The 57,671-nt window shown below is 72.8% G+C and carries 51 protein-coding genes and 1 pseudogene (2 of these 52 running past the window's edge); 18 read left to right on the plus strand and 34 right to left on the minus strand.

Annotation, left to right across the window (positions count from 1 at the left end; all coding sequences use genetic code 11):
* From F1C76_03790 to F1C76_03815, 6 genes are all read right to left on the minus strand, one after another.
* Positions 1–930 carry the 5' portion of an ABC transporter ATP-binding protein gene (locus F1C76_03790; protein ID QNG35830.1) on the minus strand. Its footprint begins 156 nt before the window's first position, so the window shows 930 of its 1,086 coding nt (coding positions 1–930); it begins with the start codon at positions 928–930; its stop codon lies beyond the left edge, outside the window.
* On the minus strand, positions 930–1,742 hold the full coding sequence (locus tag F1C76_03795; GenBank protein ID QNG38992.1) for an ABC transporter permease subunit: 813 nt from the start codon (positions 1,740–1,742) through the stop codon (positions 930–932). Before F1C76_03795 ends, F1C76_03790 begins: the two co-directional genes overlap by 1 nt.
* A gap of 44 nt (positions 1,743–1,786) precedes the next feature.
* Positions 1,787–2,701 carry an ABC transporter permease subunit gene (locus F1C76_03800; protein ID QNG35831.1) on the minus strand — a complete coding sequence of 305 codons (915 nt, stop codon included), beginning with the start codon at positions 2,699–2,701 and terminating at the stop codon, positions 1,787–1,789.
* The gene (locus F1C76_03805; GenBank protein QNG38993.1) at positions 2,677–3,786 is read right to left on the minus strand and encodes an extracellular solute-binding protein; all 1,110 of its coding nucleotides are present in this window, start codon (positions 3,784–3,786) and stop codon (positions 2,677–2,679) included. Before F1C76_03805 ends, F1C76_03800 begins: the two co-directional genes overlap by 25 nt.
* A gap of 206 nt (positions 3,787–3,992) precedes the next feature.
* Positions 3,993–4,778 (minus strand): enoyl-CoA hydratase/isomerase family protein, encoded by a 786-nt coding sequence (locus F1C76_03810; protein ID QNG35832.1) that lies wholly within the window; start codon positions 4,776–4,778, stop codon positions 3,993–3,995.
* A 42-nt stretch (positions 4,779–4,820) separates the two neighbouring features.
* The gene (locus tag F1C76_03815) at positions 4,821–5,675 is read right to left on the minus strand and encodes an ABC transporter ATP-binding protein (GenBank protein ID QNG35833.1); all 855 of its coding nucleotides are present in this window, start codon (positions 5,673–5,675) and stop codon (positions 4,821–4,823) included.
* Between F1C76_03815 and glgX the strand changes: the two genes are divergently transcribed.
* Positions 5,674–7,815, plus strand: coding sequence for a glycogen debranching protein GlgX (gene glgX / locus F1C76_03820; GenBank protein QNG38994.1), 2,142 nt, complete (start codon positions 5,674–5,676; stop codon positions 7,813–7,815). The genes F1C76_03815 and glgX overlap by 2 nt on opposite strands.
* Positions 7,816–7,819: 4 nt before the next feature.
* Here the strand turns inward: glgX and F1C76_03825 are convergent, their stop codons facing one another.
* The 4 genes from F1C76_03825 to F1C76_03840 form a co-directional block, all read right to left on the minus strand.
* Entirely contained in the window at positions 7,820–7,999 is a 180-nt protein-coding gene (locus F1C76_03825; protein ID QNG35834.1) for a YbdD/YjiX family protein, read from the minus strand.
* Positions 7,996–10,206, minus strand: a complete 2,211-nt coding sequence (locus F1C76_03830; GenBank protein ID QNG35835.1) for a carbon starvation protein A — start codon at positions 10,204–10,206, stop codon at positions 7,996–7,998. Before F1C76_03830 ends, F1C76_03825 begins: the two co-directional genes overlap by 4 nt.
* Positions 10,207–10,296: 90 nt before the next feature.
* Positions 10,297–11,319, minus strand: a complete 1,023-nt coding sequence (locus F1C76_03835; GenBank protein QNG35836.1) for an FHA domain-containing protein — start codon at positions 11,317–11,319, stop codon at positions 10,297–10,299.
* 96 nt (positions 11,320–11,415) lie between these two features.
* On the minus strand, positions 11,416–13,965 hold the full coding sequence (locus tag F1C76_03840; GenBank protein ID QNG35837.1) for a glycosyltransferase family 1 protein: 2,550 nt from the start codon (positions 13,963–13,965) through the stop codon (positions 11,416–11,418).
* A gap of 110 nt (positions 13,966–14,075) precedes the next feature.
* Between F1C76_03840 and F1C76_03845 the strand changes: the two genes are divergently transcribed.
* The 5 genes from F1C76_03845 to F1C76_03865 all read left to right on the plus strand — a co-directional run bounded on the left by F1C76_03845 (position 14,076) and on the right by F1C76_03865 (position 23,706).
* Positions 14,076–16,079 carry a DUF3416 domain-containing protein gene (locus F1C76_03845; protein ID QNG35838.1) on the plus strand — a complete coding sequence of 668 codons (2,004 nt, stop codon included), beginning with the start codon at positions 14,076–14,078 and terminating at the stop codon, positions 16,077–16,079.
* 53 nt (positions 16,080–16,132) lie between these two features.
* Positions 16,133–17,962 carry a maltose alpha-D-glucosyltransferase gene (gene treS, locus F1C76_03850; protein QNG35839.1) on the plus strand — a complete coding sequence of 610 codons (1,830 nt, stop codon included), beginning with the start codon at positions 16,133–16,135 and terminating at the stop codon, positions 17,960–17,962.
* The gene (locus F1C76_03855; protein QNG35840.1) at positions 17,959–19,326 is read left to right on the plus strand and encodes a hypothetical protein; all 1,368 of its coding nucleotides are present in this window, start codon (positions 17,959–17,961) and stop codon (positions 19,324–19,326) included. The genes treS and F1C76_03855 overlap by 4 nt, the downstream gene beginning before the upstream one ends.
* Before the next feature lie 55 nt (positions 19,327–19,381).
* Positions 19,382–22,138 carry a 1,4-alpha-glucan branching protein GlgB gene (gene glgB / locus F1C76_03860; protein ID QNG35841.1) on the plus strand — a complete coding sequence of 919 codons (2,757 nt, stop codon included), beginning with the start codon at positions 19,382–19,384 and terminating at the stop codon, positions 22,136–22,138.
* Between the two features lie 167 nt (positions 22,139–22,305).
* Complete coding sequence (locus tag F1C76_03865; protein QNG35842.1) at positions 22,306–23,706, plus strand: hypothetical protein; 1,401 nt, start codon at positions 22,306–22,308, stop codon at positions 23,704–23,706.
* 12 nt (positions 23,707–23,718) lie between these two features.
* On the opposite strand, the gene F1C76_03870 is transcribed toward F1C76_03865, so the two are convergent.
* Positions 23,719–24,702, minus strand: coding sequence for a tetratricopeptide repeat protein (locus F1C76_03870; GenBank protein ID QNG35843.1), 984 nt, complete (start codon positions 24,700–24,702; stop codon positions 23,719–23,721).
* A gap of 333 nt (positions 24,703–25,035) precedes the next feature.
* Between F1C76_03870 and F1C76_03875 the strand changes: the two genes are divergently transcribed.
* Both F1C76_03875 and F1C76_03880 read left to right on the plus strand, forming a co-directional pair.
* Positions 25,036–25,587: a hypothetical protein gene (locus tag F1C76_03875; GenBank protein QNG35844.1), complete on the plus strand. Its 552-nt coding sequence runs from the start codon at positions 25,036–25,038 to the stop codon at positions 25,585–25,587.
* A gap of 167 nt (positions 25,588–25,754) precedes the next feature.
* A complete protein-coding gene (locus F1C76_03880) occupies positions 25,755–26,636 on the plus strand; it encodes a hypothetical protein (protein QNG35845.1) in 882 nt (293 codons plus the stop codon).
* Positions 26,637–26,722: 86 nt separating this feature from the next.
* Here F1C76_03880 and F1C76_03885 read toward each other — a convergent pair whose 3' ends face one another.
* From F1C76_03885 to F1C76_03895, 3 genes are read right to left on the minus strand one after another with little or no spacing between them, the layout of a single operon-like run.
* On the minus strand, positions 26,723–28,195 hold the full coding sequence (locus F1C76_03885) for an NAD(P)/FAD-dependent oxidoreductase (GenBank protein QNG35846.1): 1,473 nt from the start codon (positions 28,193–28,195) through the stop codon (positions 26,723–26,725).
* 25 nt (positions 28,196–28,220) lie between these two features.
* Entirely contained in the window at positions 28,221–29,171 is a 951-nt protein-coding gene (meaB, locus tag F1C76_03890) for a methylmalonyl Co-A mutase-associated GTPase MeaB (GenBank protein ID QNG35847.1), read from the minus strand.
* A gap of 2 nt (positions 29,172–29,173) precedes the next feature.
* Positions 29,174–30,379 carry an acetyl-CoA C-acetyltransferase gene (locus tag F1C76_03895; GenBank protein QNG35848.1) on the minus strand — a complete coding sequence of 402 codons (1,206 nt, stop codon included), beginning with the start codon at positions 30,377–30,379 and terminating at the stop codon, positions 29,174–29,176.
* A 148-nt stretch (positions 30,380–30,527) separates the two neighbouring features.
* Here F1C76_03895 and F1C76_03900 point away from each other — a divergent pair, with 148 nt between their 5' ends.
* The 7 genes from F1C76_03900 to F1C76_03930 all read left to right on the plus strand — a co-directional run bounded on the left by F1C76_03900 (position 30,528) and on the right by F1C76_03930 (position 37,945).
* Entirely contained in the window at positions 30,528–31,364 is an 837-nt protein-coding gene (locus tag F1C76_03900) for an alpha/beta hydrolase (GenBank protein ID QNG35849.1), read from the plus strand.
* Positions 31,365–31,472: 108 nt separating this feature from the next.
* Positions 31,473–31,934: a methylmalonyl-CoA epimerase gene (gene mce / locus F1C76_03905; protein ID QNG35850.1), complete on the plus strand. Its 462-nt coding sequence runs from the start codon at positions 31,473–31,475 to the stop codon at positions 31,932–31,934.
* A 72-nt stretch (positions 31,935–32,006) separates the two neighbouring features.
* Positions 32,007–33,338: a crotonyl-CoA carboxylase/reductase gene (gene ccrA / locus F1C76_03910; GenBank protein ID QNG35851.1), complete on the plus strand. Its 1,332-nt coding sequence runs from the start codon at positions 32,007–32,009 to the stop codon at positions 33,336–33,338.
* A gap of 97 nt (positions 33,339–33,435) precedes the next feature.
* Positions 33,436–34,515, plus strand: coding sequence for a hypothetical protein (locus F1C76_03915; protein ID QNG35852.1), 1,080 nt, complete (start codon positions 33,436–33,438; stop codon positions 34,513–34,515).
* Positions 34,516–34,691: 176 nt separating this feature from the next.
* A complete protein-coding gene (locus F1C76_03920; protein QNG35853.1) occupies positions 34,692–36,353 on the plus strand; it encodes a hypothetical protein in 1,662 nt (553 codons plus the stop codon).
* A gap of 13 nt (positions 36,354–36,366) precedes the next feature.
* The gene (locus F1C76_03925) at positions 36,367–37,290 is read left to right on the plus strand and encodes a DUF4397 domain-containing protein (GenBank protein QNG35854.1); all 924 of its coding nucleotides are present in this window, start codon (positions 36,367–36,369) and stop codon (positions 37,288–37,290) included.
* Between the two features lie 28 nt (positions 37,291–37,318).
* Positions 37,319–37,945, plus strand: coding sequence for a class F sortase (locus F1C76_03930; protein QNG35855.1), 627 nt, complete (start codon positions 37,319–37,321; stop codon positions 37,943–37,945).
* Here F1C76_03930 and F1C76_03935 read toward each other — a convergent pair.
* The 5 genes from F1C76_03935 to F1C76_03955 form a co-directional block, all read right to left on the minus strand.
* A complete protein-coding gene (locus F1C76_03935; protein ID QNG35856.1) occupies positions 37,942–38,241 on the minus strand; it encodes a hypothetical protein in 300 nt (99 codons plus the stop codon). The two genes, F1C76_03930 and F1C76_03935, sit on opposite strands and share 4 nt — an antisense overlap.
* Before the next feature lie 44 nt (positions 38,242–38,285).
* Positions 38,286–40,067 carry a 3-hydroxyacyl-CoA dehydrogenase family protein gene (locus F1C76_03940; protein ID QNG35857.1) on the minus strand — a complete coding sequence of 594 codons (1,782 nt, stop codon included), beginning with the start codon at positions 40,065–40,067 and terminating at the stop codon, positions 38,286–38,288.
* Between the two features lie 113 nt (positions 40,068–40,180).
* Complete coding sequence (nucS, locus tag F1C76_03945; GenBank protein ID QNG35858.1) at positions 40,181–40,852, minus strand: endonuclease NucS; 672 nt, start codon at positions 40,850–40,852, stop codon at positions 40,181–40,183.
* A gap of 46 nt (positions 40,853–40,898) precedes the next feature.
* Positions 40,899–42,263 carry a dicarboxylate/amino acid:cation symporter gene (locus F1C76_03950; GenBank protein ID QNG35859.1) on the minus strand — a complete coding sequence of 455 codons (1,365 nt, stop codon included), beginning with the start codon at positions 42,261–42,263 and terminating at the stop codon, positions 40,899–40,901.
* A gap of 152 nt (positions 42,264–42,415) precedes the next feature.
* Positions 42,416–43,189 carry an enoyl-CoA hydratase gene (locus F1C76_03955; GenBank protein ID QNG35860.1) on the minus strand — a complete coding sequence of 258 codons (774 nt, stop codon included), beginning with the start codon at positions 43,187–43,189 and terminating at the stop codon, positions 42,416–42,418.
* Positions 43,190–43,252: 63 nt separating this feature from the next.
* Here F1C76_03955 and F1C76_03960 point away from each other — a divergent pair, with 63 nt between their 5' ends.
* Positions 43,253–43,981, plus strand: a complete 729-nt coding sequence (locus F1C76_03960; GenBank protein ID QNG35861.1) for a DUF2071 domain-containing protein — start codon at positions 43,253–43,255, stop codon at positions 43,979–43,981.
* Here F1C76_03960 and F1C76_03965 read toward each other — a convergent pair.
* Positions 43,968–45,968, minus strand: a complete 2,001-nt coding sequence (locus tag F1C76_03965) for a protein meaA (GenBank protein ID QNG35862.1) — start codon at positions 45,966–45,968, stop codon at positions 43,968–43,970. The two genes, F1C76_03960 and F1C76_03965, sit on opposite strands and share 14 nt — an antisense overlap.
* A gap of 138 nt (positions 45,969–46,106) precedes the next feature.
* Between F1C76_03965 and F1C76_03970 the strand changes: the two genes are divergently transcribed.
* On the plus strand, positions 46,107–46,430 hold the full coding sequence (locus F1C76_03970; protein ID QNG35863.1) for a hypothetical protein: 324 nt from the start codon (positions 46,107–46,109) through the stop codon (positions 46,428–46,430).
* Here F1C76_03970 and murA read toward each other — a convergent pair.
* Positions 46,427–47,710, minus strand: coding sequence for a UDP-N-acetylglucosamine 1-carboxyvinyltransferase (murA, locus tag F1C76_03975; GenBank protein ID QNG35864.1), 1,284 nt, complete (start codon positions 47,708–47,710; stop codon positions 46,427–46,429). The two genes, F1C76_03970 and murA, sit on opposite strands and share 4 nt — an antisense overlap.
* An 89-nt stretch (positions 47,711–47,799) precedes the next feature.
* On the opposite strand from murA, the gene F1C76_03980 reads away from it, so the two are divergent.
* Positions 47,800–48,417, plus strand: coding sequence for a cob(I)yrinic acid a,c-diamide adenosyltransferase (locus tag F1C76_03980; GenBank protein ID QNG35865.1), 618 nt, complete (start codon positions 47,800–47,802; stop codon positions 48,415–48,417).
* Here F1C76_03980 and F1C76_03985 read toward each other — a convergent pair.
* The 13 genes and pseudogenes from F1C76_03985 to F1C76_04045 all read right to left on the minus strand — a co-directional run.
* Positions 48,414–48,818: a DUF2550 family protein gene (locus tag F1C76_03985; GenBank protein ID QNG35866.1), complete on the minus strand. Its 405-nt coding sequence runs from the start codon at positions 48,816–48,818 to the stop codon at positions 48,414–48,416. The genes F1C76_03980 and F1C76_03985 overlap by 4 nt on opposite strands.
* A 31-nt stretch (positions 48,819–48,849) precedes the next feature.
* Positions 48,850–49,239 carry a F0F1 ATP synthase subunit epsilon gene (locus tag F1C76_03990; GenBank protein QNG35867.1) on the minus strand — a complete coding sequence of 130 codons (390 nt, stop codon included), beginning with the start codon at positions 49,237–49,239 and terminating at the stop codon, positions 48,850–48,852.
* Positions 49,240–49,325: 86 nt separating this feature from the next.
* A complete protein-coding gene (locus F1C76_03995; protein QNG35868.1) occupies positions 49,326–49,541 on the minus strand; it encodes a hypothetical protein in 216 nt (71 codons plus the stop codon).
* Between the two features lie 268 nt (positions 49,542–49,809).
* The gene (atpD, locus tag F1C76_04000) at positions 49,810–51,255 is read right to left on the minus strand and encodes a F0F1 ATP synthase subunit beta (GenBank protein QNG35869.1); all 1,446 of its coding nucleotides are present in this window, start codon (positions 51,253–51,255) and stop codon (positions 49,810–49,812) included.
* Between the two features lie 61 nt (positions 51,256–51,316).
* Positions 51,317–52,288 carry a F0F1 ATP synthase subunit gamma gene (locus F1C76_04005; protein ID QNG35870.1) on the minus strand — a complete coding sequence of 324 codons (972 nt, stop codon included), beginning with the start codon at positions 52,286–52,288 and terminating at the stop codon, positions 51,317–51,319.
* Between the two features lie 4 nt (positions 52,289–52,292).
* Positions 52,293–53,930 (minus strand): F0F1 ATP synthase subunit alpha, encoded by a 1,638-nt coding sequence (locus F1C76_04010; protein QNG35871.1) that lies wholly within the window; start codon positions 53,928–53,930, stop codon positions 52,293–52,295.
* Between the two features lie 115 nt (positions 53,931–54,045).
* A complete protein-coding gene (locus tag F1C76_04015; protein QNG35872.1) occupies positions 54,046–54,864 on the minus strand; it encodes a F0F1 ATP synthase subunit delta in 819 nt (272 codons plus the stop codon).
* Positions 54,864–55,451 carry a F0F1 ATP synthase subunit B gene (locus F1C76_04020; protein ID QNG38995.1) on the minus strand — a complete coding sequence of 196 codons (588 nt, stop codon included), beginning with the start codon at positions 55,449–55,451 and terminating at the stop codon, positions 54,864–54,866. The genes F1C76_04015 and F1C76_04020 overlap by 1 nt, the downstream gene beginning before the upstream one ends.
* A gap of 38 nt (positions 55,452–55,489) precedes the next feature.
* On the minus strand, positions 55,490–55,717 hold the full coding sequence (gene atpE / locus F1C76_04025; GenBank protein ID QNG38996.1) for an ATP synthase F0 subunit C: 228 nt from the start codon (positions 55,715–55,717) through the stop codon (positions 55,490–55,492).
* Positions 55,718–55,838: 121 nt separating this feature from the next.
* Positions 55,839–56,666, minus strand: a complete 828-nt coding sequence (atpB, locus tag F1C76_04030; GenBank protein QNG35873.1) for a F0F1 ATP synthase subunit A — start codon at positions 56,664–56,666, stop codon at positions 55,839–55,841.
* Entirely contained in the window at positions 56,663–57,040 is a 378-nt protein-coding gene (locus F1C76_04035; protein ID QNG35874.1) for an AtpZ/AtpI family protein, read from the minus strand. Before F1C76_04035 ends, atpB begins: the two co-directional genes overlap by 4 nt.
* A 98-nt stretch (positions 57,041–57,138) precedes the next feature.
* Positions 57,139–57,594 (minus strand): annotated as a pseudogene (locus F1C76_04040) (hypothetical protein).
* Positions 57,591–57,671 carry the 3' end of an undecaprenyl/decaprenyl-phosphate alpha-N-acetylglucosaminyl 1-phosphate transferase gene (locus tag F1C76_04045; protein QNG35875.1) on the minus strand. It continues 1,203 nt past the right edge of the window, so 81 of the gene's 1,284 nt are visible here — the last part of the coding sequence; the start codon falls outside the window, past its right edge; it ends in the stop codon at positions 57,591–57,593. The pseudogene F1C76_04040 and the gene F1C76_04045 overlap by 4 nt, the downstream one beginning before the upstream one ends.

A 57,671-nucleotide genomic window follows, 5' to 3' on the forward strand; every position in this document is an offset into this window, starting at 1 on the left:
CCGGGTCACGACCCGGCCCACGCCGGCGTCGTCCTCGCGGACCAGCAGGGACTCCGGCCGCACCAGCGCCACGACGTCCCCGGCGGACGGCACCGGCCCCACCACCGGGCGGCGGACGCCGAGCAGTTCCACCCCGTCACCGGACCGGGTCGCCGGCACCCGGTTCATCGTGCCGACGAACTCGGCCACGAACGCCGTCGCCGGCCGCTCGTACAGCTCGTCGGGGCCGGCCACCTGCTCCAGCCGACCGGCCCGCAGCACGCCGACCCGGTCGGCCACCGAGAGCGCCTCGGCCTGGTCGTGGGTGACGAAGACGGTGGTGATGCCCAGCTCGAGCTGGATCCGCCGGATCTCCTCGCGCAGCTGCACCCGCACCTGGGCGTCCAGCGCCGAGAGCGGCTCGTCCAGCAGCAGGACCTTGGGGGCGACGGCGAGCGCCCGCGCCAGCGCGACGCGCTGCTGCTGCCCGCCGGAGAGCTGGTGCGGGTAGCGGCCGGCGTTCGCGGCCAGCCCGACCAGCTCCAGCAGCTCCGCGGCCCGGGCCTTGCGCTCCTTGGCCGGACGCCGCCGCACCTGCAGCCCGTAGGCCACGTTCTCGGCCACGGTCAGGTTGGGGAACAGGCTGTAGGCCTGGAAGACCATGCCCATGTCCCGCTTGGACGGCGGGGTGTCCGTGACGTCCCGGCCGTCGATGAGCACCTGACCGTCGTCGGGCCGCTCGAAGCCGGCGATGGCCCGCAGCGCGGTGGTCTTGCCGCAGCCCGAGGGCCCCAGCAGCGCCAGGAACTCACCCCCGGCGATGTCCAGGTCGAGCCCGTCGAGGGCGAGCACGTCGCCGTAGCGGCGGGTCAGCCCGGCCAGCCGGACCCCGACGCCGGGGGTGTCGCGCAGCGCCTCGACCCCGGCGGGTCTGTCCGTGGTGGTGGTCATCAGGAGTCCTTCCCCGCACGGCGGCGGTCCAGCGCGGAGATGAGCAGGAGCAGGCCCCAGGTGACGACCAGGGAGAGCACCGAGACCGACACCGACAGCTGCGGCTGGGACCCGGCGATCTCCACGATCCAGGTGGGGAAGGTCTGGAAGCCCAGGATCACCGCGATCGTGTACTCCCCCAGCACCAGGGCCAGGGTGAGGAACGCGGCGTTGAGCACCGAGGTGCGCAGCACCGGCAGGACGACGCCCACCAGCACCCGCGGCCAGGAGGCCCCCAGGCTGCGGGCGGCCTCGGTGAGGGTCTTGAGGTCCACCGAGCGGATGCCGGCGTCCAGCGCGCGGTAGACGAACGGCAGCGCCAGCACCACGTAGACCAGGACCAGGATCCAGGGCAGCGAGGGCTCCTGGAGGGCGAAGAACGCATCGGCCAGCGGGGTGCCGTAGAAGTAGTCCGGCGCCCAGGCGAGCACGCTGCGCACCCCGACGACCAGCGCGATCGGCGGCAGCACCAGCGGGAGCAGCGTGAGGATCTCCACCGTCGACCGCAGCCGGGGCAACCGCAGGTCGATGAGCACCATCGTCGGCAGCATCAGCAGCAGCGAGATGACCACGGTGAGGACGGCGAGGGTCAGCGAGCGGCCGAAGGCCTCGGCGAAGCCCGGGGCGCTGGGGATGCCGGTGTAGAACTCGGCGGTCAGCTCGCCGTTGCTGCGCGAGGAGTACCAGACCGAGGCCGCGATCGGGATGAGGAAGTACAGCCCGAGCACCGCGAGGACGACGACCCGCCAGGCCCCGTTGCCGCGGCGGCGCACGCGCGGCGCGGCCTCCGGGGCGACCGTGGTCGGGATGGTCGCGGTCACTGCAGCCACCGCTGGGTGCGCCGCTGGACCCAGGTGTAGAAGACCATCACGATGCCGACCAGCACGACCATGCCCAGCGCGAGGGCCTTGCCCAGGTTCTCCGAGCCGACCAGCACGTTGGAGCTCAGCGCGTCGGCGATCTGCAGCGGCACCAGCGGCACGCTGGAGCCGACCAGGGCGCGGGCGGTGGCGTAGGCGGCGAACGCCGAGGCGAACAGCAGCATCGTGGCGCCGATGACCGGAGGGGCGAGCACCGGGCCGCCCACGTGGCGCCAGTACTGCCAGCTGCTGGCACCCAGGTTGTCCGAGGCCTCCCGCCACTGGGGGCGCAGGCCCTCCAGCGCCGGCACGATCGTCAGCACCATCAGCGGGACCAGGAAGTAGAGGTAGACCAGGCCCAGCCCGGTCATCGAGTACAGCGAGAAGCCGCCCAGCCCGACGCCGAGGTCGCCCAGCAGCGCGGTGACCACCCCGCTGGTGCCGATGGTGGCGATGAACGCGAACGCCAGCGGGATGCCGCCGAAGTTGGCCAGCACGCCCGAGGCGGTGAGCACCAGCCGGCGCAGCAGCCGGCCCCGCTTCGCCTGGAGCACGGCCACGGCCAGCGCCAGCCCGAGGACGGCGGCCAGCAGCGCCGTGGTGGCCGACAGCTGCAGGCTGCCCAGGTAGGCACGCCGGTAGGCGCCGTCGGTGACGGCGACGATGGAGTCGGTGGACCAGGACTCCTGGTAGGTCACCGGGTCGGTGGCGCGGAACGCCTCGACCGCGAGCACCCCGATCGGCAGCAGCAGGAAGACCGCCAGGTAGCCGAAGAACGGCACCGTCCCGAGGGCGGCGAGCAGACCTGCTCGCCGCCCCCGGGACCGCCGCGGGGTGGTGCTGGTGCTCAGCCCGAGATCTCCTGGTTCCACCGGCCGGCCACGACCTGCTGGGCCGCGGTCTGCTGCGCCTCGGTCGGGAACTCGGCGGTCCCCTCCACGGCGGGCAGCGCGGCCAGTGCGTCGGCGTCTGCGGTGCCGTCCTCCTGCATCGAGGGGAGCCGGACCGGGCGGGCGCCGCCCTCGAGCCAGGTGTTCTGCCCGGCGTCGGAGTACAGGTACTCCTGCCACAGCCGCGCGGCGGCCGGGTGCGGGGCGAAGGCGCTGATCGCCTGGCTGTAGTAGCCACCGAAGAGGCCGTCGGTGGGCACGTTGACCTGCCACTCGACGCCCTGCTCGGACAGCGTGTCGGTGAGCCCGGAGTTCAGGTAGTCCCAGTCGATGGCCAGCGGGGTCTCCCCGGACTGGATGGTGGCCGGGGTGATCTCGACCGGGTTGAAGTTCCCGGCGTCCTTGACGTCGACGAAGAAGTCGATCCCGGGGCCGATGTCGTCCAGGCTGCCGCCGTTGGCCAGCGACGCCGCCCACACGCCACCGAAGGCGGCCGCGGCCTGCGTCGGGTTGCCGTTGAGGGCGACCTGACCGGCGTACTGCGGGTCGAGGAGGTCCTCCATCGTGGTCGGGCAGACCTCGATCACGGTGGCGTTGCAGCCGATGGAGATGTAGCCGCCGTAGTCGTTGTACCAGAGCCCGTCAGGGTCCTTCTGGTCCTCGGGGATCTCGTCCCAGGTGGCCACCTGGTAGGGCGCGAGCAGGTCCTGGGCCGCTGCCTGCTGGGCGAACGCCGTCCCCAGGTCGAGCACGTCGGGGGCCCGCTCCTGGCCGCGCTGGCTGGTCACGGCGTTGAGCTCGTCCTGGCTGGAGCCGTCGGGCGTCGCCGAGTTGATCTCGATGCCGTACAGCTCGCTGAACTCGTCGAGCATGGTGCCGTAGTTGGCCCAGTCGCGGGGCAGCGCGATGACGTTGAGCGTGCCCTCGGCCTGCGCAGCCGCGACGAGGGCGTCCATGTCGCCGAAGTCGTCGAGGGAGGTGGCCGAGGCGGCGTCGCTGTCCGAGCCGCCGCCGGACCCGCTGTCGCTGGATCCGCAGGCGGTGAGGGCGAGTCCCGCCGCGACCATCGCGGTCGTGGCTCGCAGGGTGGTCCTGTTCACGTTCGGCTCCTCCGTGGTCCGCCCGGCCGTCGCGACCCCGTGGTTGGAGACGCGGCGCACAGACGTGACCTGCGGAAAGTAGCCCGCTGCGGGCCGCATGGACAGCAACGGGGACGTGACGAACCGATGACGGCCCGGGTGGTCTCGCTCCCGGGCCGTCCACCGGCGCGTGCTCAGCGACCGGTGAAGGTCGCCTTCCCGGGGCCGTTCTCCAGGAACGAGGCCATCCCGGTCTTCTGGTCCTCGGTGTCGAAGAGCCCGGCGAAGAGCTCGGACTCCAGCTCCAGACCGGCGTCCAGGGTGCCGTCCAGACCCAGGTCGATGGCCCGCTTGGCGGCCGCCAGGGCCAGCGGCGGACCGGCGGCGAACTTGCGCGCCATCGCCACGGCGGTCGCGTAGACCTCGTCGTCGGCCACCACCGCGTCGGCCATGCCGAGCTCGAGGGCCTCCTCGGCGCCCACGTGCCGGCCGGTGAAGACGATGTCCTTGGCCTTCGCCGGGCCGATCAGCCGGGCCAGTCGCTGGGTGCCGCCGGCGCCGGGGATGACCCCGAGCAGGATCTCGGGCTGGCCGAGCTTGGCCGAGCTGCCCATCACCCGGAAGTCCGCGCACAGCGCCAGCTCGTAGCCACCGCCGAGGGCGTAGCCGGTGATCGCGGCGACGACGGGCTTCGGGATCCGGGTGACCTCGCGGAAGGAGTGCGTGAGCTCCCGGCCCCAGGCGACCATCGAGGACCCGGTCAGCTGGGCCATCGCCTTGATGTCGGCACCGGCGGCGAAGACCCGCTCCCCGCCGTAGAGCACCACGGCCCGGACGTCGGCGCGGCTGGCGCACTCCTGCGCGGCGGCCCGGACCTCCCAGTGCAGCTGCTCGTCGATCGCGTTCATCTTGCCGCGGTCGAGGCGGATCGTGCCCACCCCGTCCTCGACCTGCAGGGTCACGAACTCCGGCTCGGCCATGTGCGGTGCTCCTCGTGGTGGGACGACGTCGTCGGCTCGACCCTAGGCCGGTGGACTCGCACGACGTGCGGTGAAGCGGCCGCGGACCCGGCCCAGGGCCAGGGGCAGGCCGAAGGTGTCGCTGAGCAGCTCGGGGGTGACGACGTCGTCCACCGGGCCGGCGGCGACCACCTGGCCCCCGCGCAGCAGCAGCGCGTGGGTGTAGCCGGGCGGGATCTCCTCGACGTGGTGGGTGACCAGCACCTGCGCCGGCGCCTGGTCGTCGCGGGCCAGGTCGGTGAGCCGGGACACCAGGTCCTCGCGGCCGCCGAGGTCCAGCCCGGCGCCGGGCTCGTCGAGCAGCAGGAGCTCGGGGTCGGTCATCAGCGCCCGGGCGATCTGGGTGCGCTTGCGCTCGCCCTCGCTCAGGGTGCCGAACGGCCGGCCCGCGTAGGGCGCCACGCCCCACTGGTCCATGAGCATCGCCGCGCGGGTCAGGTCGTGGACGTCGTAGCGCTCGCGCCACCGGCCGACGACGGCGTACCCGGCGGAGACGACGACGTCCCCGACCCGTTCGGTGCCCGAGATCCGCTGGGCGAGGGCGGCGCTGGTGAGCCCGATGCGGGTGCGCAGCTCGAAGACGTCGACCGCGCCCAGGGTCTCCCCGAGAACGGTGACCTCACCGCGGGTGGGGTGCATCTGCGCCGAGGCCAGCTGCATGAGGGTGGTCTTGCCCGCGCCGTTGGGGCCCAGGAGCACCCAGCGCTCGTCGGAGTGCACCGTCCAGTCGACGGCGCGCAGCAGGTGGGACTCCCCCCGCACCACGTCGACACCGCGGAACCGGACGACCTCGTCAGCTGGCACACCCCCATCCAACCAACCCGCCTGCGGGGAGCGCGGGTCCGACTCGGGCACCATCTGCCGGGTGATCCATCGCGCAGCCCCCGAGGTCTGGCCCGGCAGTCCCGCACCGCTGGGTGCCCACTGGGACGGCACCGGCACCAACGTGGCCCTCTGGTCGGCCGGCGCGCAGGCCGTGGACCTGTGCCTGTTCGACCCCGACGGCACCGAGCACCGCCAGCGGCTGCAGGAGACCACCCACCAGGTCTGGCACGGCCGGCTGCCCGGCGTGGGCCCGGGCCAGCGCTACGGCTACCGCGTGCACGGCGGCTACCACCCGGCCTCGGGCGCCCGCTACAACCCGGCGAAGCTGCTGCTGGACCCCTACGCCCGGGCCGTCGACGGCGACCTGACCCTCGACCCGGCGCTGTTCGGCTACGCCGACGGGCACCCCGACGCCGCCGCGGCCGACCGGCTGGACTCCGCGCCCTTCGTCCCCCGCGGGGTCGTCGTGCACGACTCGTTCCCGTGGGACGGCGACGTCCGCCCGGGCACCGCCTGGTCGGACACAGTCGTCTACGAGGTGCACGTCAAGGGCGCGACGATGCGGCACCCCGACGTCCCCCCGGCGCTGCGCGGCACCTACGCGGGGCTGGCCCACCCGGCGTTCGTCGAGCACCTGGTGTCCCTGGGCGTGACCGCGGTCGAGCTGCTGCCGGTGCACCACTTCGTCTCCGAGCCGCACCTGCTGCGCCGCGGGCTGACCAACCACTGGGGCTACAACACGCTGGGCTACTTCGCCCCGCACGCCGCCTACTCCTCCGCAGGCTCCGCAGGCCCGCAGGTCACCGAGTTCAAGGCCATGGTCAAGGCGCTGCACGCCGCGGGGATCGAGGTGATCCTGGACGTGGTCTACAACCACACCGCCGAGGGCGACCACACCGGCCCGACGCTGTCGTTCAAGGGCATCGACAACGCCGGCTACTACCGGCTCAGCGGCCACGGCGCCCGGTACACCGACTACACCGGCTGCGGGAACACCCTCGACGTCCGCCGTCCGCAGGTGCTGGCCCTGCTGATGGACTCGCTGCGCTACTGGGTCACCGAGATGCACGTCGACGGGTTCCGCTTCGACCTGGCCTCGGCGCTGGCCCGCTCGATGCACGACGTGGACCGCCTGTCGGCCTTCTTCGACGTCGTCCACCAGGACCCGGTGGTGTCGCAGGTGAAGCTGATCGCCGAGCCGTGGGACATCGGCGAGGGCGGCTACCAGGTGGGCAACTTCCCCCCGCTGTGGACCGAGTGGAACGGCAAGTACCGGGACACCGTGCGCGACGTGTGGTGCGGGGCGCACGTCGGCGTCCGGGACCTGGCCTACCGGCTCACCGGTTCCTCAGACCTGTACCGCTCCGACGGCCGGCGGCCCTTCGCCTCGGTCAACTTCATCACCGCCCACGACGGCTTCACGATGGCCGACCTCGTCACCTACGAGCACAAGCGCAACGAGGCCAACGGCGAGGACAACCGGGACGGCGAGAGCCACAACCGCAACTGGAACTGCGGCGTCGAGGGCCCCAGCGACGACCCCGCGGTGGTCGAGCTGCGCGCCCGCCAGGTGCGCAACATGCTGGCGACCCTGCTGCTGTCCACCGGCGTCCCGATGCTCACCGCCGGAGACGAGCTGGGCCGCACCCAGGGCGGCAACAACAACGCCTACTGCCAGGACAACGAGATCTCCTGGCTGGACTGGGGGTCGATCGACCCCGACCTGTGGACCTTCGTGTCCCGACTGACCGCGCTGCGCAAGGCCTCCCCCGTGCTGCGTCAGGAGGCGTTCTTCGACGGCCACGAGGTGGCCGGCAGCGGCGGCACCCGCGACCTGGCCTGGTTCGCCCCCGGCGGCGGCCAGCTGACCGACCGGGACTGGTTCGACCACGGGCTGCAGACCATCGGCATGTACCTCGACGGCCGGGGCATCCGGCACCGCGACGAGCGGGGCCGCCCGGTCCTCGACGACTCCTGGCTGGTGTGGCTGCACGCCGGACCCGACCCGGTCACCGTGCACCTGCCCGAGGCGCCGTGGGGCGACGGCTACGAGTTCGTCGTCTCCACCGAGTGGCCCACCGGCGCCCCACCCCGGCCGGCCGTCGTCGGCCCCGGCCCGATCGAGATGCCCGGCCGCTGCGTCTGGGCCCTGCGGGTGCTCCGCCGCCCGTAGGCCCTCAGCAGCAGCGCTCGTGGGCGTGCGCGGCGGCGACGTCGGTGCGGTGCCGCTCGAACGCCCGGCGGGTCATCGGCTCCCGGCCCTCCGCGGCGCAGGCGGCGAGGTGCCGGTCGTACCGGTCCTCGCCCGTCAGCGCGCGCAGGTACCAGTGGACGCCGGCCCACGCCCGTCGGATCACTGCTGGCCCGACGGTTCCCGCTCGGCCGCCAGCCGCGCCCGCTCGGCGTCCAGCAGCTCCCGCTCCTCGGCGGTCGGGAAGAACCCGGCCGGCTCGACGATGCGGCTGGGCTCGGCGGGCACCTCGGTCGTCGGCAGGCCACCGGCACGGACGGCGCGAACGATCACCCATGCGCCGTTGAGCACCACGACCAGGGCCAACACGGCGAAGACCGACTGCAGCACCCCGTTCGTCGTGGAGTTGGTGACCACCTGCTGCATCGCCTCGCCGTCGGCAGCCGGGGCGAGCACCTCACCGCGCTCCAGGGCGTCGGCGTACCGGGCGCGCTGGGCGAAGTAGCCCACCGCGGGGTCGGCGGAGAACACCTTCTGGAACGAGGCCGTCATCGTGATGGTCAGCACCCAGGCCAGCGGGACGCCGGTGACCCACGCGTAGCGGGTCTTGCCGTGCTTGACCAGCAGCACCGTGCACAGCGTCAGCGCGATCGCGGCCAGCAGCTGGTTGGCGATGCCGAACAGCGGGAAGAGCTGGTTGATCCCGCCCAGGGGGTCGGTGACCCCGACGTACAGGATGTATCCCCAGGCGCCGACGACCACGGCCGAGGCGATCCAGCTCGCCGGCCACCAGGTCAGGTCGCCGAACTTCTTCCACACGTTGCCGACCGTGTCCTGCAGCATGAACCGGCCCACCCGGGTGCCGGCGTCGACCGCGGTGAGGATGAACAGCGCCTCGAACATGATCGCGAAGTGGTACCAGAAGGCCTGCAGCCCGCCACCGAACGCGGTCTCGAAGATCTCCGAGATGCCGTACGCCAGGGTCGGGGCGCCGCCGGTGCGCGAGACCAGCGTGGACTCCTCGATGGTGTCCGCGGCGGCCTGCAGCTCGGCCGGGCCGATGCTGAAGCCGAGGTTGGCGACGAACGCCGAAGCGCCCTCGACGGTCCCGCCGGTGGCACCGGCCGGGGCGTTCATCGAGAAGTACAGCGCCGGGTCGAGGATGCAGGCCGCGATCAGCGCGCTGATCGCGACGAAGGACTCCATCAGCATGCCGCCGTAGCCGATCACCCGGACCTGGCTCTCCTTGGCGACCATCTTCGGGGTGGTGCCGCTGGAGATCAGCGCGTGGAAGCCCGAGAGCGCACCGCAGGCGATGGTGATGAACACGAACGGGAACAGCGAGCCGGCGAAGACCGGGCCGTTGCCGTCGAGGGCGAAGCTGCTCACCGCGTCGGCCTGCAGCACCGGCATCGCGATGACCAGCCCGACGGCCAGCAGCACGATGACGCCGATCTTCATGAACGTGGAGAGGTAGTCGCGCGGGGTCAGCAGCAGCCAGACCGGCAGCACGGAGGCGACGAAGCCGTAGACCACCAGAGCGATGACCAGGGTCGTCTTGTCCAGGGTCAGCGCGTCACCCAGCGGGGTGCCGTCGACCATCCCGCCGCCGATGATCGCGGCCAGCAGCGCGACGACGCCGATGGCGCTGGCCTCCAGCACCCTGCCCGGTCGCAGCACCCGCAGGTAGACGCCCATGAAGAGCGCGATGGGGATGGTCAGCGCGATCGAGAAGACACCCCAGGGCGACTCGGCCAGCGCGTTGACCACGATCAGCGCCAGCACCGCCAGGATGATGATCATGATGGCGAACACGGCGATCAGCGCCGCGATCCCGCCGACCACGCCGATCTCGGCGCGGATCATCTGACCCAGGCTCTGCCCGTTGCGGCGCATCGAGAAGAACAGCACGACCATGTCCTGCACCGCGCCGGCGGCGATGACGCCGACGATGATCCACACCGTGCCGGGCAGGTAGCCCATCTGGGCGGCGAGCACCGGGCCGACGAGCGGGCCGGCGCCGGCGATCGCGGCGAAGTGGTGGCCGAAGAGCACCCGGCGGTCGGTGACCTCGAAGTCCCGGCCGTTCTCCAGCCGCTCGGCCGGGGTGGCCCGCCGGTCGTCGACCTCCAGGACCCTGCGCACGATGAACCGGGAGTAGAAGCGGTAGGCGATCGCGTAGCTCGACAGCGCGGCGAACAGGATCCACAGCGCGCTGACCGACTCCCCGCGGGAGACCGCCAGCACCGTCCAGCAGACCGCCCCGACCAGGGCGACCAGCGACCAGACGACGACCCCCTTCGCAGAGGGGCGACGGCTCCGCCGGGTCTCGGGCTCGTCCGGTGTCCGCAGCGCTGCGGTGTCGGTGCTCACCCGGCGGAACCTAGCCGCCGCTCACACAGCTGGGACACAACGGCGCCACAGTGTGACGAGGCTGTGACCGGACCCGTGGGCCCGGGTGGGTCAGGCTGCGGGCTGCTCGAAGGTGATGACGGTCCAGCCCAGCAGCAGCCGGTCACCGTCGGAGAGCGCGTGCGCCACCCCAGGCTCCAGCTGGGTCCACTCGGTGGCCTCGGGGCCCGCGACGTGGGTGCCGTTGAGGGAGCCCAGGTCGACCAGGGAGACCTCGCGGCCGGCCCGCTGCACCGCGGCGTGGGCCGAGGAGAGCACGTTCTGGGTGTCGGCGATCGGCACGGCGGTGGCGGTGCCGCTGGTGACCAGCTCGTGGCCGTCGGGACGTCGTCCCAGCACGAGGTCGTTGTCCACGGTGACGACCATGCCGTCGTCGAAGCGGAGCACCGGGGCCGCGGGCGGGGAGTCCGGCTGCCAGAACGCGGTGGACTCGCCACCGGCCTGGGCCGGGGCCTGGGCGGGCTCCTCGGCGGCGGGCTCCCACGCGGCCGGCTCGGGGGCCGGGGCGGCGGGGGCGCTGAAGCCGGAGTCCGAGCCTGCGGAGAAGCGCTCCGCCGGCGGGCTGCTCACCGGTGCCGCGACCGGGACGGCGACCGAGGGCGGGGTGGCCGCGGTCAGCTGCAGGCTGGCGCCGCTGCCGGGCACGGTGCCCTCGACCAGGTCGTAGGCCACGCCCGGGGGCACCGGGGACGGGGCGGAGCCGGGGCCGACGTAGAGGGAGGAGCCGAGGTCGAAACCGGCGGCCAGGGTGCAGCCGCCGTCGACCTGGCGACCGGAGACCGGCACGCCGTCGACCGAGGGCTGGCCCTTGCCCGACCAGAGCGCCACCCCGGAGCCCGAGCCACCGGCGGTGTCGGCGAGGACCAGGGCGAAGGAGGCACCGGAGTCGGCCAGCGCGCCGACCTGACCGGCGACCGCGCTCAGCACCCGGTCGGCACCGGGGCCCGAGACCCCCAGGCAGGCGTGCAGCGTCGCCACCAGGGCGGGCGAGCCGGGGGCGTCCACCCACAGCAGGCCACCGCCACGGCGGGCGACGACGTTGTCTCCGGGGAGCACCTCACAGCGGTCGGGCATGCGGCGAGACTAACGGCGCGAAGACGATCACGTGATCCGCCGTGCCGGTGAGGGAGAGACCCGTGCGTGTCGCCGGTCTCTCCCTCACCGTGAGGCTCAGGCGTTGCTGACCACGCCCAGCTCGGCGGGGTCGGCCAGGTGCTCGGAGTGCGGGAGCACCCGGACGGTGTAGCCGAAGGCGCCGGTGCGCTCCAGCGGCACCGTCGAGGTGAACCAGTGCCGGGAGCCCTCGGTGGCCTCGTGGGTCATCGCCACGGTGGTCACCTCGTGCAGTCCGTCGGTGTCGTCGACCCGGCCGTAGGCGGCCTGCACCTGGACGTCGGCGGGCACCAGGCCCGGCAGCTCCACCTCGGCCCGCAGGTCGATGGTCGAGCCGATCTCCGGGGTGTCCCCCACCCCGGTGGCCTCCACGTGGGCCACCCGGACGCTGCCCCAGTTGCCCAGCAGGTGCGCCCGCCAGGCCGCCTGGTCACGGGCCACGGCGTAGCCGCCCTCGGCCAGCGCCCGGCTGCTGCGCGCGGCCGGGACGTACAGCTGCTGCACGTAGTCGGCGACCATCCGGCTGGCCAGCACCTTGGGGCCGAGGTCCTTGAGGGTGTGCTTGACCATCTCGACCCAGCGGGTGGGCACGCCGTCCCGGTCGGTCTCGTAGAACCGGGGCAGCACCTGCCGGTCGAGCAGGTCGTAGATGGCCTGGGCCTCGACGTCGTCCCGCCGGTCGGCGTCCGCGACGCCGTCGGCGGTGGGGATCGCCCAGCCGTTCTGGCCGTCGAACCACTCGTCCCACCACCCGTCCTTGATGGACAGGTTGAGCCCGCCGTTGAGCGCGGACTTCATCCCCGAGGTGCCGCAGGCCTCCAGCGGCCGCAGCGGGTTGTTCAGCCAGACGTCGCAGCCCCAGTAGAGGTACCGGGCCATGCCGATGTCGTAGCCGGGCAGGAACGCGATCCGGTGCCGGATCTCCGGGTCGTCGGCGAACTTCACCATCTGCTGGATGAGCTGCTTGCCGCCGTCGTCGGCCGGGTGGCTCTTGCCGGCGATGACCAGCTGGATCGGCCGCTCGGGGTCCAGCAGGAGGGCCTTGAGCCGCGCGGGGTCGCGCAGCATGAGGGTCAGTCGCTTGTAGGAGGGCACCCGGCGGGCGAACCCGATGGTCAGCACGTCGGGGTCGAACACCGAGTCGGTCCAGCCGACCTCGGCCTCCGACGCCCCGCGGGACAGCGCGGTCTCCCGCACCCGGCGACGCACCTCGTCGACCAGCCGGCCGCGCAGCAGCCGTCGCGTCGTCCACAGGTCACCGGGGTCGATCCGGTCGACCCCGTCGAACCGGACCGGTCCGGTGACGTCGACCGGGTCGCCCTGGCTGGTCCGCTGGGTGCCCAGCTCGACCAGCTCGCGCGCGGTCCAGGTCGGGGCGTGCACGCCGTTGGTGATCGAGGAGATCGGGACGTCGTCCTCGTCGAAGCCGGCCCACAGGTCACCGAACATGCCGCGGCTGACGTGCCCGTGCAGCTCGCTGACGCCGTTGGCCCGCTGGCCCAGCCGCAGGCCCATGTGCGCCATGTTGAACTTCGAGGCGTCCTCCTCGGCGCCCAGCGGCAGCAGCTCGTGCACCGGGACGCCGAAGCCCGCGAAGTAGCGCTCGATGAGCGCCCGTGGGAAGCGGTCGATGCCGGCCGGGACCGGGGTGTGCGTGGTGAACACGGTGCCGCCGCGCACGGCCTGCAGCGCCTCGGCGAAGGACAGCCCGTGGGACTCGGTGAGCTCGCGGATGCGCTCCACGCCCTGGAAGCCGGCGTGGCCCTCGTTGGCGTGGAAGACCTCGGGCTGCGGGGTGCCGGTGAGGGAGCAGAACGCGCGGACGGCGCGCACGCCGCCGATGCCCAGCAGCATCTCCTGGCGCAGCCGGTGGTCCTCACCGCCGCCGTAGAGCCGGTCGGTGACCCCGCGCTCGGCCGGGGCGTTCTCCTCGATGTCGCTGTCGAGCAGGAGGAGGGAGACCCGGCCGACCTGGGCGCGCCAGACGTGCGCGTGCAGGGTGCGGCCCTCGGGCAGCGGCACGGTGATGACGACCGCGGCACCCTCGGCATCGCGCAGCAGCTTCACCGGCAGGCCGTGGGGGTCCAGGGCCGGGTAGTGCTCCAGCTGCCAGCCGTCGGCCGACAGCCCCTGGGAGAAGTAGCCGGCCCGGTAGAGCAGCCCGACGCCGATCAGCGGGAGGCCCAGGTCGGAGGCGGCCTTGAGGTGGTCCCCGGCCAGGATGCCCAGCCCGCCGGAGTACTGCGGCAGCACCTCGGTGATGCCGAACTCGGCGGAGAAGTAGGCGATCGACCCGGGCGCGTCGGCGCCCAGGGACTGGTACCAGTGCGGGGCGTCCAGGTACTCCTGCAGGTCGTCGCTGACGTCGGAGAGCCGACGCAGGAACTTGCGGTCCCGGGAGAGCTCGGCCAGCCGCTGCGCGGAGACCTCGCCGAGCACCCGGACGGGGTCGTTGCCGCAGGTGCGCCACAGCTCGGGGTCCAGCGTCTCGAACAGGTCGCGGGTCTCCGGGTGCCAGGACCAGCGGAGGTTCATCACCAACGTGGAGAGCGGGGCCAGTGCCTCGGGGAGGGAGGCTCGGACGGTGAGTCGACGGAGGGCTCGCACGACGCCGACCCTAGCGGCCCCGGGTGGTCTCACCGAGCCCTGCGTCACACTCCCCCGGGCCCTGGACCGCCGACGTGCCGCGGCTCCCGCACGCCGATAGCGTGACGCCGATGACTGGCCGCGCTGATCTCCGTCTCGGCATCACCGATGTCGCCCCCGTCGTGTCCTGCGGGTCGTTCTCGTCCCGCGCCGTGGTCGGCGAGCACGTGCCGATCACCGCCACCGTGTTCCGCGAGGGGCACGACGCCGTGGCGGCCAACGTGGTCTGGAACCCCCCCGCCACCCCCGGCAAGCGGGCCACCCGCCCGCCGCTGGTGCGGATGGCCCCCTTCGGCCCCGAGCCCGACCGGTGGACCGCGACCGTGGTCCCCGACCGGGAGGGCCTGTGGACCTACCAGGTCGAGGCCTGGGACGACCCGATCGCGACCTGGCACCACGCCGTCGAGGTCAAGGTCGAGGCCGGCCAGGGGGCCGAGGACCTCGCCAACGACCTCGAGGAGGGCGCCCTTCTCCTCGACGAGGTGCAGAAGACGGTGCCCCGCGAGCACCGCAGCGCCGTGGCCGCGGCCGCCGTCGCGCTGCGCGACACCTCCCTGGAGCTCACCGCCCGGCTCTCCCCCGCGCTGGCGTCCTCGATGACCGAGCTCCTGCACGCCCACCCGGTGCGCCGGCTGGTCACCCGCTCCCCCCGCTACGAGGTCTGGGTCGACCGGGTCCGAGCGCTCTACGGCTCCTGGTACGAGTTCTTCCCGCGCTCCGAGGGCCCCGTCGTCGCCGGCCGGCCCACGCACGGCACGTTCGCCCAGGCGGCCGAGCGGCTCCCCGCGATCGCCGGGATGGGCTTCGACGTGGTCTACCTGCCCCCGATCCACCCGATCGGCACGGTCAACCGCAAGGGCAAGAACAACACCCTCACCACCGAGGACGGCGACGTCGGCTCCCCGTGGGCCATCGGCAGCGCCGACGGCGGCCACGACGCCGTGCACCCCGAGCTCGGCACGATGGCCGACTTCGAGGCCTTCGTCGCCCGCACCCGGGAGCTGGGCATGGAGGTGGCGCTGGACTTCGCGCTGCAGGCCGCGCCGGACCACCCGTGGGTGACCAGCAACCCGGAGTGGTTCACCACCAAGCCCGACGGCACCATCGCCTACGCGGAGAACCCGCCGAAGAAGTACCAGGACATCTACCCGATCAACTTCGACAACGACCCGGCCGGCATCTACGCCGAGGCGCTGCGGGTGCTGCGGGTCTGGATCGCCGCCGGGGTCAAGGTGTTCCGGGTCGACAACCCGCACACCAAGGCGCTGAACTTCTGGCACTGGGTGATCTGGGAGGTCAAGAAGACCGACCCCGACGTGCTGTTCCTGGCCGAGGCGTTCACCCGCCCGGCGATGATGCACCAGCTGGCCCGGGTCGGCTTCACCCAGAGCTACAGCTACTTCACCTGGCGCACCGAGAAGCAGGAGATCGAGGAGTACGGCCGTGACCTGGCCGGGACCGCGCACTACATGCGGCCCAACTTCTTCGTCAACACCCCGGACATCCTGCACGCGTCGCTGCAGTTCGGCGGCCCGCCGATGTTCAAGATCCGGGCCGCGCTGGCCGCGCTGATGAGCCCCACCTGGGGCGTCTACTCCGGCTTCGAGCTCTTCGAGCACGTCGCGCTCAAGCCGGGCAGCGAGGAGTACCTGGACACCGAGAAGTTCCAGCTCCGGCCCCGTGACTACGCCGCCGCCGAGGCCCAGGGCCGCTCGCTGGCGCCCTACCTCACGATGCTCAACCGGGTCCGCCGCGAGCACCCCGCGCTGCAGCAGCTGCGCACGCTGACCTTCCACCCGGTCGACAACGAGAACCTGCTCTGTTTCTCCAAGACCGATCCCGGCTCCGACGACGCCGTGCTCGTGGTCGTCTCGCTGTCCAGCCAGCACACCCAGGTCGGCACCACGGCCCTGGACCTGTCGGCGCTGGGGATGGACTGGAGCGACCGGTTCACCGTGGTCGACCAGGTCACCGGCGACGAGTACGAGTGGGGCCAGTTCAACTACGTCGAGCTGGACCCCTACCGCGAGCCCGCGCACGTCTTCGCCGTCCGCCGGCACACCCCGTTCGGCTGACCGCGACCCCCGACAGCCACCCCAGACACCCAGAGTCGAGGACCGACCTCCCCATGACCGTGCCCGTCCCCAACGCCGCCCGACCGGGTCTCCCCGCCCCCGGCGCCGATCCGGAGTGGTACAAGCGCGCCGTCTTCTACGAGGTGCTCGTCCGCGGCTTCGCCGACAGCAACGGCGACGGCATCGGCGACCTGCGCGGGATGATCGGCAAGCTGGACTACCTGCAGTGGCTCGGCGTCGACTGCATCTGGCTGCCCCCGTTCTTCGCCTCCCCGCTGCGCGACGGCGGCTACGACGTCGCCGACTACACCGCGGTGCTCCCCGAGTTCGGCGACATCGACGACTTCACCGAGCTGGTCGCCCAGGCCCACGGCCGCGGCATGCGCGTGATCATCGACTTCGTCATGAACCACACCTCGGACCAGCACCCGTGGTTCCAGGCCAGCCGCAACGACCCGGAGGGTCCCTACGGGGACTTCTACGTGTGGAGCGACGACGACACCGAGTACGCCGACGCCCGGATCATCTTCGTCGACACCGAGGTGTCGAACTGGACCTTCGACCCGGTGCGCAAGCAGTACTTCTGGCACCGGTTCTTCAGCCACCAGCCCGACCTGAACTTCGAGAACCCGAAGGTGCAGGAGGCGATCATCGACGCCCTGCGGTTCTGGCTGGACCTGGGCATCGACGGCTTCCGGCTCGACGCCGTGCCCTACCTCTTCGAGGAGGAGGGCACCAACTGCGAGAACCTCCCGAAGACCCACGAGTTCCTCAAGCACGTCCGCCGGGTGGTCGACGCCGAGTACCCCGACCGGGTCATGCTCTGCGAGGCCAACCAGTGGCCCGCCGACGTCGTCGAGTACTTCGGCGAGGACGGCGACGAGTGCCAGATGGCCTTCCACTTCCCCGTCATGCCGCGGTTGTTCATGGCCGTGCGCCGGGAGCAGCGCTTCCCGATCTCGGAGATCATGGCCCAGACGCCGGCCATCCCGGACAACTGCCAGTGGGGCATCTTCCTGCGCAACCACGACGAGCTGACCCTGGAGATGGTCACCGACGAGGAGCGCGACTACATGTGGGGGGAGTACGCCCAGGACCCCCGGATGAAGGCCAACATCGGCATCCGTCGCCGGCTGGCCCCGCTGCTGGACAACGACCTGGACACCCTCGAGCTGTTCACCGCCCTGCTGCTGTCGCTGCCCGGTTCGCCGGTCATGTACTACGGCGACGAGATCGGCATGGGCGACAACATCTGGCTCGGTGACCGCGACGGCGTCCGCACCCCGATGCAGTGGAGCCCCGACCGCAACGGCGGGTTCTCCACCGCCGACCCCCAGCGGATGCACCTGCCGCTGATCGCCGACCCGGTGTACGGCTACCAGGTCACCAACGTCGAGGGCCAGCTGCGCAACTCCAACTCGCTGCTGCACTGGACCCGCACGCTGATCTCGGTGCGCAAGGAGCACCCGACCTTCGGCGTCGGGAGCTTCACCGAGATCGGCTCGCGCAACCCGACGGTGCTGTCCTTCGTCCGCGAGTTCGGCGACGACGTCGTGCTCTGCGTGAACAACCTGTCCCGCTTCCCGCAGCCGGTGGAGCTGGACCTGCGCCGCTTCGAGGGGTACGTGCCGGTCGAGCTGACCGGGCGGGTGGAGTTCCCCGAGATCGGGGTGCTGCCCTACATGCTCACCCTGGCCGGGCACGGCTTCTACTGGTTCGAGCTGTCCAAGCCCACCGCCGCGGCCACCGCGGAGGACGACGAGGCCTGGGAGACCGCCACCAGCTCCAGCGTGGCCCAGAACCTGCTCGACGCCGGCATCGTCGGCTCGGTCGACGACGCCCCCGGTGGCAGCGGCGGCCTCGGCCTGGAGGGGACCCGATGAACGCACTGACCGACCTGCTGACCGAGTGGATGCCGCACCAGCGCTGGTTCAGCGGCAAGGGCCGCGAGTGGGCCGGCGTCACCGAGGACGGCTTCTTCCTCGACGAGAGCACCCCCGCGCTCTCGGTGCACCGGGTCCGGGTGGCCTACGCCGACGGCGCCGAGGAGCTCTACCTCGTGCCGCTGTCGTGGCGGGACACCCCGGCCGAGGACCTCGAGCACGCCTTCGTGGGTTCGATCGGCGGCGCCGGCGGGGAGAGCTACGCCTACGACGCGATGCGTGACCGGGAGGCCACCGTCCCGTGGCTGACCCACCTCGTGGCCGCCTCCACCGTGGGGCCGATGCACTTCCACCCGGCCGGGGTCGCCTACATCCCCGAGGGCCTGCCCGGTGACGTGATCTCCACCGAGCAGTCCAACACCTCCCTGGTGTTCGGCGAGACGGCGATCATGAAGCTGTTCCGCCGGCTCGAGCCGGGGCTGAACCCCGACGTCGAGGTGCACGAGGCGCTGCGCCGCACCGAGAACCCGCACATCGCCCCGCTGCTGGGCCACGTGGAGATCGACGACCCGGTCGCCGGCACGGAGCCTGCGACGGTGGCGTTCCTGCAGTCCTTCGTGCCCAACGCCAGCGACGGCTGGCGGCTGGCCACCTCCAGCGTGCGTGACCTCTACGCCGAGGCCGACCTGCACGCCGACGAGGTGGGCGGGGACTTCGCCGGGGAGGCCGAGCGGCTGGGCGAGGCCACCGCCAGCGTGCACCGCGACCTGGCCGCGGTGCTCCCGTCCGCGCCCGCCGCCCCGGGCTGGTACGCCGAGCTGGCGGCCCAGCTGACCGCCCGGCTGGACGCTGCCACCGCGATCGTCCCCGAGCTCGCCGAGCACGCCGAGGGGCTGCGCGCCCTCTACGCCGACGTCGCCGCGGCCACCGAGCCGGTGACCGTCCAGCGGGTGCACGGCGACCTGCACCTGGGGCAGGTGCTGCGCACGACCACCGGCTGGATCGTGCTGGACTTCGAGGGCGAGCCGGCCCGTTCGCTGGCCAGCCGCCGGGAGCCGGACTCCCCGCTGCGCGACGTCGCCGGGATGCTCCGCTCCTTCGACTACGCGGCCAAGCACATGCTCGTGGAGCAGTCCGACGACCCGCAGCGCGCGTACCGCGCGCAGGAGTGGGCAGAGCGCAACCGGAGCGCCTTCTGCGCCGGGTACGCCGCAGCCAGCGGCACCGACCCCGCCGCGTCGGCGCTGCTGCGGGCCTTCGAGGCGGACAAGGCGGTCTACGAGTGCGTCTACGAGGCGCGCAACCGGCCGCACTGGCTGATGATCCCGCTCAGCTCGCTGGCCCGGCTGGCGACCGACGGATGAGGTCTCGGCGCACCGGGGACGGCCCCCCACCCTGCACACGACGGACGGAGCGACGATGACCACCCAGGACGACCCGCAGGACCCGCTCGACCCCCAGGACCTGCAGCGCGCGGTCGAGGAGAAGACCAAGGCCTTCCAGGAGGAGCTCGAGCAGGCCGAGCGCGACCGGCCGAGCAACCCGGGCCAGGGCATCACCGCCGTCCCGGTCATCGCGCCGGCCCCGATCGCCGAGCCCGGCAACCCCTCGGCACCCTCGGCCCCCCAGCCCGAGGCCCCGGACGGCGACCCGGCCGAGGTCTCGCACCCCGAGCCGCGCGAGGACGGCCGGCAGGCCGGCACGGGCGGTGACTCCCCGGCCGAGACCACCGAGATCAGCCCGGCCTCCACCAGCCCGGACGTGGACGACGCCCCGGCTGCCGAGCCCACCTCGCTGGCGTCCGCGGGACGCACCCGCACCCCCCCGCCCCCGGTCAGCACCCCGCCGGTGCCGGTCGGTGAGGACGAGCCGGGTCGGCACGCCGCCGTGATCGGCACGCCGGCGGCTCCCGCCGGCGGTGCGACGGTCTACGACACCCCCGAGCAGGCCCCGCCGGTCGAGCTGGCCCCGGTCAGCGACCCGCAGCCGGGCACCGGCACCTCGGTCGACGGGGAGGCCCTGCGGGCCGTGGTCGAGGGCTGGTCGCACGACCCGCACGGCCTGCTCGGCGCTCACCAGGCCGGTACCGGCTGGGCGGTGCGCACGCTGCGCCCGGACGCGGTGTCCGTCGCCGTCCTCGACGAGGACGGCAGCCGGTACGAGGCCGTCCAGCTGCACGGCGGCGGCGTGTACGAGGCGTCGCTCCCCCGCCAGCCGGGCGACTACCGAGTGGAGGTCGTCTACGGCGACGGGGACGGCGGCACGACCACCGTCACCGCCGACGACCCCTACCGCTGGCTGCCGACCCTGGGCGAGGTCGACCAGCACCTGATCCGCGAGGGTCGGCACGAGCGGCTCTGGGAGGTGCTCGGCGCGCACCTGCGCTCCTACGACACCGCCCGCGGCACCGTCACCGGTGCCTCCTTCGCCGTCTGGGCCCCGAACGCCCGCGGCGTCAAGGTGACCGGCGACTTCGACTGGTGGCAGGCCCGCGCGCTCCCGATGCGCTCGCTGGGCTCCTCCGGCGTGTGGGAGCTGTTCGTCCCCGGCGTCGAGGTCGGCCAGCGCTACCGCTTCCACGTCCTGGGGTCCGACGGGGTCTGGCGGGAGAAGAGCGACCCGATGGCCTTCGCCACCGAGGTCCCGCCCCTGAACGCCTCGGTGGTCACCGAGTCCCGGTACGAGTGGTCCGACGACGCCTGGCTCGCCGACCGCGCCGAGGGCAACTGGCACGAGCGGCCGATCAGCGCCTACGAGGTGCACGTCGCGTCGTGGAAGCAGGGCCTGTCCTACCGCCAGCTCGCCGACGAGCTCGTCGAGTACGCGGTGCACGCCGGCTTCACCCACCTGGAGTTCATGCCGGTCGCCGAGCACCCCTTCGGCGGTTCCTGGGGCTACCAGGTCACCTCCTACTTCGCGCCCTCGGCCCGCTTCGGCGTCCCCGACGACTTCCGCTATCTGGTCGACAAGGCCCACCAGGCCGGCCTCGGCGTGCTCATCGACTGGGTGCCCGCGCACTTCCCCAAGGACGAGTGGGCGCTGGGCCGCTTCGACGGCACCTCGCTCTACGAGCACGGCGACCCCCAGCGCGGCGAGCAGCTGGACTGGGGCACCTACGTCTTCGACTTCGGCCGGTCCGAGGTCCGCAACTTCCTGGTCGCCAACGCCCTCTACTGGCTCAAGGAGTTCCACGTCGACGGCCTGCGCGTGGACGCCGTGGCCTCGATGCTCTACCTGGACTACTCCCGCGAAGAGGGCCAGTGGACGCCCAACGTGCACGGCGGCCGGGAGAACCTCGAGGCCGTGGCGTTCCTGCAGGAGATGAACGCGACGGTCTACCGCGAGGTCCCCGGGGTCATGACCATCGCCGAGGAGTCGACCGCGTGGCCGGGCGTCACCCGGCCCACGTACCTGGGCGGCCTGGGCTTCGGCTTCAAGTGGAACATGGGCTGGATGCACGACTCGCTCGGCTACGTCGAGAAGCAGCCGGTGCACCGCGTCTACCACCACAACCAGCTGACCTTCTCCCTGGTCTACGCCTACAGCGAGAACTACGTGCTGCCGATCAGCCACGACGAGGTCGTGTACGGCAAGGGCTCCCTGCTGCGGAAGATGCCCGGGGACCGCTGGCAGCAGCTGGCCAACCTGCGGGCCTACCTGGCCTACATGTGGGCCCACCCGGGCAAGCAGCTGCTCTTCATGGGCCAGGAGTTCGCCCAGGACGGCGAGTGGGCCGAGTCCCGGTCGCTGGACTGGTGGCACCTCGACGACCCGGCGCACCGGGGGGTGCTGTCGCTGGTGTCGGACCTGAACGGCCGGTACACCGAGAACGAGGCGCTCTGGAGCCAGGACGTCGACCCGGCCGGCTTCCAGTGGATCGACGCCAACGACGCGGCGGGCAACGTGCTGAGCTTCCTGCGCTACGGCAAGGGCGGGCAGGCACTGGCGTGCGTGGCGAACTTCGCCGGGCAGCCGCACGAGGGCTACCGCATCGGGCTGCCGCGGGGCGGGCGCTGGCGTGAGGTGCTGAACACCGACGCCGAGGCCTACGGCGGTTCCGGGGTCGGCAACCTGGGCGGTGTGGACGCCGTCGCCGAGCCGTGGCACGGCCAGCCCTTCTCGGCGACGCTCTCCGCGCCGCCGCTGGGCACCGTCTGGTTCCTGCACGAGGACTGAGCACCTGCGCCCACGGCCCGCCCTCCCGTCCGGACGGCGGGCCGTGGCACGTCCCGGGTTCCCCCACCCGGGTGTCCTGGCACCGCGCCTCGATGCGGGCCGGGGGCGACTCGGCCATGATGGGCGGGCCGCCCGGCCCCCTGCCGGTCCGACGAGAACGGGGAACCATGTCCACGTCGTCCCGCCCGGTGGGCGCCGCTGTCGGCGGTCTGACCCTGGCGCTCGTCCTGTCGGGCTGCGCCGCGTCGATCGTCCCCGGTCAGGCCTCCTCCGCCGAGCCCGCGGTCGTGGACGTGTCCCAGGCCGAGTTCGAGATCTACGGCGCCGGCGACGGCCCGGCCGACGTCACCGCCCGCAACGCCTTCGCCGACCTGAACACCTTCTGGGGGCAGGTCTACCCCGAGGTCTACGGCGAGGACTTCCCCCAGCTCACCGGCGGGTACTTCTCGGTCGACCCGGGTGACTTCGACCCCTCGCAGTACCCGAACGGCGACGAGCTCCCCTGCGGCGCGGGCCCGGCCGACGTGGAGCAGAACGCCTTCTACTGCCCCCCGGAGGCCCCCGAGGGCGACGCGATCGCCTACGACCGGGTCTTCATGCAGGAGCTCTACGACACCTACGGGCGGTTCCTGCCCGCGCTGGTCATGGCGCACGAGTTCGGCCACGCCATCCAGGGCCGCGAGGGCTACCCGGCCGACGACACCTCGATCAACACCGAGACCCAGGCCGACTGCTTCGCCGGCGCCTGGACCCGCTGGGTCTCCGAGGGCAACGCCGCGCACGAGACCATCCGGGCACCCGACCTCGACGACCTGCTCCGCGGGTACATCGTCGTCCGCGACCCGGTGGGCACCGGCGTCGAGGAGGACGGCGCCCACGGCTCCTACTTCGACCGGGTGTCGGCCATCCAGCAGGGCTTCGACGGCGGGGTCGCCTCCTGCCGCGACGGCTTCGAGGACGACCGACGGTTCACCCAGGGCGAGTTCCAGACCGACGAGGAGGCCCAGTCCGGCGGCAACGCCTCCCCCGAGGAGGTCACCAGCCTGATCGAGTCCGCGCTCCCGGAGTACTACGAGGACTCCTTCCCCGAGGACCTCGGCGCCGACTTCAGCGCGCCCACCATCGAGGCGTTCGAGGGCACCGCCCCGGAGTGCGAGGGCGTCTCCCCCGACGCGAACGTCTACTACTGCGCCGCCGACGACACCGTCGGGTACGACACCGTCGACCTGGCCGACCCGGCCTACAGCGACATCGGGGACTACGCCGTGCTGACCGCGGTCGCCATCCCCTACGGCCTGGCGGCCCGGGAGCAGCGTGGGCTGTCCACCGACGACCAGGACGCGATCCGGTCGGCGGCCTGCCAGGCCGGCGCGTTCTCCGGTGCGGTGCTGAACGCCGAGGTCCCCAGCATCACCATCTCCCCCGGGGACTTCGACGAGGCCGTGCAGTTCCTGCTGACCTACGGCACCGACCGGACGGTGTTCCCCGACGTCGGGCTCAGCGGGTTCCAGCTCGTCGACGTCTTCCGCACCGGCTACCTGCAGGGCCTCACCAGCTGCGGGCTGTGAGGCCCCGCCCGCTCAGAAGAGCGCGGCGGACAGCTGGCGGCGAGCGGCCCCCACCCGGGGGTCCTCGTCGCCGACCACGCTGAACAGCTCGACCAGGTGCACCCGGGCTGCGTCCCGGTCCTCACCGGCGGTGCGACGGACGACGTCCAGCAGCCGGGCGAAGGCCCCGTCGACGTCCCCGGTGCCCAGCAGGAAGTCCGCGGCCCGGGTCTGCGCGGCCACGTCGTCGGGGGCGGCGTCGGCCTCGGCCAGCGCGTTCGGGCCGGCCTCCTCGGCCCGCCGGAACAGCTGCACCTGCTTGATCGCCAGCGAGGCGACCGGGTGCGCGGGCTCGGCGTCGAGGACCTGCTGGTAGGCGGCCTCGGCAGCAGCCAGGTCGCCACGGTCCAGCGCCGCCTCGGCGGCGTCCAGGCGGGGGTCCTCGGGCTCCTCGGGCTCAGTGCCCTCGGCACCCTCAGGCAGCCCGCCACCGGTGGTGGCGCCGACCAGCTCGGTGACGAACTGGCGGGCCTGGTCCTCGGGGATGGCGCCGGTGAACTCGGCGACCAGCTGGCCCTGCCAGACCGCCTTGACCGCGGGGATGCCCTGCACCTTGAGGCCCTGGGCCAGGTTGGGGTTGGCGTCCACGTCGACCTTGGCCAGCACCCACGCGCCGCCACCCTCGACGGCGAGCTTCTCCAGCACAGGGGAGAGCTGCTTGCAGGGCCCGCACCACTCGGCCCACAGGTCCAGCACGACCGGGACCTGGAAGGAACGGTCGATCACCTCGGTCTGGAAGGTGGCCTCGTCGACGTCGACCACGGCACCGCCGGGGGCGCCGGCCGGGGCGGTCGCACTCGGCGGCGGGGCGGCCGCGGCGCGGGCGGCAGCGTCCGAGCGGGCCTTCACCGCGGCCAGGTCGACGGCACCGGCCAGCGAGGCGGCCATCTGCGCCTGCTGCGCCGCGGCGCGCGGGTCGGAGGACGGACCGGGGCGGGCGGGGCGGTTCGGCTGCATCCCCCGATCATCCCACCGCCGGGTCGGCCACGCCGAGGGCCGCCCACCCTGGTGACACCGGTCACCCCAGAACCGCTCCAGCCCCCGGTTGTGCGCCTCTGACCTGCACGGGAGCACCGACCGGGAGGGCTCCCGGCGGGTTTGCGGTCCTCCCCCCGCGTCTGTCTACGGTGTGGCTCGCCGTCCCCGGTAACCGCCACCCGCACCGGGTCGCACCGGGACGGCACCGCCGGTCGAGCCGGAGGGCCCGTGGGGCTGCCGTCGAGCGCCCCTGCCCCTGCTCCTCTCCCCCGGACCGCCCGTCCGTGGCGTGCCCGTGAGGACCGGCGGTCGATGCGAGGAAGGGAGTGCCGCCCGATGGCGACCACCGACCCCACCCAGTCCTGCTCCCCCCGGCCGCTGCTCGGGCGCCTGAGCCGCGTCGTCGTCACCGGCGCCGCTGCGGCCGCCCTGTCCGTCGGCGTGCTGCCCGGCGTCGCCTCGGCCCAGACCGCCGCACCGGCGGCCGCGACGGCCGCCGTCGCCGCCACCCCCTCCCCCGTGGCCCAGGCCGCCGCCGAGACCGCGCTGGCCGAGGTGGGCAAGGGCTACGCCTACGGCGGCAACGGTCCCGCGTCCTTCGACTGCTCCGGCCTGACCACCGCTGCGTTCGCCGCGCACGGTGTGGCGCTGCCGCGCACCAGCAGCGCCCAGGCGCAGGTCGGCCACTTCGTGTCCCGGGCCGACCTGATCCCGGGTGACCTCGTCTTCTACTACTCCCCGGTCAGCCACGTCGGGGTCTACGTCGGCAACGGCCAGATCGTGAACGCGCTCAACTCGAGCACCGGCGTGACCGTCAGCAGCGTGGACATGGCCGGCTACACCACGGCCCGCCGCGTCGCGTAGCCCCGCGTCTCCCGGGCCCCTGCCCTCCGGTCCCCGCCCGATGTGACATCGAGCGGTGTCGGGCCCTCTCGTCACCGCTCGTTGTCACATCCGGGGCCCGCGGGTGCAGGGGCCAGGGCTGTGGACGGCGGGAGCGGGCGGCGGCCCCGGTACTCGACGATGCGTCGGTGCCCCCCACCCCGGCCTGTCCACCCCGACTGCGCGCCACCGTCTTCCGCGGGTCGGAGGCCGTCGCCCGCGGTGACCTGACCCGGGCACAGCTGCGGTCCCGGGCCTTCCACAGGCTCTTCCGCGACGTCCACGCCGGGCCCGACGTCGTCCGGACACACCAGCTGCGCACGGAGGCAGCCGCGCGGCTGCTGCTGCCCGGTGCCGTCGCGACCGGGCGGAGCGCCGCCGTCCTGTGGGGCGTCGACCTGGCCGGCCCGGACGACGACGTCGAGCTGACGCTGCCACCCGGCTGCACCTCCGGACGGGTCCAGGGCATCCAGGTCCGACGCAGGAGCCTGCCGCCGACCGACGTGGTCGTGCGGCACCGGGTCCCGGTGACGTCTCTCCTGCGCACTGGTCTCGACCTGGCCGTCGCCGCTCCTCGGGACGAGGCCGTAGTGCTGGTGGACCGCTTCCTGGCCGGCGTCCCCGTGACGGCGTCCGAGCTGCTGGCGGCAGCCGCGGCCGACGCGGCGCGGGGGGCCCGCCAGGCCGAGGTCGTGGTCCGGTTGGCCGACGGTCTGGCCGGGTCCCCGCAGGAGACCCTGCTGCGCCTGCTGCTGCACCGATCCCGGCTCCCCCGGCCGGTGGCCCAGTTCCGCGTGGTGCACGGCAGGCGGGAGGTCGCCCGGGTCGACTTCGGGTGGCCCGAGCAACGGGTCGCCGTGGAGTACGACGGGCTGTGGCACGGCGACCCGACCCAGTTCCGCCGGGACCGGGCCCGGTTGAACCGGCTCACGGCAGCCGGGTGGCGGGTCGTCTTCGTCACCGCCGGCGACCTCCGGAACCCGAAGGCCCTGATCGCCCGGATCGAGCGAGAGCTGCGCCGCTCGATGTGACTCCTTGCAGCATCAGCACCGTGGGATGCCGCTCGATGTCACATCGAGCGCCCCTGGAGCGCCCCCGGAGCGCCCCTGGAGCGGGGTCAGGACGGGAGGGCGGGCTTCAGGCGGGGGACGTCGCGGACGCCGAAGACGCGCTTGAGGGCGACCCGGGCGGCGTTGTCGCCGCACATCCCGTGCACGGCCGGGCCGGGCGGGGTGGCCGCCGAGGCGAGGAAGACGTTGTCGATGGGCGTCCGGTAGGTGTTCCAGCGGGGCACCGGGCGGGCGAGCATCTGGCGCAGCGAGGCCTCGCCGTTGGAGATGTCCCCGCCGACGTCGTTGGGGTTCCACTGCTCCATCTGCGGCGCCGTCATCGTCGCCCGGGCCAGGATCGTGTCCCGGAACCCCGGGGCGAAGCGCTCGACCTGGGCCTCGATCTGCTCGGTCATGTCCACCGTCGAGCCGTGCGGCACGTGCACGTAGGCCCAGAACACGTGCTTGCCCTCCGGCGCCCGGGTCGGGTCGACCACGGTGGGCTGCACGGCCAGCACGTACGGCTTGTCGGTGATCCGACCGGCCGCGGGCGCAGCCTCGCCGGCGATCGTCTCGGCGAGGGTGCCGGCCACGTGCAGCGTGCCGGCCCGGCGGACGTCGGGGTGCGTCCACGGCACCGGGTCCGACAGTGCCCAGTCGATCTTGAAGACCCCGGGCCCGTGCTTGTAGCGGGTCACCCAGCGGGCGTAACCGGGGTGCATCCGGTCGCCGGCCATCGCCACGAAGGCGCCGGGCGAGGTGTCCAGCAGCACCGCGGGGACGCCGTCGAACTCGCGCAGGTCGGTGACCTCGTGGCCGAGCTCGACCGAGCCGCCCTGCTGCTCCAGGGCGGTGACCATGGCGTCGGCCATCTTCTGGGTGCCGCCCTCGGGCAGCGGCCAGCCGCGGTGGTGGGCCAGCATCGACAGCACCATCCCGAGGCCGGCGGTGAGCGGCCGGGTGAGGTCGAGCATCCCGTGCGCCGCCGCCCCGCCGAGCAGCGCCTGCGCCTGGTCGCCGTCGAAGGCCTTGCGGGCCAGCCAGCTGACGTTGGGCAACGCGTTGAGCGCGAAGCGGGTGATCGCCGGGATGCTGCGGGTGGGGAGCCGGCGGAACGCCGAGGACAGGAAGAAGTCGATGACGTCGGTGCCGTGCTCCACCAGCTCGCCGAACAGCATCCGGTAGGCGTCGCCGTCGGCGCCCAGCCCGGCGGCGGTCTGCTCCAGCGAGCGGTACGCCAGCGCGGCGCGGCCCCCGTCCAGGGGGTGGGCGTAGGCCACCTCGGGGTGCAGCATCCGCACGCCGCGGGACTCCCAGTCGAACTCCCGGAAGAACGGCGAGGCCACGCCCATCGGGTGCACCGCGGAGCAGATGTCGTGCTGGAACCCGGGGAGGGTGACCTCCTCGGTGCGCATCCCGCCGCCGGGCCGGTCGCCCCGCTCGACGACCTGCACCCGCAGGCCCGCGGCCGACAGGCGCAGGGCCGCGGCCAGTCCGTTCGGGCCGGCTCCGACGACGACGGCGTCCGGCTTCGAGGTCATGGGCGCCAGTCTGCCCCGCTGCGCGTCAGAGCCGCCCGACGAGCTCGTCGGCGGCCGCGTACGGGTCCAGCTCGCCGGCCACCACCCGGTCGGCGAGCGCGTCGATGGCGGCCGCACCGCCCACGTCGCCCATCCGACGGCGCAGCTCGCCGACGGCGATCGCCTCGACCTCCCGGGCGGCCCGCACCCGACGTCGGCGCACCCCCTCGCCCGAGGAGGCCAGCCAGCCGCGGTGGTCCTCGACCGCGGCCAGCACCTCGTCGATCCCCTCGTCCCGGGCCGCCACGGTCCGCAGCACCGGCGGCGTCCAGCCCGACGCGGGCGCCATCGTCAGCATCGAGCGCAGCTCGCGGGCGGTGCGGTCGGCGCCGTCCCGGTCGGCCTTGTTGACCACCAGCACGTCGGCGACCTCCAGGATGCCGGCCTTGGCCGCCTGCACCCCGTCGCCCATCCCGGGCGCGACCAGCACCAGCGTGGTGTCGGCCAGCGAGGCCACCTCCAGCTCGGACTGACCCACCCCCACGGTCTCCACGACGACGACGTCGCAGCCCGCCGCGTCCAGCACCCGCAGCGCCTGCGGGGTGGCCCAGGACAGCCCGCCCAGGTGGCCGCGGGAGGCCATCGACCGGACGTACACCCCGGGGTCCTCGGCGTGGACGCCCATCCGGACCCGGTCCCCGAGCAGGGCACCACCGGAGAACGGCGAGGACGGGTCGACGGCCAGCACCCCGACCCGCTTGCCGGCCACCCGCAGACCGGTCACCAGCGCCGTCGTCGACGTGGACTTGCCCACGCCGGGCGGGCCGGTGACCCCCAGCACCTGGGCGTTGCCGGTGTGCGGGGCCAGGGCGGCAGCGACCTCGCGCAGCAGGGGGCTCTCCTGCTCGACCAGCGAGATCAGCCGGGCCACCGACCGGGGGTCGCCGTCCCGGGCGCCGGTGACGAGCGCACCGACGTCCGGGGAGCGGCGTCCCACGCTCAGGCGGCGGGCACGTGCAGGACCAGGGCGTCGCCCTGGCCGCCGCCGCCGCACAGCGCGGCAGCACCGACGCCGCCGCCGCGGCGCCTGAGCTCCAGCGCGAGGTGCAGGGCGATCCGGGCGCCGCTCATGCCCACCGGGTGGCCCAGCGCGATGGCCCCGCCGTTGACGTTGACGCGCTCCGGGTCGAGGCCCAGCTCCCGGGTGGAGACGATGCCGACCGCGGCGAAGGCCTCGTTGATCTCGACGAGGTCCAGGTCGGTCGGGTCGATGCCCTCGCGGGCGCAGGCCGCGGCGATCGCCCGGGAGGGCTGCTGCTGCAGCGAGGCGTCCGGGCCGGCGACGACGCCGTGCGCGCCGATCTCGGCCAGCACGGTGAGCCCGAGCTCGGCGGCCTTGGCCGCGCTCATCACCACGACCGCGGCGGCACCGTCGGAGATCTGCGAGGCCGTGCCGGCGGTGATCGTGCCGTCCTTCGCGAACGCCGGCTTGAGCCGACCCAGGGACTCCGTCGTGGTGTCGGCGCGGATGCCCTCGTCCTCGCGGAACTCGATCGGGTCGCCCTTCCGCTGCGGGATGGAGACGGTCACGATCTCGTCGTCGAACAGGCCGTTCTTGTGGGCCGCCGCCGCGCGCTGGTGGCTGGCCGCACCGAAGGCGTCCTGCTCCTCGCGGGTGAGGGAGTACTGCGCGTTGTGCTGCTCGGTGAGCACGCCCATGGCGACCTGGTCGAAGGTGTCCGACAGCCCGTCGTGGCTCATCGAGTCCACCAGCGCGGTGTCGCCGAACTTCGTGCCCGAGCGGGAGTTCGCCAGCAGGTGTGGGGCCTGGGTCATCGACTCCATGCCCCCGGCGACGACGACGTCGAACTCACCGGCGCGGATCAGCTGGTCGGCCAGCGCGATCGCGTCCAGCCCGGACAGGCAGACCTTGTTCAGGGTGAAGGAGGGCACCGACATCGGGATGCCGCCGGCGACCGCGGCCGGACGGGCCGGGTTCTGGCCGGCGCCGGCCCCGATGACCTGGCCCATGATCACGTAGTCGACCTGGTCGCCGGTGATGCCGGCCTTCTCCAGGGCGCCCTTGATGGCGACGCCGCCCAGGTCGGCTGCCGAGAAGTCCTTGAGCGAGCCGAGCAGTCGACCCATCGGGGTGCGGGCGCCTCCGACGATGACGGAACGGTTCTTGGCTGCGGGTCGGGTCATGCGGGCCTCCACTCGGTCCGGCCACCCTCGTTGGCAGCCTCGTCCGGTCTCCGAGGATAGGGCGGGCCGGGGTGCAGGTGCCGGGTGTACGTGCCCGGCAGACGGGTAGTGCACAACCGACTTCGTCCCGAGACCCAGGAGGAACACCATGGCCACGCTGACCGTCGGCACCGAGAACAGCGCACCGATCGACCTCTACTACGAGGACCACGGCTCCGGCCGTCCGGTCGTGCTGATCCACGGCTGGCCGCTGTCGGGGAAGTCGTGGGAGGCCCAGGTCCCCGCGCTGGTCGAGGCCGGCCACCGCGTGGTCACCTACGACCGCCGCGGCTTCGGCGAGTCGTCCAAGCCGTTCGAGGGCTACGACTACGACACCTTCGCCGCCGACCTGGACGCGCTGCTCACCCACCTCGACCTGACCGACGTCACCCTGGTCGGCTTCTCGATGGGTGGCGGTGAGGTGGTCCGCTACGTCTCCCGCTACGGCACCGACCGCATCCACTCGGCCGTGCTCGCCGCCGCCGTCCCGCCGTACCTCTACAAGACCGACGACAACCCCGACGGCGGGCTGGACGACGCCACCATCGAGTCCTTCCAGGCCGGCGTCACCGGTGACCGGTTCGCCTTCCTCGAGGACTTCACCGAGAACTTCTTCGCCGCCGGCGACAAGGGCGACCTGGTGAGCTCGGCGCAGAAGGCCTTCGCCCGGCAGATCGCCAACGTGGCCTCCCCCAAGGGCACGCTGGACTGCATCACCGCCTTCGGCCGCACCGACTTCCGCGGCGACGTCGCGAAGATGACCGTGCCGACCCTGGTCATCCACGGCGACAGCGACGGGGTCGTCCCCTTCGAGGTCTCCGGCAAGCGCTCCGCGGAGCTGATCGAGGGCGCCGAGCTGGTCGTCATCGAGGGCGGCCCGCACGGCATCAACGCCAGCCACCCGCAGGAGTTCAACACCGCGCTCGTCCAGTTCCTGGCCAAGTAGGAGCCCCCACCGGTGCCCGTCGTCCCCCCGGGGCGGCGGGCACCGCTGTGTCCAGGGTCACCGCCTCCCGGGGCTGCCCGCGACGCCGGTGCGCGGCAGCATGCGCCCATGAGCGTCGACGAAGCCGCCAGCCCCACCGGCCTGCCCACCGAGCTGTTCACCACGATCGACCACGTGGGGATCGCCGTCCCCGACCTGGACGAGGCGATCGCCTTCTACGACCGGGCCTTCGGCATCCGGTCGGTGCACGAGGAGACCAACGAGGAGCAGGGCGTCCGCGAGGCGATGCTCGCCGTCGGCGACGGCCAGACCCGCATCCAGCTCCTGGCCCCCCTGACGCCGGAGTCCACGATCGCGAAGTTCATCGGGCGGTCCGGGCCGGGTCTGCAGCAGCTGGCCTTCCGGGTCGCGGACCTGGACGCGGTCAGTGCCGTGCTGCGTGAGCGTGGCCTGCGCCTGCTCTACGACCAGGCCCGACGGGGCACCTCGGGCAGCCGGGTCAACTTCGTGCACCCCAAGGACGCCGGGGGCGTGCTCGTCGAGCTCGTCGAGCCGGCCGCACACCACTGATCACTACTCGCCAGTAACATCCGACAACGCACCACCCGCTCCTCCGAGCCAACGACGACCCGGGAGACACACGTGAACGAGATCAGGGACGCGATCCTGTCCGACCACCTCAGCGACATCGGGGGGCTGGCCGTGCCGGACTCCTACCGAGCGGTGCTGGTGCGCAAGGACGAGCAGGACATGTTCGAGGGCCTGCCCACCAAGGAGAAGGACCCACGGAAGTCCCTCCACGTGGAGGAGGTGGCCACCCCCGAGCTCGGGCCCGGCGAGGCGATCGTCGCCGTGATGGCCAGCTCGGTGAACTACAACACCGTGTGGACGTCGATCTTCGAGCCGGTGAGCACGTTCGGGTTCCTGGCCCGCTACGGCAAGCTCTCCGAGCTCACGAAGAAGCACGACCTGCCCTACCACGTGGTGGGCTCGGACCTGGCCGGCGTCGTGCTGCAGGTGGGCCCCGGGGTGAACCGGTGGAAGGCCGGCGACGAGGTGGTCGCGCACTGTCTGTCCGTGGAGCTGGAGGACCCGGCCGGCCACGACGACACGATGATGGACCCGCAGCAGCGGATCTGGGGCTTCGAGACCAACTTCGGCGGTCTGGCCGAGCTCGCGCTGGTCAAGAGCAACCAGCTCATGCCCAAGCCCGCCCACCTCACCTGGGAGGAGGCGGCCGCCCCGGGGCTGGTCAACTCCACGGCCTACCGCCAGCTGGTGAGCCACAACGGCGCGAACATGAAGCAGGGCGACACCGTCCTGATCTGGGGCGCCTCGGGCGGGCTGGGCTCCTACGCCACCCAGATGGCCCTCAACGGCGGCGCCATCCCGGTCTGCGTGGTCTCCAGCCCGGAGAAGGCCGAGATCGTCCGGAGGATGGGCGCGGACCTGGTGATCGACCGCTCGGCCGAGGGCTACGCCTTCTGGAAGGACGAGGCCACCCAGGACCAGAAGGAGTGGCAGCGGCTGGGCAAGAAGATCCGGGAGCTCACCGGCGGCGACGACCCCGACATCGTCTTCGAGCACCCGGGCCGGGAGACCTTCGGCGCCAGCGTCTACGTGGCCAAGAAGGGCGGCACGATCGTCACCTGCGCCTCGACCAGCGGCTACATGCACGAGTACGACAACCGGTACCTCTGGATGAACCTCAAGCGGATCATCGGCTCGCACTTCGCCAACTACCGCGAGGCGTGGGAGGCCAACCGGCTCATCGACAAGGGCCTGATCCACCCCACGCTGTCCAAGGTCTACGGCATGGACGACGTCGGCCAGGCCGCCCTCGACGTCCACCGCAACGCCCACCAGGGCAAGGTCGGCGTGCTCACCCTGGCCCCCGAGGAGGGGCTCGGCGTGCGCGACGAGGCCAAGCGGGCCCAGCACCTGGACGCGATCAACCGCTTCCGCGGACTGTGAAGGAAGGACCCCGTCGCCCCCCACCACGTGCTCCGCACGCGGCGGGACCCGGCGACGGGGCCGTTCCATCGGGCTCGTCTTCTGCGAGGATCAGGTCATGAGCGACCCCCGCCCCGACCTGCTGCCGCTCCGCGAGGCCACCTACTCCTTCGAGGTGGTCCGCAAGGGCTACGACCGCGACCAGGTGGCCGAGGCCATCGAACGCCTGGACGCCGACCTGCGCGTCACGATGGCCGACCGGGACGCCGCCGCGACCCGCTCGTCGGACCTGGCCGCCCAGCTCTCGGCGCTGCACCAGGAGATGGAGGGCCTGCGACGCAAGGCCGCGAGTGCCGGGGCGCCCACCTTCGAGAACATGGGCGAGCGCATCTCGCACATGCTGCGGCTGGCCGAGGAGGAGGCCGCGGAGATCCGCCGGTCCGCCCAGGAGGAGGCCGATCAGGTCCGCGAGCGCATCGCCGCCGACGACCAGACCGCCCGGCAACGGCACGCCGCCGCCGAGGCCGAGGTCCAGCGACTGGTCGGCGAGGCCCGCCAGCAGGCCGAGCAGGCCACCACCGAGGCCCGGACCGCCGCGGAGGAGCAGCTGACCGCAGCCCAGGAGCGGGTCGCCCGCCTCGACGCCGAGTCCCAGGCCCGGCGGACCAAGATCGAGGAGGACTTCGAGATCGCCCAGCGGTCGCGCCGCACCGAGGCCGCGCGCCTGGAGGAGGAGCGGGACCGCGGCTCGCAGCAGGCCGCCGAGCAGCGGGTGGCCGCCGCCCAGGAGCACGCGGCCGGCCTCGTCGCCGACGCCGAGGCGCAGGCGGCCTCCATCCGCCGGGTGCGGGAGGAGCTGACCTCCCGGTTGCACGAGGTGCGGACCCTGCTCGCGAAGCTCCCGGACCTGGGCGACCGCCCCGACCCGCAGGCCCCGGAGTCGCCCCGGCAGCAGCCCGCCCCGACGCCCCAGCAGGGCCAGCCGGCCCCCGCCGGCGCAGCGCAGGCCGGCGCCGGCCGTCCGTCCGCCCCGGCGGCGCCGGCGTCGACCGGCTCCACGGCCGCCTCGGCGACCCCGCCGGCCACGCCGGCCACCACCACGGACGACGACGGCGGCCCCTCGACCGCCGTGCAGCCCGCCGTCCGGGACGTCCCGGCCACCGGCAGCCAGCCGGTGCAGCAGGGGACCCGTCGCTGACCTGCCCGAGGGCCCCGCACGGGGCGACCAGCACGGTCCACCACCGCCCGTCCGCCCCTCCGGCAGGCGGGCGGTCGGCGTTCCCGGGCTGGCCTCTGCTCACCCAGCGTGGCAAGATCAACACGGAGACCGACCCGTCTCGCTGGTGCTGACGGGTCCCGCCGTGGAGGGGGACCGTGTCCGAGCCCCGGTGGCACGCGCTGGCCCCGCTGTCTGCCGTGCTGGTCACGGCCCTGGTGGGTGCCCGTGACCTCCGCAGCACCCCGCTGGCCGACGACGGCGCGCTCACCGCGCCGGCCTGGTCCTGGCTGCAGGGGGGCCCGGCCCCCGCGCCCCTGACCCCCGAGGGCCTGGGGACCCTGCACACCGCCGCGTGGGCCACCGTCACCCGGGCGTTCGACCGCTACGACGGGCTCGCCGCTGCCGGCCGCGAGCTGCTGTGGACCACCCTGGTGGTCTCGGCGCTGCTGCTGTGGCGGGTCGCCCGCCGGACCGGACTGGGCAACGGCGCCGCCACGGTCGCCGTGCTGTCGTTCGGTGCGGTGCCCGGGCTGGTCGTGCTGCACGCGGTCAGCACCCCGGCCGCGCTGGCCGTGCCCTGGCTGCTGCTGGCCGCGCTGCTCGCCCGGACCCGGCACGTCCTGACCCGGGTGGCCGCCGCACCCGCCGTCGTCCCCGCCGTGCTGCTCGCGCCGGACGTCGCCCTGCTGGTGGTGGCCGGACTGGCGGGCGCACTGGCCGCGGACCGGGTCGCCCGCGGCTGGTCGGGCACCGCCCGGCTCGTGATCGCCGGCCTGCTCGCCCCCGTCTTCGTGGGCCTGGTGCTCCTGCTGCCCCGCTGGGACCCCCAGCCCGACGTGAGCGCGCCGTGGGCCGCCGGGGAGACCCGGTCGGTCCTGCTCACAGCCGCCCTGCTCGCCGCCGGGGCGCTGGCGGCCTGGGTGCTCCCCCGCTGGCGTCCCCCGGCAGCCGCCCTCGCCGTCACGACGCTGGCCGCCGTCGCGCCCCCCGGCCGGTTCTCCGCCCTCGTCGTCTGCCTGCCCGTCGGTGCCCTGCTCCTCGGCGCTCTGGTCCAGTGGTCGGCCGCGCGACCCGGCCTGGCCCGGGTGCGACCGGCCGCTGCCGCACTCGGTGCGGTCGGCCTGGTCGCGGCACTCGTCCTGGCCGCGGTGGCCCTCCCCCGCGCCCCGGTCGACGACTTCGGCGCGGCCGACCGGGCCGACCTCGTGGACTGGCTGGCCGAGCAGGTGCCGGCGGGCACCCCGGTGGCCGCCACCGGCCTGCTGGCCCGCGACCTCGCCCGGGACGGCGTCCCGGTGGGTCCCGGCGGGCTGGTGGTGACCCGCGGCGGGACCGACGCCGAGGTGCTCGCGCGGTTCGGCTCGGACCCGGCCACCGCACTCGTCGTCGTCGACCCCCGGACGGTCCCGCCGACCGCCGAGCAGGCCGAGTCCCGCCGGCAGCTCTCGGCCGCCCTGCTGACCAACCCCACCACCGCCGACGCCGGGCAGGCCACCGGCGTCCTGCTCTCCGGGGACGTCGACCCCCGGCTGCTGACCCTGCTCGCCGGGATCGCGGCCCGGTACGGCGTCGGGTTGTCGGCCCTGCCCACGGTGCCCGGCGAGGTGGCGCCCACGATCCGCGAGGCCGTGGTGGACAGCGTGGGCGGCGTGCGGCTCGCCGACGACCCCGCACTGGCCGACGTGGTCCGCGCGTGGCTCGACGCGCAGCTCGCGCCGTACGCCCCCGACCGGGTCGAAGCCGTCCCCGGTGGGCTGCTGATCGGCTACGACCACCTGCCCGACCCCGACCGGGTGGTCAGCGGCGCCTCCGGGTGAGCGCACCCGCCCGGTGCCCGGCATCATGGTGACGGACCGGTCACGGTCCGCCCCCGTCGCCCCGCACCACGAGGAGAGCACTGTGCCGTCCCGGCTGACCCGAGGTCTCTCCGTCCTGCTCCTCGCCGGGCTCCTCGCCCTGGTCGGTGGCACCTCGGCGGCGAGCGCGGCCGACGGCGGGATGCTCCGCCTGGCACACCTGTCCCCCGACACCCCCTCCGTCGACGTCTACGTCGACTCGGTGAGCACGCCGGACACCGGCATCGTGCTGGCCGGGGTCTCCTACGGCGCGGTCTCGGGCTACCAGTCGGTCCCGGCCGGCACCTACACGGTGTCCATGCGGGCCGCCGGTGCCGCGGCGACCTCGGCCCCGGTGCTGTCCACCACCGTCACCGTCGACTCCGGCACCGCCTGGACCGTCGCGGGCGTCGGCACCTTCGCCGACCTCGGCCTGGCCGTCATCTCCGACGACCTGACGCTCCCCGCCGCCGGCGACGCCCGGGCGCGGGTCATCAACGCCGCCCAGACCCTCAGCCCGGCGACCGTCACGCTGGCCGACGGCGCCGACGTCGCGGCCGGGCTGGCCTTCCCCGACCAGAGCTCCTACGTCACCGTCCCCGGCGGCCAGACCACCCTGCAGGTGAGCGGTGGCTCCAGCGCCACGACCGACCTCCCCGTCGAGCTCGCCGACGGCTCCACCTACACGGTCCTGCTGCTGGACACCGGTTCCGGTGTCGAGGTGCAGACCGTGCTGGACGCCGCCTCCCCGGGCGTCGTCCCGACCGGCGGCGTCGAGGCCGGCGGCGGTGGCGCTGCCGGCAGCCTGCTCCCGGTGGGCTTCGGGGCCGTCGCCGCGGTGGCCCTGGTCGGGCTGCTGGCCACCGCCGGCCGTCGGCTGCCGCACCGGCACGCCGGTGCCGCCCGGCACGCGGCCTGACCCCCTCCTCCGACAGCGCGACCGCGCCGTGCCCACGCACGCCGTCCACCGGCACCGCCGTCGCCGCCCGGGGCTGAACGCCCTGCGGCTGGCTCTGGCGGTCCTCGCCGTCACCGCCGGGGTCGTCGCCCTCACCGCGCCGGGGGCCTCCCCCACCGTGGCCGGTTCGCCACCCGCACCGGAGATCCGGGCCGCCGCCGGGACCACCGGTGCGGCGCCCGCGCCGGTGTCGGTGTCGGTGCCCTCGGTGGGACTCGCCAGCAGCCTGGTGGACATCGGCGTGGACGACGCCGGCGCCCTGGTGCCCCCGGCGGACTACCAGCAGGCCGGCTGGTTCGACGCCGGTCCGGCCCCGGGCCAGGTCGGCCCGGCCGTGCTCGCCGGCCACGTGGACTCCCGCAGCGGACCCGCGGTCTTCTACCGACTCGAGGAGATCGAGGTCGGCGCCCAGGTGCTCGTCGGACGTGCGGACGGCAGCACCGTGACCTTCGAGGTCACCCGGGTCGCGGAGTACCCCAAGACCGAGTTCGCGACCGCCGAGGTCTACGGGCCGACCGTCGACGCCCAGCTGCGGCTCATCACCTGCGGCGGGGAGTTCGACCGCTCCCGCCGCAGCTACACCGACAACGTGGTGGTCTTCGCCCGCCAGGTCTAGTGCCGGCGGTCCCGCGAACGCCAGCAGACGGTGTGCCAGTGCCGGCGCCAGTCCACCGAGGACTCGGTGTCCCAGGGGTCGAGATCGGAGTCCCGGGCGTAGACCGGCCAGGTGACCACGTGCGGCGTCCCCGGCCGGATCTCCTGGTCGCACCCCGGGCACCGGTAGGTGCGGGTGCTGGCCGCCCCGCTGACCGGGCGCACCACCCAGTCGCCGTCGCCCGCGCTCTCGACCGGCTCGGGCCGGGTGAGCGGTGGTCGGCCGGTCGCGTTCGGCCGCCGCCGTCCCCTGCCCATGTCGGGGACGACGGTACCGGCGTGCGCCTCAGCGGGCCGTGTGGTCAGCGGGAGGTGTGGTCGCGGAAGCCCCGGCCGGTCTTGCGGCCCAGGTAGCCGGCGGTGACCAGGTGCTCCAGCAGCGGGGCGGGGGCGAACCCGGGCTCGCGGAACTCGGTGTAGAGCTCCCGCTCGATGGCCAGCGACACGTCCAGGCCGACGACGTCCAGCAGCTCGAAGGGGCCCATCGGGTAGCCGCAGCCGACCTTCATCGCGGCGTCGATGTCGTCGGCGCTGGCGTAGTGCGCCTGCAGCATCTTCACCGCGTCGTTCAGGTAGGGGAACAGCAGCGCGTTGACGATGAACCCGGCCCGGTCGGTGCAGGAGACGGCGTGCTTGCACAGCTGGGCACAGACCGCGTGCGCGGTGGCCGCGACGTCGGGGGCGGTCGCGATGGTGGAGACCACCTCGACCAGCTTCATCACCGGCGCCGGGTTGAAGAAGTGCAGCCCGACGACGTCACCGGGGCGCTCGCTGGCCTTGGCACACTCGATGACCGGCAGGCTCGAGGTGGTGGTGGCGAGCACCGCCTCGGGCTTGCAGATCTCGCCCAGGGCGGCGAACAGCGTCTGCTTGACCGCCAGCGACTCGACCACGGCCTCCACGACGAGGTCGACGTCGGCCAGGTCGTCCAGCGCGGTGCTGCCGGTGACCCGGCCGAGCACCTCGTCCCGGGTGGCCTCGTCGAGCCGACCGCGGACGACCTGCTTGTCCAGGCTCTTGGCCAGCGCCTTCTGCACCGCCTCGACCTTCTCCGGGGCGCGGGCGACGAACAGGGTCTCGTAGCCGCCCTTGGCGAAGACCTCGATCATGCCGGTGGCCATCGTCCCGGAGCCGACGACGCCGACCCGGCGCACCGGCCGTGCGCCCTCGGCCGAACCCCCGGGGGCGGGGGTGGCCGCGTCGGGCACCACCTCGGCGGAGTCGCGACCGGCGTAGGTGTAGAAGCCGCGCCCGGACTTCCGGCCCAGCAGACCGGCGGTCATCATCTGCTTGATCACCGGCGCCGGGGCGTGCAGCCGGTCCCGGGACTGTCGGTACATCGTGTCGAGGATCTCGTAGGCGGTGTCGATGCCGATCAGGTCCATCAGCGCCAGCGGGCCCATCGGCAGGCCGCAGCCCAGCCGCATGGCCGCGTCGACGTCCTCCCGGCTGGCGTAGCGGCTCTCCAGCATCGAGACGGCGTGGTTGAGGTAGCCGAACAGCAGGGCGTTGGCGATGAAGCCGGCCTTGTCCCCGATGGTCACGTCGGTCTTGCCGAGCCGGGCAGCGAGCGCCTCCACGTCCTCGACCACCGAGGGCTCGGTGACCACCGTCCGGACGATCTCCACCAGCTTCATCACCGGGGCCGGGTTGAAGAAGTGCATCCCGACGACCTTGCTCGGCCGGCCGGTGGCCACCGACAGCTCGGTCACCGACAGGCTCGAGGTGTTCGTGGCCAGGATGGTGTCCGGCGGGCAGATGCCGTCGAGCTCGGCGAAGAGCGCGGTCTTCAGCTCCATCCGCTCGGGCACGGCCTCGACGACGAGCTCGGCGTCGGCCAGGTCGGTCAGGGCGGTGCTGAACCGGACCCGGTCCAGCATCGCGGCCTGGTCGGCGAGGTCGAGCTTGCCCCGCTCCACGGCCTTGTCGGTGGACTGCTGCACGTGGGCCCGACCGCGCTCGAGGGCGGCGTCGTCGATCTCCACGGCGGTGACCTGGAGCCCGGCCCGGGCCAGCACCTCGACGATCCCGGCACCCATGGTGCCCAGTCCGACGACGCCGACCTCGCTGAGTTCTCTGGCCACGGTGCCACTCCCTCGTCACGGCGCGACCTCGTCGTCGCAGCCCGTGCCGCCGGAGTCTGCCAGACCTGGTTACTGGCCGGTAACCACCATGGCGGTGACGGTCACCCGACCCGTCAGAACAGCCGGGCGGACGGGTCGTCGGTGCCCTTCAGGACGGCGTAGTCGACGGTGAGGCAGTCGATCCCCCGGTCGGCGGCCAGCACCCGGGCCTGGGGCTTGATCTCCTGGGCGGCGAACACGCCCTTGACCGGGGCCAGCAGCGGGTCGCGGTTGAGCAGCTCCAGGTAGCGGGTCAGCTGCTCCACGCCGTCGATCTCCCCGCGCCGCTTGATCTCCACCGCGACCACGGCGCCCCCGGCGTCCCGGCACAGCAGGTCGACCGGCCCGATCGCGGTGGGGTACTCCCGGCGCACCAGCGACCAGCCGGCCCCGAAGGTCTCCACGTGCAGGGCGAGCAGCCGCTGCAGCTCGGCCTCCACGCCGTCCTTCTGCAGGCCGGGGTCGGGCCCCAGCTCGTGCTTCACGTCGTGCACCACCGACTCGATGGTGACGATGAGCTGCTCACCGGCCTTGTTGGTCACCGTCCAGGTGCCCGCACCGTCGACCAGCTCGTCCTTCAGGGAGCACGGAGGGCTCATCCAGTTCAGCGGCTTGTAGGCCCGGTCGTCGGCGTGCACCGACACCGACCCGTCGGCCTTGACCAGGAGCAGACGGGTGGCCAGCGGCAGGTGGGCGGTGAGCCGACCGACGTAGTCCACGGAGCACTTCGCGATGACCAGACGCACGGGCGCCGACGCTACCGCGCCGACGCCCGTGCTCCGTACCGGTGACTCAGACCGTGGCGGGCTGCTTCTCCGCGTCGGTCTCGCCCAGCGAGCGGATCGGGTCGACCGTCGAGGTCGAGTCGAAGACCGCCCGGTCGAGGATGCCCTCGCGCTTCGCGACGATCGTGGGCACCAGCGCCTGGCCGGCGACGTTGGTCGCCGTCCGGCCCATGTCGAGGATCGGGTCGACGGCCAGCAGCAGGCCGACCCCGGCCAGCGGCAGGCCCAGGGTGGACAGCGTCAGCGTCAGCATGACGACCGCGCCGGTGACCCCGGCGGTGGCGGCGGAGCCGACGACCGACACCAGGGCGATGAGCAGGTAGTCGGTGATCCCGAGGTCCACGCCGAAGAACTGGGCCACGAAGATCGCGGCCAGCGCCGGGTAGATCGCCGCACAGCCGTCCATCTTCGTCGTCGCGCCCAGCGGGACGGCGAAGGAGGCGTAGCTGCGCGGGACGCCCAGGTTGGCCTCGGTGACCCGCTCGGTCACCGGCAGCGTGCCGATCGAGGAGCGGGAGACGAAGCCGAGCTGGATGGCCGGCCAGGCGCCGGCGTAGAACCGCTTCGGGGAGAGCCCGTGCAGCTTGAGCAGCACCGGGTAGACGACCAGCAGCACGATGGCGAGCCCGGCGTAGACGGCACCGACGAAGACACCGAGGCTGCCCAGGGACTCCCAGCCGTAGCTGGCCACGGCGTTGCCGATCAGGCCCAGGGTGCCCAGCGGGGACAGCAGGATGACCCACCAGAGGACCTTCTGCACGATCGCCAGGGCCGAGCGGGTGAAGGACAGGAACGGCTCGGCGGCCTGACCGACCTTGAGCGCGGCGATGCCGACGGCGACCGAGACGACGATCAGCTGCAGCACGTTGAACGACAGCGACCCGTCGGCGGAGCCCTCCAGGCCCAGGATGTTCGAGGGCACCAGGCCGGTGAGGAAGTCCCACCACGAGCCGGTGCTCGAGGGCTCGGCGGCGGCGGACTCGGCGACCGAGCTGTTGCGGCCGGGCTGGGTCAGCAGGCCCAGCGCGATGCCGATGCCCACCGCGATCAGCGCGGTGATCGCGAACCACAGCAGCGTCTGCCCGGCCAGCCGGGCGGCGTTCCCGACCTGCTTGAGGTTGGCGATGCTGACGATGATCGCGGTGACGATCAGCGGGATCACGATGACCCGCAGCAGCCCGACGAACGTCGAGCCGATGGTGTCCAGCGTCGAGGTCAGCCAGTTCTGGTCGGTGCCGGGGACCAGCTCGCCGTCGACGAACGAGCCGGGCACGGTGCCGATCGAGCGGGCCAGCAGGCCGAGGAGCACGCCGAGGACGAGGGCGATGCCGACCTGGGCCGCGAAGGGCACGCGGCGGAGGCGAGAGAACACGGGTGGGGCCTTTCGGGGAGGGGACGGACGGCGGGGCTGCGCCGTCGTCAACCCTCCGAGGTCACCCGACCGAAGTCGACGACCCTCCGCTTGGTCAGCCACAGGTCACGCACACGGAGTCCAACCACGCGGGCGCCCAGGTCTTCCCGCCCTCAGTCGGTCCACACCGCGGGGCGCTTGCCCAGGAAGGCGGCCATGCCCTCGCGCGCGCCGTCGAGCTGGGACGCCGCGGCCATCACCTCGACGGCCTGGGTGTACGCGTCGCGCTCGGGCCGGTCGAGCTGGGCGTACATGGTCTGCTTGCCCCACGCCTTGGACGCCCGCGAGCCGCGGGTGGCCCGGGCCATCAGGTCGGCCACGGCGTCGTCGAGCTCGTCGTCGGGGACGACGCGGTTCACCAGCCCCCAGTCCAGCGCCGTCCGGGCGTCGATGACGTCCCCGGTCAGCGCGAGCTCCATCGCCCGCTTGCGGCCCACGTTGCGCGCGATCGCGACCATCGGGGTGTGGCAGAACCAGCCGCCCTTCCCGCCCGGGGCGGCGAAGCCGGCGGACTCCGCGACCACCGCCAGGTCGCAGGAGGCGACCAGCTGGGCCCCGGCCGCCGTCGCCAGCGCGTGCACGCGGGCCAGCACCACCTGGGGCACCTCGTGCAGGGTCTGCATGAGCTCGGTGCACAGCACCAGCAGCGAGCGGACGTCGGCCAGCGGCTGGTCGGCCACGTCGGCGAAGTCGTGGCCGGCGCTGAACACCGGCCCCTCGGCGGCGAGCACGATGCCGGTGGCGTCGGAGCCGCCCACCTCGGTGACCGCGGCCAGGAGCTGGGTCAGGTGCTCGCGGGACAACGCGTTGCGCCGGGCCGGCCGGGCCATGGTGATGGTGACGACGTCCTCGTGCCGCTCGACCCGCGGCGCACCCTCGGTGGTCATGTGACCGACCACACCACGCTCCGGAGGCGGTGTCGAGTCCGCCGGCGTGGGCATCCTCGACAGGTGCAGCCCGAACCCGTCACCACCACGACCCCCCGCCCGGTCGAGCGCACCCTGTTCACCCAGGGCTGGCGCGACCTGGCGTTCCTGCACTGGGCGGTCGACCCGGCACTCGTCGCCCCGCACCTGCCGGCCGGCACCGTGCCCGACACCCTGGACGGCGTCACCTACGTCGGGCTCATCCCGTTCCGGATGCGCCGCATCGGGTTCTTCGGCCTGCCCGGGCTGCCGTACCTGGGCTCCTTCGCCGAGACCAACGTGCGGCTCTACTCGGTGGACGAGCGCGGCCGGCGGGGCGTCGTCTTCGCCTCGCTGGAGGCCGACCGGCTGCTGCCGGTGGCCGCCGCGCGCTGGGCCGCGCGGCTGCCCTACGTCTACGCCCGGATGCGGGTGACCCGGGACGGCGACCTGCGGCGCTACACCTCGCTGCGCCGCTGGCCCAGCCCGATGACGGCGCACAGCGCGATCACCGTGCGGGTCGGCGAGGCCATCACCGACCCCGGCCCCGTCGAGCGGTTCCTCACCTCCCGGTGGGGCCTGCACGAGCCGTTCTACGGCCGCACCGCCTACTGGGCCAACGAGCACCCGGAGTGGCCGCTGCACCGCGCCGAGCTGGTCGAGCTCGACGAGTCGCTGACCGCCGCCGCCGGGGTGCCGGTCACCGGCGCCCCGGACAGCGTGCTGTTCTCCCCCGGCGTCGACGTCCGGTTCGGCTGGCTCAGCTCACGCTGAGCTCGTTGGCCTCGCGGACGACGTCGACGATCTGGCCCATGATGTCGGTCATCCCGAAGTCCTTCGGGGTGAAGACGCGGGCCACGCCCTGCTCGCGCAGCACGCGCGCGTCGGCGTCGGGCACGATGCCGCCGACCACCACCGGGACGTCGTCCAGCCCGGCCTCGCGCAGCCCGGCCAGCACGGCGGGGACCACCTGCAGGTGCGAGCCGGAGAGCACCGACAACCCGACGACGTGCACGTCCTCCTCGACCGCGGCCGAGACGATCTGCGCCGGGGTCAGCCGGATCCCCTGGTAGACGACCTCGAATCCGGCGTCCCGGGCCCGGACGGCGATCTGCTCGGCGCCGTTGGAGTGCCCGTCCAACCCGGGCTTGCCGACCAGGAAGCGCAGCCGGCCGCCCAGCTCCTCGCCGGTGGCCCGCACCCGCTCGCGGACGTCGGTCAGCGACACGTCGGCCTCCCCGGTGCTGGCCGCCGACACCCCGGTGGGTGCCCGGTACTCCCCGAAGACCTCGCGCAGCACCCCGGCCCACTCCCCCGTGGTCACCCCGGCGCGGGCGCAGTCCAGCGTCGCGGCCATCAGGTTGGTGTCGGTGCCCGCGGCCTCGCGCAGCGCCTGCAGCGTGGCCCGGGCGCGGTCGTCGTCCCGGTCGGCCTTCCACTGCTCCAGGGCCCGCTGGGCCGACGCCTCGACGGCCGGGTCCACGGTCTGGATCGCGGTGTCCAGGTCGGCGGTCAGCGGGTTGGGCTCGGTGGAGGTGAACCGGTTGACCCCCACCACCACGTCGTCCCCGGACTCCATCCGGCGGCGACGCTCGGCGAGCGAGCCGACCAGCTCGCCCTTCATGTAGCCGGTCTCGACGGCGGCGACGGCGCCGCCCATCTCCTGCACCCGGGCGATCTCGGCGCGGGCGCCCTCGACGAGCTCGGCGACCTTGGCCTCGACCACGACCGAGCCGGTGAACAGGTCCTCGTACTCCAGCAGGTCGGTCTCGAAGGCCAGCACCTGCTGCAGCCGCAGCGACCACTGCTGGTCCCAGGGCCGGGGCAGCCCCAGTGCCTCGTTCCAGGCCGGCAGCTGCACCGCTCGGGCCCGGGCGTCCTTGGACAGCGTGACCGCGAGCATCTCCAGCACGATCCGCTGCACGTTGTTCTCCGGCTGGGCCTCGGTGAGGCCCAGGGAGTTGACCTGCACGCCGTAGCGGAAGCGCCGCTGCTTGGCGTCGGTCACCCCGTACCGCTCGGCCGTCAGCTCGTCCCAGAGCTGGCCGAAGGCGCGCATCTTGCACATCTCCTCGACGAACCGGACCCCGGCGTTGACGAAGAAGGAGATCCGGGCGACCACCTCGCCGAAGCGTTCCTCGGGCACCTGGCCGGAGTCCCGGACGGAGTCCAGCACCGCGATGGCGGTGCTCATCGCGTAGGCGATCTCCTGCACCGGCGTCGCCCCGGCCTCCTGCAGGTGGTAGCTGCAGATGTTCACCGGGTTCCACTTGGGCATCGTGGTGACGGTGTAGGCGACCATGTCGGTGATCAGCCGCATCGACGGCGCCGGCGGGAACACGTAGGTCCCGCGGGAGAGGTACTCCTTCACGATGTCGTTCTGCGTGGTCCCGGTCAGGGCGGCCACGTCGTGCCCGTGCTCCCCGGCGACGGCCTGGTACAGCGCCAGCAGCCACATCGCCGTGGCGTTGATCGTCATCGAGGTGTTCATCTGGTCCAGCGGGATGCCGTCGAACAGCGCCCGCATGTCGCCGATGTGGCTCACCGGCACCCCGACCTTGCCGACCTCGCCCACGGCGAGCTCGTCGTCGGGGTCGTAACCGGTCTGCGTCGGCAGGTCGAAGGCGACCGAGAGACCGGTCTGGCCCTTCTCCAGGTTCCGCCGGTAGAGGGCGTTGGACTCGACGGGTGAGGAGTGACCGGCGTAGGTGCGCATGACCCAGGGGCGGTCGCGGTCCTTCGGCGCTGAAGGGAACGGCATGTCCGCGGATCCTAGGGCTACCGGCCGGTAGCGACCCTGTTGCACACGTCACGCCCAGCTCTCCCCCGGCCCGTGCACCGGTGGCACACTCGGATCGGTCCACTCCCCCGTGGACGACGAGCCCGAGGGAGCACCGCCGTGCCGATCGACGCCGGCAGCCTGCACTACGCCGTGGGACCGGCCATCGCCGGCGTCATGCTGCTGGTGCTGTCGTTCTTCCTGCGCTGGGCGTTCGCCTCGAACACCCCCAAGGCCACGAAGGCGCCCTCCGCCGACGACGGGCTGCTCACCCGGGTGGCCACGCTGAGCAGGCGGGAGTCCGCCCTGGCCCTGCGGGCCGTGCTGTCCGACGCCGGGATCCGGTCGACGGTCCGCTTCCCCGCCCCGCACCGGGCCGACGTCCTGGTCTTCCCCGAGGACGCCGGTCAGGCCCGCGTGCTGGCGAGCTCCTTCACCAACTAGTCGCGGGTGGTCCGCTCGACGGTGGCGCCCAGCCCGCGCAGCTGCTCGACGAAGTCGGGGTAACCGCGGTCCACGTGGTGCACGTCGGCGACCTCGGTGACGCCGTCCGAGCACAACCCGGCCAGCACGAGGCCGGCCCCGGCCCGGATGTCGGTGGCCAGCACCGGGGCGCTGGAGAGCTTCTCCCGGCCGCGGACGACGGCGTGGTGCCCGTCGATGCGGACGTCGGCACCCAGGCGCACCAGCTCGTTGACGAACATGAACCGGCCCTCGAAGACGTTCTCGGTGATCAGCGCCGTCCCGGTGCTGACCGCCGCCAGCGCCACCGCCATCGGCTGCAGGTCGGTCGGGAAGCCGGGGAACGGCAGGGTGACGACGTCGACGCAACGCGGCCGATCGGCCATCGCGACCCGGACCCCGCCCTCGACCTGCTCGACGGTCGCACCCGCGGTGACCAGCTTGTCCAGGGCCACGTGCAGGTGCTCCATGGCGGCGCGCTCGATGACGACGTCGCCCCGGGTCATCACCGCCCCGATCGCCCAGGTGCCGGCCACGATCCGGTCGGGCACGGTCGTGTACTCGACCGGGTGCAGCTCGGTGACGCCCTCGACGGTGATCGTCGAGGACCCCGCACCGGAGATCTGTGCGCCCATCGCGCTGAGCATCGTGCAGAGGTCGACGATCTCGGGCTCGCGGGCGGCGTTGTCGACCACCGTGGTGCCCTCGGCCAGCACCGCGGCCATCACCAGGTTCTCCGTGGCCCCGACCGACGGGAAGTCCAGCCAGATGGAGGTGCCGACCAGCCGGGGGGCGGTGGCGATGAGGTAGCCGTGCTCGCTGACGATCGTGGCGCCCAGCCGTTCGAGGCCGGCCACGTGCATGTCCAGCCCGCGCGAGCCGATCGCGTCACCGCCGGGCAGCGCCACCTTGGCCGTCCCGCAGCGGGCGACCAGTGGACCGAGAACGCTGATCGAGGCACGCATCCGGCGGACCAGGTCGTAGTCGGTCTCGCTGGAGGGCATCTCCGGGACGTCCACGACCACCCGGCCGCCCCCGCCCCCGCGGCCGTCGGTGTACCGCTCGAACGTCACGCCGCAGCCCAGCCGGCGCAGCACCTCGCTCATGATCGCCACGTCGAGGATGTCCGGGACCTCCTCCAGCGTCGTCCGTCCGCTGGCCAACAGCGCCGCCGCCATCAGCTTCAGCGCGCTGTTCTTGGCACCGGTCACCCGGACCCGTCCGCGCAGCGCCGTCCCGCCGGTCACCTGGAAGCACTCCACGCAGAGCACGGTACGTCGGCCCGCTGCAGGGTCCCGCTGCGAGCCTGCGAGGAGTGGGGGGCAGCGGGTCCTGTCACTAGGGTCGGGGCATGACCGTCCGGCTGACCCGCATCTACACGAAGACCGGCGACGCCGGCCAGACCCACCTCGGCGACATGAGCCGGGTGGCCAAGACCGACGTCCGGCTGGCCGCCTACGCCGACGTGGACGAGACCAACGCCGTCATCGGCATCGCACTGGCCGTGGGGGCACCGACACCCGAGCTCACCGAGCTGCTGCGCAGCGTGCAGAACGACCTCTTCGACGTCGGGGCCGACCTGTGCACGCCGATCACGCCGTCGCCGGAGTTCCCGCCGCTGCGGATCACCGCGGCCTACACCGAGCGGCTGGAGGCGGCCTGCGACGAGCACAACGAGGCGTTGCCCAAGCTCAACTCGTTCATCCTGCCCGGCGGCACGGCGCTGGCCGCGTTGCTGCACCAGGCCCGCACGGTGACCCGACGGGCCGAGCGGAGCGTGTGGGCCCTGCTGGAGGCCGACGCCGAGCGCACCAACGAGGAGACGGCGAAGTACCTCAACCGGCTCTCGGACCTGCTGTTCATCCTGTCCCGGGAGGCCAACCCGGGCGGGGACGTGCTGTGGGAGCCCGGCGCGCACAGCGGGGTGCACGCCCAGCGGGCCGCGATGTCCGAGCGACCGACGGACTAGCGCCCGAGCGGGGGCGCCGACTCGATCCAGGAGAGGAAGCCGGTCACGGTCGAGGTGTCCATCGCCAGCTCCTGGGGGCCGGCGCCGGTGCGGCAGATCAGCACCTGGCTGTCCTGCGGCACGGCTCCGTCCTCCGGCGTCGGGCGGCGACGGCCCTCGACGTGGAACTCGGTGCGGCACAGCCGTTGGTTGGGGCGCACCGACAACGACAGGGCCCGGTACCAGAGCAGCTGCTCACCGGAGTACCAGGCCACCCCCACCGACCAGCGGGGTGAACCGACCGGACGCAGCCACATGGTGACCGCGCCGAGGCCGGAGAGCAGGAAGTGCCGGCGGAGCAGGAACGTGGCCACCAGGGCCACGAGCAGGACCCCGGCCAGGACCAGCAGCAGCGTGGTCACGGTCGCGGGGTCCAGGCTCGGCGGGAGGGGCTCAGGCGTCCTGGCCGGCGGCGCGGAGTCGGGACTGGGCCCGGCGCGCGGCGGCGAGGGTCTCCTCGTCGTCCTCGGCAGCCTCCGCGCGGCGCAGCGCCTCGCGGGCCCGCTCCACGTCGATCTCGGTGGAGATCTCCGCGGTCTCGGCGAGGATGGAGACGCCCTTCTCGGTGACCGAGAGGAAGCCGCCGTGCGCGGCGACGACGAGCTCGTCGCCGTCGACCGGCTTGATCCGCACGACGCCGCCGGGAGCCAGCTCACCGAGCAGCGGGGCGTGGCCGGGCAGCACACCGAGCTCGCCCTCGGTGGTGCGGGCGATGACGGTGCTGGCCTCGCCGGACCAGATCTTGCGCTCCACGGCAACGAGCTCGACCTGCAGGGTCGCCACGACACTCCTCGGGGGTCCACCGGACGAACCGGTGCGCTGGTCACCAGACGGCGACGGGTCCCCCACAGCCTAGCGGTGGCCGATGGTCAGTGGCCGCGGCGGTAGAGCAGCGTCCAGCGACCCACCCGCACGAGCGGACGACGGACGATCGAGCTGGGCGCCCACTCCACGCAGTCGAACCGGCGGCCACCGGCGGGCTCGAGCGGTGCGTAGGGCGGCCAGCTCCAGTCCATCGGGTCGTCGACGTCGGCGGACGCGCTGATGGTCGCCGCCGGTGCACCCGGTTCGCTGTCGTTCCCCACGGTCGTTCCTCACCACTGTGCCCGGTCCACCCGGGCTCCTGCTGTCATGTTCGGTCGCACGGGCCCCCGAGACGCATGCGTACCGCATCATCCACCCGGAAGGGTGACACGGACCAGGCGCGCGGGGGTCTGACGGACCGCTGCACTGCGCTCCCGTACGTGCCGACCCTAGCCCCGAGGCGGGGGTCACCCCTCCCCGGCACGCACGACGGCCGGGCCCCCGTGCGGGGACCCGGCCGTCGTGGTGGGTGGTGCCTGAGCCGGTGGCTCAGCCCTTCTTGAGCTTGTCGGCGTTGCGCTCGAGGTCCTCGAGCCCACCGCACATGAAGAAGGCCTGCTCCGGCACGTGGTCGTACTCGCCCTGGGTCAGCGCCTTGAACGCCTGCAGGGTCTCGGTCAGCGGCACGTAGGAGCCCGGCTGCCCGGTGAAGGCCTCGGCCACGAACATGTTCTGGGACAGGAAGCGCTCGATGCGACGGGCCCGGTTCACGGTGACCTTGTCCTCCTCACCGAGCTCGTCGATGCCGAGGATGGCGATGATGTCCTGCAGCTCCTGGTAGCGCTGCAGGATCCGCTTGACCTCCGACGCCGTGTCGTAGTGCTCCTGCCCGACGTACTGGGCGTCGAGGATCCGGCTGGTGGAGTCCAGCGGGTCCACGGCCGGGTAGATGCCCTTCTCCGAGATGGGCCGCGACAGGTTCGTCGTGGCGTCCAGGTGGGCGAACGTGGTGTGCGGCGCCGGGTCGGTGATGTCGTCGGCGGGCACGTAGATCGCCTGCAGCGAGGTGATGGAACGCCCTCGCGTCGAGGTGATCCGCTCCTGCAGCTCGCCCATCTCGTCGGCCAGGGTCGGCTGGTAGCCCACCGCGGAGGGCATGCGGCCCAGCAGCGTGGAGACCTCGGAGCCGGCCTGGGTGAACCGGAAGATGTTGTCGATGAAGAGGAGGACGTCCTGGTCCTTCTCGTCGCGGAAGTACTCCGCCATCGTCAGCGCCGACAGGGCCACGCGCAGACGCGTGCCCGGCGGCTCGTCCATCTGGCCGAAGACCAGGGCGGTGGAGTTGATGACGCCGGACTCGGTCATCTCGGTGATGAGGTCGTTGCCCTCACGGGTGCGCTCGCCGACACCGGCGAACACCGAGACGCCACCGAACTCCTGGGCGACGCGACGGATCATCTCCTGGATGAGGACCGTCTTGCCGACGCCGGCCCCGCCGAACAGGCCGATCTTCCCGCCCTTGATGTAGGGCGTGAGCAGGTCGATGACCTTGATGCCGGTCTCGAGCAGCTCGGTGCGGCCCTCGAGCTGGTCGAACTTGGGCGCGTGCCGGTGGATGGTCCAGCGCTCGCCGTCGTCGCCGTAGCCGGGGGTGTCCATGCACTCGCCCAGGGCGTTCCACACATGGCCGGTGACGGCGTCCCCGACGGGCACCGAGATGGCCGAGCCGGTGTCGCGGACCTCGGCACCGCGGACCAGGCCGTCGGTGGGGGCCATGGAGATGGTGCGGACCACGTTGTCACCCAGGTGCTGGGCGACCTCGAGGGTCAGCGTCTTGCCCAGGTCGGCGAGGGTGACGTCGACCTTGAGGGCGTTGAACAGCTCGGGCATGGCGTCGCGGGGGAACTCGACGTCGACGACCGGGCCGGTGACCCGGACGACGCGGCCGGAGCCGGTGGTCTCGCTCGTGCTCGGACGGTCCTCGGTGAGGGTCATCGTGTCGCTCTCCTGGCTCGGTGGGTCGTGCTCGCGTGCAGCGTGGTGGTGCGGGCGGACATCAGACGTCCGACCCGGTGGAGACGAGGGCGTCGGCACCGCCGACGATCTCGCTGATCTCCTGGGTGATCCCGGCCTGGCGGGCTGCGTTCGCCTGCCGGGACAGGTTCTTGGCCAGCTCCTCGGCGTTGTCGGAGGCCGACTTCATCGCCCGGCGGCGCGAGGCCGACTCCGACGCGGCGGACTCGAGCATCGCCGCGTAGATCCGGGTGCTGATGTACTTCGGCAGCAGCGCGTCCAGCAGCGCCTCGGCCGAGGGCTCGAACTCGTAGGACGAGGTGGGACCGTCGGTGGCCTTCTGGCCGGCCGCGGCGTCCTCGCGCTCGTGCTCGAACTCGTCGACCTCCTCCACCTCCAGCGGTGCCATCCGCTTGGCGACGGGCACCTGCGCCAGCAGCGAGCGGAACTCGGTGTAGACGATGTGGAGCTCGTCCACGCCCTCGATCCCGTCGGCCCCGCCGCCGGCCTCGTCGTCGTCCAGGCCTGCGGTGAAGGCCTCGATCAGCGTGCTGCCGACGGCCTGGGCGTCGCTGTAGTTCGGCTGCTCCGAGAACCCGGTCCAGGTCTCCTCGACCGGACGGTCACGGAAGCGGTAGTACGTCTCGCCCTTGCGACCGACGACGTAGAGGACCGGGTTCTTGCCCTCGCTGCGCAGCAGACCGAGGAGCTCCTCGGTGCGACGCAGCACGTTGACGTTGTACGAGCCCGCGAAGCCACGGTCGGAGGTGATCACGAGGACCCCCACCCGACCCGGCTTCTCCCGCTCGGTGAGGAGCGGGTGGTCCAGGCTCGCCGAGGACGCCAGCGCCGAGAGCACCCGGGTGATCTCCCGGGCGTAGGGCTTGGAGGCCTCGACCCGGTTCTGGGCGCGCACGATGCGGGCACCGGCGATCAGCTCCTGGGCCGAGAAGATCTTCTTCGTCGACCGGGTGGAGCGGATGCGGCGCCGCAGCGCGCGGAGGGAAGCAGCCATCGGGTCAGGCCTTCTTCTTGACCTGGACGCGCTCCTGGCCGCGCTCGGACGCGTCCATGGCCTCGACCTCGGGCTCGTTGACCTGCAGCGACTCGCCGTCGCTGGTGGTGAACTGGCCGTAGAAGGCCTCGACGGCGTTCTCCAGGTTGCGCACCGTGTCGTCCTCGAGCTTCTTGGTGTTCCGGATCGCGTCCAGGGCACCGGAGTCACCGCGGGACACGGAGTCCAGGAACTCGGACTCGAAGCGACGCACGTCGGCGACCGGGACGACGTCGAGCTTGCCGGTCGTGCCCAGCCACAGCGAGACGACCTCGCGCTCGACGGAGAACGGCTGGTACTGGCCCTGCTTGAGCAGCTCGACCAGGCGCTGACCGCGGCTCAGGGTGGCCTTGGAGGTGGCGTCCAGGTCCGAGGAGAACGAGGAGAAGGCCTCGAGCTCACGGAACTGGGCCAGGTCCAGCCGCAGCCGGCCAGCGACGGACTTCATCGCCTTGATCTGGGCGGAACCACCGACGCGGGACACCGAGATGCCGACGTTGATGGCCGGGCGCACACCGGAGTTGAAGAGGCCGGTCTCCAGGAAGATCTGGCCGTCGGTGATCGAGATGACGTTGGTCGGGATGTACGCCGAGACGTCGTTGCCCTTGGTCTCGATGATCGGCAGACCGGTCTGCGACCCGCCGCCGAGCTCGTCGGACAGCTTCGCGCAGCGCTCCAGCAGACGGGAGTGCAGGTAGAAGACGTCGCCGGGGTAGGCCTCGCGGCCCGGGGGACGACGCAGCAGCAGCGAGACCGCGCGGTAGGCCTCGGCCTGCTTGGAGAGGTCGTCGAAGACGATCAGGGTGTGCTTGCCCTCGTACATCCAGTGCTGGCCGATGGCCGAGCCGGTGTAGGGGGCGATGTACTTGAAGCCGGCCGAGTCCGAGGCGGGAGCCGCGACGATGGTCGTGTACTCCATCGCGCCGGCCTCCTCCAGGGAGGACTTGATCGAGGCGATCGTCGAGCCCTTCTGGCCGACGGCGACGTAGATGCAGCGGACCTGCTGGGCCGGGTCACCGGTGGCCCAGGCGGCCTTCTGGTTGATGATCGTGTCGATCGCGATCGCCGTCTTGCCGGTCTGGCGGTCGCCGATGATCAGCTGACGCTGGCCGCGGCCGATCGGGGTCATGGCGTCGATGGCCTTGATCCCGGTCTGCATGGGCTCGTGCACCGACTGCCGCTGGACCACCGAGGGGGCCTGCAGCTCCAGGGCGCGCCGACCGGTGGAGGCGATCTCGCCGCCGCCGTCGATGGGCTCGCCCAGCGGGTCGACGACGCGACCGAGGAAGGCGTCGCCCACCGGCACGGAGAGGACCTGACCGGTGCGCTTGACCGTCTGGCCCTCCTCGATGGAGGCGAAGTCACCCATGACCACGACGCCGACCTCGCGCACGTCGAGGTTCAGGGCCAGGCCACGCACGCCGCCCTCGAACTCCAGGAGCTCGTTGGTCATGACCGAGGGCAGGCCCTCGACACGCGCGATGCCGTCGCCGGCCTCGGTGACCGTGCCGACCTCCTCGCGGGAGACGTCGGACTCGTAGTCACTGACGTAGTTCTGGATGGCACTGCGGATCTCGTCCGCGGAGATCGTGAGCTCTGCCATGGCCCTGGGTGTCCTCTTCCCTGCTCCGGTGCTGTCTGGGGTGGTGCCTGCGCCGTCGGGCGCGGTGATCGGTCGTGCCGGGTGCTGCCGGGTGGCTCAGCCGGTCGTGCGGTGGTCAGCCGGCGAAACGCCGGCCGGCCGCCTCCAGCCGGTGGCTGATGCTGCCGTCCACGACCTCGTCGCCGACCCGGATGACCAGGCCCCCGACGATGGCGGGGTCGACCTGCACCTGCAGGCCGATGGTGCGCCCGTAGGTCCGCTCCAGGATGCCCGTCAGTCGCTCACGCTGGGCGTCGGTCAGCTCGACCGCGCTGGTCACGTGGGCGACGGACTGACCCCGGCGCGCCGATGCCGCGACCGAGATCCGCTCGACGGCGTTCGCTGCGTTGTGCACGTGCGAGCTGGTGAGCGAGTTCCGCACCAGCTTCTCGGTGACCGGGGAGACCCGGCCGGTGAGCAGCCGGTCCAGCAGTGCCGTCTTCCCCTCACGGGAGGCGCTGCGGTCACCCAGCACGCGGGCCAGGGCGTCGTCCCCGTCGATGATCCGGCTGAAGCGGAACAGCTCGTCCTCGACGGTGTCGAGCTCCCCGCGGGACTCCGCGGCGTCCAGCGCCGTGTCGGTCGCGAGGGTCTCAACGGCCTCGACCAGGTCCAGCGGGCGCGACCAGCGCTGCCGGGCCACGGTCTCGACGACGTCGACGGCGGCGGCCGACAGCTGGGAGGAGAGCAGCCGGTTTGCCAGCCCCGCCCGGTCGTCGGGCCGCACCGAGGCGTCGGCCAGGGCCCGCCGGAGCGAGACCTGACCCTCGAGCAGGTGCGCGACGGAGAACAGCTCGTCGGCCAGGGACAGTCGCCCCTGGCCGTCGGCGGTCCCGACCCGTTCGGCCAGGCGCTCACGCGAGTGCGTCAGCGCCTCCCGGCTCGAGGCGTGCATCAGCGGTTGCCCTCGGGGGCGTAGACCGTGCTGCCACCGGTGGGTGCCTGCGACGACGTGCTGGCGGACATGCCGTCCAGCTCGTCGAGGAAGCGGTCCACGGTGCCGCGGCGGCGGGCGTCGTCCTCGAGGGACTCCCCCACCACGCGACCGGCGAGCGAGACGGCCATGGAGCCGATCTGCCCACGCAGCTCGTTCACGACCTGCTGGCGGGAGGCAGCGAGCTGCTCCTCGCCGCGGGCGGTGATCCGGGCGGACTCCTCCTGGGCCTGGGTGCGCAGCTCCTCGAGGATCTGCTGCCCCTCGGCGCGGGCGGCGTCACGGATCTGCGCGGCCTCGGTGCGGGCCTCGGCCAGCTGCGCGCGGTACTGCTCGAGCGCTGCCTTCGCCTCGGCCTGGGCGGCCTCGGCGCGCTCCATGCCGCCCTCGATCGCGTTGCGGCGGTCGTTGTACGCCTTGTCGATCACGGGGAAGACGAACTTCACCACCACGAACGCCAGGATCGCAAAGGTGATCAGGCCGACGATGATCTCGCCGACCGGCGGCAGCAGCGGGTTCGGTTCGCCTTCAACAGCCAGGATGAGCACGGACGTCACCTCCTACGGGGTCTCGCTGGTCGGCAGGATCAGGCGCCGAAGATGAAGGGGACGACCAGGCCGATGAGCGCGAGCGCCTCGGAGAGGGCGGCACCCAGGAAGGCGTAGGTACGGGTGAGGCCGGCCGACTCGGGCTGGCGGGCGGTGGCCTGGATGTAGGCCGCCCACACGATGCCGACACCGATGCCGGGGCCGATCGCGGCGAGGCCGTAGCCGACCGAACCGATGCTGCCCTGCAGCTCTGCGAGAACGTCGATCATTGCGGGGTGTTCCTCCTGTGTCGGTCACCCGGGGTCCCGGGTGGCTGGCGGGGTGGTGCGTGGTGCTGACGGGCGTCGTGCGGTGGTGCGTTCTGGGCCGCGCCGGGCGCGGGGGACCTCAGTGGTGCGGCTCGACGGCCCCGTTGAGGTAGGTGGCGGTGAGGACGGTGAAGACGTAGGCCTGCAGCACGATGACCAGGACCTCGAAGAACGTCATCGCCAGCGCCATGAGGAAGGAGAACGGCGCGAAGATGATCGAGAAGTTCCCGACCTGGAGCAGGTAGACCGTGCCCAGGGAGAACACGACCAGCAGCATGTGCCCGGCGAAGAGGTTGGCGAAGAGTCGCACCGCGAGCGTGAAGGGCCGGATGACGAGCGTGGAGAGCAGCTCGATCGGGGTCACCAGGATCAGCGCGGCGCCGGGGACACCCGGAGGGACGGCGATGCCCTTGAAGTACGGGCCGACGCCCTGCTCCCGGATCCCGACGGCGTTGTAGAGGATCCAGACGAGGACCGCGAGCACCAGCGGGATCGCGAACTTGCTCATCGGCGAGATCTGGAAGAACGGGATGATGCTCATCGCGTTGTTCGCCAGGATGAAGAAGAACAGCGCGCCCAGGAACGGGGCGAACGGACGGCCCTTGGGGCCGATCACGTCGCGGGCGATGCCGTCGCGGACCAGCCCGTAGCCGCTCTCCATCAACCACTGCGCCTTGCGCGGGACGATGGTGGGCTTGCGGGTGGCCAGCACCATGAAGGCCAGGATGGCCGCGGTCGCGATCCACATGATCACCGTGATGCGGGTGATGGAGAAGTCGAGGCCGAAGACCGAGAACTCGAACAGCGATGGCGGGTAGAACTCGGCGATGCTCGGGGCGACGAAGCCGCCGCCGGGGTCGCTCTCGACCGCGAGCACGCTGGAGAGCGCGTGGGCGCTGGAGGTCACCGTTGTCCCTTCTGCGTCCTGGGCCGGCTCCGACGGCCGCCCGGGGTCCTGCGGTACGTGCTGTAGCTCGAGGAGCTGATCTTGCTGTAGCTGGTCGAGCTGATCGTGGTCGGCTGGTCGGTGGCCCCGCCGTACTTGACGGCCACCAGGTAGATCGCGACCGCGAGGCCGACGATCCCGCCGACGACGATGAACACGCGGGTGTCCAACCAGCGGTCGACCAGCCAGCCGGCTGCACCCCACACGATCAGCCCGGACAGGAGCGTCCCGGTGATCCCCCAGCCGAGGTCGGAACCACTGGGGTGTGGTCCCTCGTCAGCAGGTCGAGCGGTGCTAGGTCGGCGGCCACCGTCACGCGTGGAGGCGCTGTCCATCGGTTCGGACACTATCAGCCGTCCTGACGCTGCTCGGCCGGGTGTTCTACGTCGTGTGGCTGAACGCCGGCTGTGTGCACCCCACCGACCTGCTGGGCCGGGGGCGCCGGTGGGGTCGTGTAGTAGAGCTGCCGGGTCCACACCCACCGGGCCTGCACGCCGCTCCACAACAGTGCGCCGGCGATGACCGTCCACGCGGCCGCGACCCGGTCCGGCCACCCGTCGGCGGGCAGTGCCTGGAGCAGGGCGAAGAAGCCGATCACCTTGACGAAGAAGGCGCCCATCGCGGCGGGCAGCGTGAACGAGTCGTCGATCTTGCCGGCCCAGGCGATGGCGAAGCCGGACAGGCAGAAGAACGCCGTGACGATCGCCGCGCCGAGCACCACCCCCAGCGCCTCGGCCCACCCGGCCAGCAGCCCCACCACCGGGACGGCCACGACGGTGCAGGCCAGCGTGACCAGCGTGCCCACGCGCAGGAAGGACAGGTCCCAGGGGCCGGCGGCGCTGCGCGGACCCGAGGGCACCCCGGGTCGGCGGGCGGCGGGCTGGGTCATCGGGGGACTCCGGTGGGGTCGGGGGTGCGGGCGGGCGTCGGCGCAGGCGTCGGGGCAGGCACGGCGGGCAGGTCGCC

Source organism: Geodermatophilaceae bacterium NBWT11 (assembly GCA_014218215.1).
Lineage (GTDB): Bacteria > Actinomycetota > Actinomycetes > Mycobacteriales > Geodermatophilaceae > Klenkia.

Coding starts and splice junctions, on each gene's coding strand:
- atpD (QNG35869.1), bottom strand. CDS start 51,255: ATGACCCTCACCGAGGACCGTCCGAGCACGAGCGAGACCACCGGCTCC.
- F1C76_03935 (QNG35856.1), bottom strand. CDS start 38,241: ATGGGCAGGGGACGGCGGCGGCCGAACGCGACCGGCCGACCACCGCTC.
- glgB (QNG35841.1), top strand. CDS start 19,382: ATGACCACCCAGGACGACCCGCAGGACCCGCTCGACCCCCAGGACCTG.
- F1C76_03865 (QNG35842.1), top strand. CDS start 22,306: ATGTCCACGTCGTCCCGCCCGGTGGGCGCCGCTGTCGGCGGTCTGACC.
- F1C76_03980 (QNG35865.1), top strand. CDS start 47,800: ATGACCGTCCGGCTGACCCGCATCTACACGAAGACCGGCGACGCCGGC.
- F1C76_03965 (QNG35862.1), bottom strand. CDS start 45,968: ATGCCGTTCCCTTCAGCGCCGAAGGACCGCGACCGCCCCTGGGTCATG.
- F1C76_03845 (QNG35838.1), top strand. CDS start 14,076: ATGACTGGCCGCGCTGATCTCCGTCTCGGCATCACCGATGTCGCCCCC.
- F1C76_03805 (QNG38993.1), bottom strand. CDS start 3,786: ATGGTCGCGGCGGGACTCGCCCTCACCGCCTGCGGATCCAGCGACAGC.
- F1C76_04010 (QNG35871.1), bottom strand. CDS start 53,930: ATGGCAGAGCTCACGATCTCCGCGGACGAGATCCGCAGTGCCATCCAG.
- F1C76_03895 (QNG35848.1), bottom strand. CDS start 30,379: ATGACCCGACCCGCAGCCAAGAACCGTTCCGTCATCGTCGGAGGCGCC.
- F1C76_03870 (QNG35843.1), bottom strand. CDS start 24,702: ATGCAGCCGAACCGCCCCGCCCGCCCCGGTCCGTCCTCCGACCCGCGC.
- F1C76_03810 (QNG35832.1), bottom strand. CDS start 4,778: ATGGCCGAGCCGGAGTTCGTGACCCTGCAGGTCGAGGACGGGGTGGGC.
- F1C76_03875 (QNG35844.1), top strand. CDS start 25,036: ATGCGAGGAAGGGAGTGCCGCCCGATGGCGACCACCGACCCCACCCAG.
- F1C76_03885 (QNG35846.1), bottom strand. CDS start 28,195: ATGACCTCGAAGCCGGACGCCGTCGTCGTCGGAGCCGGCCCGAACGGA.
- F1C76_03915 (QNG35852.1), top strand. CDS start 33,436: ATGAGCGACCCCCGCCCCGACCTGCTGCCGCTCCGCGAGGCCACCTAC.
- F1C76_03855 (QNG35840.1), top strand. CDS start 17,959: ATGAACGCACTGACCGACCTGCTGACCGAGTGGATGCCGCACCAGCGC.
- mce (QNG35850.1), top strand. CDS start 31,473: ATGAGCGTCGACGAAGCCGCCAGCCCCACCGGCCTGCCCACCGAGCTG.
- F1C76_03835 (QNG35836.1), bottom strand. CDS start 11,319: ATGCCCGACCGCTGTGAGGTGCTCCCCGGAGACAACGTCGTCGCCCGC.
- F1C76_03955 (QNG35860.1), bottom strand. CDS start 43,189: ATGACCACCGAGGGTGCGCCGCGGGTCGAGCGGCACGAGGACGTCGTC.
- F1C76_03815 (QNG35833.1), bottom strand. CDS start 5,675: ATGGTGCCCGAGTCGGACCCGCGCTCCCCGCAGGCGGGTTGGTTGGAT.
- F1C76_04035 (QNG35874.1), bottom strand. CDS start 57,040: ATGGACAGCGCCTCCACGCGTGACGGTGGCCGCCGACCTAGCACCGCT.
- F1C76_03900 (QNG35849.1), top strand. CDS start 30,528: ATGGCCACGCTGACCGTCGGCACCGAGAACAGCGCACCGATCGACCTC.
- F1C76_04005 (QNG35870.1), bottom strand. CDS start 52,288: ATGGCTGCTTCCCTCCGCGCGCTGCGGCGCCGCATCCGCTCCACCCGG.
- treS (QNG35839.1), top strand. CDS start 16,133: ATGACCGTGCCCGTCCCCAACGCCGCCCGACCGGGTCTCCCCGCCCCC.
- F1C76_04015 (QNG35872.1), bottom strand. CDS start 54,864: ATGCACGCCTCGAGCCGGGAGGCGCTGACGCACTCGCGTGAGCGCCTG.